The organism is Streptosporangium sp. NPDC000239 (assembly GCF_040300765.1).
Taxonomy (GTDB): Bacteria; Actinomycetota; Actinomycetes; order Streptosporangiales; family Streptosporangiaceae; genus Streptosporangium.
In genome coordinates, this window is the sequence record NZ_JBEPEI010000018.1 from 125,899 (window position 1) to 177,890 (window position 51,992).

Annotated in this window: 50 protein-coding genes, 1 tRNA gene, 1 pseudogene and 1 riboswitch (1 of these 53 running past the window's edge); of the genes and pseudogenes, 26 read left to right on the plus strand and 26 right to left on the minus strand. The window is 67.4% G+C overall.

Annotated features, from left to right (window positions below; translation table 11 throughout):
- Window positions 1-60 carry the 3' end of a nuclear transport factor 2 family protein gene (locus ABT340_RS33400; RefSeq protein ID WP_352014873.1) on the plus strand. The gene continues 345 nt to the left of window position 1, outside the view, so 60 of the gene's 405 nt are visible here — the last part of the coding sequence; the start codon falls outside the window, past its left edge; it ends in the stop codon at window positions 58-60.
- On the opposite strand, the gene ABT340_RS33405 is transcribed toward ABT340_RS33400, so the two are convergent.
- Entirely contained in the window at window positions 8-2,884 is a 2,877-nt protein-coding gene (locus tag ABT340_RS33405; protein WP_352014874.1) for an AfsR/SARP family transcriptional regulator, read from the minus strand. The genes ABT340_RS33400 and ABT340_RS33405 overlap by 53 nt on opposite strands.
- Before the next feature lie 1,057 nt (window positions 2,885-3,941).
- On the opposite strand from ABT340_RS33405, the gene ABT340_RS33410 reads away from it, so the two are divergent.
- On the plus strand, window positions 3,942-4,388 hold the full coding sequence (locus tag ABT340_RS33410) for a helix-turn-helix domain-containing protein (RefSeq protein WP_352014875.1): 447 nt from the start codon (window positions 3,942-3,944) through the stop codon (window positions 4,386-4,388).
- 201 nt (window positions 4,389-4,589) lie between these two features.
- Here ABT340_RS33410 and ABT340_RS33415 read toward each other — a convergent pair whose 3' ends face one another.
- Window positions 4,590-5,036, minus strand: coding sequence for a nitroreductase/quinone reductase family protein (locus ABT340_RS33415; RefSeq protein WP_352014876.1), 447 nt, complete (start codon window positions 5,034-5,036; stop codon window positions 4,590-4,592).
- Window positions 5,037-5,469: 433 nt separating this feature from the next.
- On the opposite strand from ABT340_RS33415, the pseudogene ABT340_RS33420 reads away from it, so the two are divergent.
- The 4 genes and pseudogenes from ABT340_RS33420 to ABT340_RS33435 all read left to right on the plus strand — a co-directional run.
- Window positions 5,470-5,577: pseudogene (locus ABT340_RS33420) on the plus strand (transposase); the annotation flags it as partial.
- Window positions 5,578-6,337: 760 nt separating this feature from the next.
- Entirely contained in the window at window positions 6,338-7,627 is a 1,290-nt protein-coding gene (locus tag ABT340_RS33425; RefSeq protein WP_352014877.1) for an MAB_1171c family putative transporter, read from the plus strand.
- A 142-nt stretch (window positions 7,628-7,769) separates the two neighbouring features.
- Window positions 7,770-8,741 (plus strand): zinc-binding dehydrogenase, encoded by a 972-nt coding sequence (locus tag ABT340_RS33430; RefSeq protein WP_352014878.1) that lies wholly within the window; start codon window positions 7,770-7,772, stop codon window positions 8,739-8,741.
- A gap of 135 nt (window positions 8,742-8,876) precedes the next feature.
- A complete protein-coding gene (locus ABT340_RS33435; RefSeq protein ID WP_352014879.1) occupies window positions 8,877-9,350 on the plus strand; it encodes a cell division protein SepF in 474 nt (157 codons plus the stop codon).
- Window positions 9,351-9,365: 15 nt separating this feature from the next.
- Here the strand turns inward: ABT340_RS33435 and ABT340_RS33440 are convergent, their stop codons facing one another.
- Entirely contained in the window at window positions 9,366-9,746 is a 381-nt protein-coding gene (locus tag ABT340_RS33440) for a hypothetical protein (protein WP_352014880.1), read from the minus strand.
- A 450-nt stretch (window positions 9,747-10,196) separates the two neighbouring features.
- On the opposite strand from ABT340_RS33440, the gene ABT340_RS33445 reads away from it, so the two are divergent.
- On the plus strand, window positions 10,197-11,030 hold the full coding sequence (locus ABT340_RS33445) for a neutral zinc metallopeptidase (RefSeq protein ID WP_352014881.1): 834 nt from the start codon (window positions 10,197-10,199) through the stop codon (window positions 11,028-11,030).
- Between the two features lie 597 nt (window positions 11,031-11,627).
- On the opposite strand, the gene ABT340_RS33450 is transcribed toward ABT340_RS33445, so the two are convergent.
- Both ABT340_RS33450 and ABT340_RS33455 read right to left on the minus strand, forming a co-directional pair.
- Entirely contained in the window at window positions 11,628-11,846 is a 219-nt protein-coding gene (locus ABT340_RS33450) for a hypothetical protein (protein ID WP_352014882.1), read from the minus strand.
- 283 nt (window positions 11,847-12,129) lie between these two features.
- The gene (locus ABT340_RS33455; RefSeq protein WP_352014883.1) at window positions 12,130-12,306 is read right to left on the minus strand and encodes a hypothetical protein; all 177 of its coding nucleotides are present in this window, start codon (window positions 12,304-12,306) and stop codon (window positions 12,130-12,132) included.
- A gap of 577 nt (window positions 12,307-12,883) precedes the next feature.
- Between ABT340_RS33455 and ABT340_RS33460 the strand changes: the two genes are divergently transcribed.
- From ABT340_RS33460 to ABT340_RS33470, 3 genes are all read left to right on the plus strand, one after another.
- The gene (locus ABT340_RS33460) at window positions 12,884-13,183 is read left to right on the plus strand and encodes a hypothetical protein (RefSeq protein WP_352014884.1); all 300 of its coding nucleotides are present in this window, start codon (window positions 12,884-12,886) and stop codon (window positions 13,181-13,183) included.
- A gap of 57 nt (window positions 13,184-13,240) precedes the next feature.
- Complete coding sequence (locus ABT340_RS33465) at window positions 13,241-13,363, plus strand: hypothetical protein (RefSeq protein ID WP_352014885.1); 123 nt, start codon at window positions 13,241-13,243, stop codon at window positions 13,361-13,363.
- A 1,209-nt stretch (window positions 13,364-14,572) separates the two neighbouring features.
- Window positions 14,573-15,262: a hypothetical protein gene (locus ABT340_RS33470; protein ID WP_352014886.1), complete on the plus strand. Its 690-nt coding sequence runs from the start codon at window positions 14,573-14,575 to the stop codon at window positions 15,260-15,262.
- Window positions 15,263-15,413: 151 nt separating this feature from the next.
- Here ABT340_RS33470 and ABT340_RS33475 read toward each other — a convergent pair whose 3' ends face one another.
- On the minus strand, window positions 15,414-15,887 hold the full coding sequence (locus ABT340_RS33475; RefSeq protein ID WP_352014887.1) for a hypothetical protein: 474 nt from the start codon (window positions 15,885-15,887) through the stop codon (window positions 15,414-15,416).
- Window positions 15,888-16,544: 657 nt separating this feature from the next.
- A complete protein-coding gene (locus ABT340_RS33480) occupies window positions 16,545-16,847 on the minus strand; it encodes a hypothetical protein (protein WP_352014888.1) in 303 nt (100 codons plus the stop codon).
- A 468-nt stretch (window positions 16,848-17,315) separates the two neighbouring features.
- Between ABT340_RS33480 and ABT340_RS33485 the strand changes: the two genes are divergently transcribed.
- Window positions 17,316-17,819, plus strand: coding sequence for a GNAT family N-acetyltransferase (locus ABT340_RS33485; protein ID WP_352014889.1), 504 nt, complete (start codon window positions 17,316-17,318; stop codon window positions 17,817-17,819).
- Between the two features lie 244 nt (window positions 17,820-18,063).
- Here the strand turns inward: ABT340_RS33485 and ABT340_RS33490 are convergent, their stop codons facing one another.
- Window positions 18,064-18,702 carry an Imm21 family immunity protein gene (locus tag ABT340_RS33490; protein ID WP_352014890.1) on the minus strand — a complete coding sequence of 213 codons (639 nt, stop codon included), beginning with the start codon at window positions 18,700-18,702 and terminating at the stop codon, window positions 18,064-18,066.
- A 475-nt stretch (window positions 18,703-19,177) separates the two neighbouring features.
- Here ABT340_RS33490 and ABT340_RS33495 point away from each other — a divergent pair, with 475 nt between their 5' ends.
- Both ABT340_RS33495 and ABT340_RS33500 read left to right on the plus strand, forming a co-directional pair.
- Complete coding sequence (locus ABT340_RS33495) at window positions 19,178-19,729, plus strand: hypothetical protein (protein WP_352014891.1); 552 nt, start codon at window positions 19,178-19,180, stop codon at window positions 19,727-19,729.
- 1,227 nt (window positions 19,730-20,956) lie between these two features.
- A complete protein-coding gene (locus ABT340_RS33500) occupies window positions 20,957-21,568 on the plus strand; it encodes an HNH endonuclease (protein ID WP_352014892.1) in 612 nt (203 codons plus the stop codon).
- A 918-nt stretch (window positions 21,569-22,486) separates the two neighbouring features.
- Here ABT340_RS33500 and ABT340_RS33505 read toward each other — a convergent pair.
- Both ABT340_RS33505 and ABT340_RS33510 read right to left on the minus strand, forming a co-directional pair.
- Window positions 22,487-22,575: transfer RNA gene (locus tag ABT340_RS33505), tRNA-Ser, on the minus strand.
- Window positions 22,576-22,740: 165 nt separating this feature from the next.
- Window positions 22,741-25,065 (minus strand): nucleotide-binding protein, encoded by a 2,325-nt coding sequence (locus ABT340_RS33510; protein WP_352014893.1) that lies wholly within the window; start codon window positions 25,063-25,065, stop codon window positions 22,741-22,743.
- Between the two features lie 118 nt (window positions 25,066-25,183).
- Here ABT340_RS33510 and ABT340_RS33515 point away from each other — a divergent pair, with 118 nt between their 5' ends.
- On the plus strand, window positions 25,184-26,140 hold the full coding sequence (locus tag ABT340_RS33515; protein ID WP_352014894.1) for an NAD(P)H-quinone oxidoreductase: 957 nt from the start codon (window positions 25,184-25,186) through the stop codon (window positions 26,138-26,140).
- Window positions 26,141-26,145: 5 nt separating this feature from the next.
- On the plus strand, window positions 26,146-26,661 hold the full coding sequence (locus tag ABT340_RS33520) for a bacterial proteasome activator family protein (RefSeq protein ID WP_352014895.1): 516 nt from the start codon (window positions 26,146-26,148) through the stop codon (window positions 26,659-26,661).
- Here ABT340_RS33520 and ABT340_RS33525 read toward each other — a convergent pair.
- Window positions 26,652-27,458, minus strand: coding sequence for an HAD family hydrolase (locus tag ABT340_RS33525; protein WP_352014896.1), 807 nt, complete (start codon window positions 27,456-27,458; stop codon window positions 26,652-26,654). The genes ABT340_RS33520 and ABT340_RS33525 overlap by 10 nt on opposite strands.
- A gap of 237 nt (window positions 27,459-27,695) precedes the next feature.
- Between ABT340_RS33525 and ABT340_RS33530 the strand changes: the two genes are divergently transcribed.
- Window positions 27,696-27,899 carry a cold-shock protein gene (locus ABT340_RS33530; RefSeq protein WP_179821289.1) on the plus strand — a complete coding sequence of 68 codons (204 nt, stop codon included), beginning with the start codon at window positions 27,696-27,698 and terminating at the stop codon, window positions 27,897-27,899.
- 219 nt (window positions 27,900-28,118) lie between these two features.
- On the opposite strand, the gene serS is transcribed toward ABT340_RS33530, so the two are convergent.
- From serS to ABT340_RS33545, 3 genes are all read right to left on the minus strand, one after another.
- Window positions 28,119-29,381, minus strand: coding sequence for a serine--tRNA ligase (serS, locus tag ABT340_RS33535; protein WP_352014897.1), 1,263 nt, complete (start codon window positions 29,379-29,381; stop codon window positions 28,119-28,121).
- Between the two features lie 63 nt (window positions 29,382-29,444).
- Window positions 29,445-30,365 carry a prephenate dehydratase gene (gene pheA / locus ABT340_RS33540; protein ID WP_352014898.1) on the minus strand — a complete coding sequence of 307 codons (921 nt, stop codon included), beginning with the start codon at window positions 30,363-30,365 and terminating at the stop codon, window positions 29,445-29,447.
- A 42-nt stretch (window positions 30,366-30,407) separates the two neighbouring features.
- Window positions 30,408-31,700, minus strand: coding sequence for a glycosyltransferase 87 family protein (locus ABT340_RS33545; RefSeq protein WP_352014899.1), 1,293 nt, complete (start codon window positions 31,698-31,700; stop codon window positions 30,408-30,410).
- Window positions 31,701-31,789: 89 nt separating this feature from the next.
- Here ABT340_RS33545 and ABT340_RS33550 point away from each other — a divergent pair, with 89 nt between their 5' ends.
- Window positions 31,790-34,009 (plus strand): hypothetical protein, encoded by a 2,220-nt coding sequence (locus tag ABT340_RS33550; protein ID WP_352014900.1) that lies wholly within the window; start codon window positions 31,790-31,792, stop codon window positions 34,007-34,009.
- Here the strand turns inward: ABT340_RS33550 and ABT340_RS33555 are convergent.
- The 3 genes from ABT340_RS33555 to ABT340_RS33565 are packed head-to-tail and all read right to left on the minus strand — an operon-like array spanning window position 33,891 to window position 36,425.
- Window positions 33,891-35,351, minus strand: coding sequence for an MptA/MptB family glycosyltransferase (locus ABT340_RS33555; RefSeq protein WP_352014901.1), 1,461 nt, complete (start codon window positions 35,349-35,351; stop codon window positions 33,891-33,893). The two genes, ABT340_RS33550 and ABT340_RS33555, sit on opposite strands and share 119 nt — an antisense overlap.
- Window positions 35,352-35,394: 43 nt before the next feature.
- The gene (locus ABT340_RS33560) at window positions 35,395-36,075 is read right to left on the minus strand and encodes a glycosyltransferase family 2 protein (protein ID WP_352014902.1); all 681 of its coding nucleotides are present in this window, start codon (window positions 36,073-36,075) and stop codon (window positions 35,395-35,397) included.
- Window positions 36,072-36,425, minus strand: a complete 354-nt coding sequence (locus ABT340_RS33565) for an STAS domain-containing protein (RefSeq protein WP_352014903.1) — start codon at window positions 36,423-36,425, stop codon at window positions 36,072-36,074. The genes ABT340_RS33560 and ABT340_RS33565 overlap by 4 nt, the downstream gene beginning before the upstream one ends.
- 226 nt (window positions 36,426-36,651) lie before the next feature.
- Here ABT340_RS33565 and ABT340_RS33570 point away from each other — a divergent pair, with 226 nt between their 5' ends.
- Window positions 36,652-37,137, plus strand: coding sequence for a hypothetical protein (locus tag ABT340_RS33570; RefSeq protein WP_352014904.1), 486 nt, complete (start codon window positions 36,652-36,654; stop codon window positions 37,135-37,137).
- Between the two features lie 15 nt (window positions 37,138-37,152).
- On the opposite strand, the gene ABT340_RS33575 is transcribed toward ABT340_RS33570, so the two are convergent.
- Window positions 37,153-37,845, minus strand: a complete 693-nt coding sequence (locus tag ABT340_RS33575) for a winged helix-turn-helix domain-containing protein (RefSeq protein ID WP_352014905.1) — start codon at window positions 37,843-37,845, stop codon at window positions 37,153-37,155.
- Window positions 37,846-37,961: 116 nt separating this feature from the next.
- On the opposite strand from ABT340_RS33575, the gene ABT340_RS33580 reads away from it, so the two are divergent.
- The 3 genes from ABT340_RS33580 (at window position 37,962) to ABT340_RS33590 (ending at window position 39,156) form a co-directional block, all read left to right on the plus strand.
- Window positions 37,962-38,129, plus strand: coding sequence for a hypothetical protein (locus tag ABT340_RS33580; RefSeq protein ID WP_352014906.1), 168 nt, complete (start codon window positions 37,962-37,964; stop codon window positions 38,127-38,129).
- Window positions 38,126-38,377 (plus strand): DUF6412 domain-containing protein, encoded by a 252-nt coding sequence (locus ABT340_RS33585; RefSeq protein WP_352014907.1) that lies wholly within the window; start codon window positions 38,126-38,128, stop codon window positions 38,375-38,377. The genes ABT340_RS33580 and ABT340_RS33585 overlap by 4 nt, the downstream gene beginning before the upstream one ends.
- 80 nt (window positions 38,378-38,457) lie before the next feature.
- Window positions 38,458-39,156 (plus strand): YidC/Oxa1 family membrane protein insertase, encoded by a 699-nt coding sequence (locus ABT340_RS33590; RefSeq protein WP_352014908.1) that lies wholly within the window; start codon window positions 38,458-38,460, stop codon window positions 39,154-39,156.
- A gap of 117 nt (window positions 39,157-39,273) precedes the next feature.
- Here ABT340_RS33590 and ABT340_RS33595 read toward each other — a convergent pair whose 3' ends face one another.
- A complete protein-coding gene (locus tag ABT340_RS33595; RefSeq protein ID WP_352014909.1) occupies window positions 39,274-39,756 on the minus strand; it encodes an ATP-binding protein in 483 nt (160 codons plus the stop codon).
- A 124-nt stretch (window positions 39,757-39,880) separates the two neighbouring features.
- Window positions 39,881-41,752, minus strand: a complete 1,872-nt coding sequence (locus ABT340_RS33600; RefSeq protein ID WP_352014910.1) for a PAS domain-containing sensor histidine kinase — start codon at window positions 41,750-41,752, stop codon at window positions 39,881-39,883.
- Between the two features lie 124 nt (window positions 41,753-41,876).
- On the opposite strand from ABT340_RS33600, the gene ABT340_RS33605 reads away from it, so the two are divergent.
- On the plus strand, window positions 41,877-42,452 hold the full coding sequence (locus tag ABT340_RS33605) for a methylated-DNA--[protein]-cysteine S-methyltransferase (protein WP_352014911.1): 576 nt from the start codon (window positions 41,877-41,879) through the stop codon (window positions 42,450-42,452).
- Window positions 42,453-42,476: 24 nt separating this feature from the next.
- Here the strand turns inward: ABT340_RS33605 and ABT340_RS33610 are convergent, their stop codons facing one another.
- The gene (locus ABT340_RS33610; RefSeq protein WP_352014912.1) at window positions 42,477-43,844 is read right to left on the minus strand and encodes a purine-cytosine permease family protein; all 1,368 of its coding nucleotides are present in this window, start codon (window positions 43,842-43,844) and stop codon (window positions 42,477-42,479) included.
- Window positions 43,835-43,947, minus strand: a riboswitch (TPP riboswitch). Its footprint overlaps the gene before it by 10 nt.
- A gap of 352 nt (window positions 43,948-44,299) precedes the next feature.
- Window positions 44,300-44,653 carry an RNHCP domain-containing protein gene (locus ABT340_RS33615; protein ID WP_352014913.1) on the minus strand — a complete coding sequence of 118 codons (354 nt, stop codon included), beginning with the start codon at window positions 44,651-44,653 and terminating at the stop codon, window positions 44,300-44,302.
- Window positions 44,654-44,905: 252 nt separating this feature from the next.
- Between ABT340_RS33615 and ABT340_RS33620 the strand changes: the two genes are divergently transcribed.
- Together ABT340_RS33620 and ABT340_RS33625 are read left to right on the plus strand one after the other, a co-directional pair.
- On the plus strand, window positions 44,906-45,751 hold the full coding sequence (locus ABT340_RS33620; protein WP_352014914.1) for a hypothetical protein: 846 nt from the start codon (window positions 44,906-44,908) through the stop codon (window positions 45,749-45,751).
- 545 nt (window positions 45,752-46,296) lie between these two features.
- Window positions 46,297-46,971, plus strand: coding sequence for a hypothetical protein (locus tag ABT340_RS33625; RefSeq protein WP_352014915.1), 675 nt, complete (start codon window positions 46,297-46,299; stop codon window positions 46,969-46,971).
- Window positions 46,972-47,247: 276 nt separating this feature from the next.
- Here ABT340_RS33625 and ABT340_RS33630 read toward each other — a convergent pair whose 3' ends face one another.
- A complete protein-coding gene (locus tag ABT340_RS33630) occupies window positions 47,248-48,408 on the minus strand; it encodes an alanine racemase (protein WP_352014916.1) in 1,161 nt (386 codons plus the stop codon).
- A gap of 163 nt (window positions 48,409-48,571) precedes the next feature.
- Window positions 48,572-48,895 (minus strand): rhodanese-like domain-containing protein, encoded by a 324-nt coding sequence (locus ABT340_RS33635; RefSeq protein ID WP_352014917.1) that lies wholly within the window; start codon window positions 48,893-48,895, stop codon window positions 48,572-48,574.
- A gap of 171 nt (window positions 48,896-49,066) precedes the next feature.
- Between ABT340_RS33635 and ABT340_RS33640 the strand changes: the two genes are divergently transcribed.
- Window positions 49,067-49,441, plus strand: coding sequence for a cupin domain-containing protein (locus ABT340_RS33640; RefSeq protein WP_352014918.1), 375 nt, complete (start codon window positions 49,067-49,069; stop codon window positions 49,439-49,441).
- Here the strand turns inward: ABT340_RS33640 and ABT340_RS33645 are convergent, their stop codons facing one another.
- Complete coding sequence (locus ABT340_RS33645) at window positions 49,442-50,323, minus strand: Fpg/Nei family DNA glycosylase (RefSeq protein WP_352014919.1); 882 nt, start codon at window positions 50,321-50,323, stop codon at window positions 49,442-49,444.
- A gap of 314 nt (window positions 50,324-50,637) precedes the next feature.
- Window positions 50,638-51,243 (minus strand): TenA family protein, encoded by a 606-nt coding sequence (locus ABT340_RS33650; RefSeq protein WP_352014920.1) that lies wholly within the window; start codon window positions 51,241-51,243, stop codon window positions 50,638-50,640.
- Between the two features lie 83 nt (window positions 51,244-51,326).
- Between ABT340_RS33650 and ABT340_RS33655 the strand changes: the two genes are divergently transcribed.
- On the plus strand, window positions 51,327-51,992 hold a 666-nt coding region (locus ABT340_RS33655), incomplete at its 3' end, for a GOLPH3/VPS74 family protein (RefSeq protein ID WP_352014921.1).

A 51,992-nucleotide genomic window follows, 5' to 3' on the forward strand; every position in this document is an offset into this window, starting at 1 on the left:
GGCCTGTTCATCTCTCAGCGAGCCTTCCACTTCGCTCTCGGACGACGAGGTCCGCGATGATCCTCCCGGCCTCCCTTGTCCACTGCGTCGCCTCCCGTTCCTGGAACAGCGCCTGAGCCTTCTCCGCCAGCTCCCGCGCCTGGACGACGTCTCCCTGGACGGCCAGGACCCGAGCCAGGTCGAGCCGTATCTGAGCCGCGCCGAGATCGTCCATGACGCTTTCCCGGATCTCGGCCGCGTGACGCAGGGCCCGCTCGCTCAGATCGAACTTCCGGCGATGACCGTAGACGACGCCGAGACTGTGCAGGGCGTAGCTCTCGCCGATGATGTCACTGTTCTCCCGCACCATTCGCAGAACGGCGCTCCCCACCTCTTCGGCCTGCTTGTAGTTCGCGCTCAGAAGATGCGCCTTGCCGAGCTTGTGCATCACCTGGGCCTCCACCCGGAGGCTGCCCGTCTGCCTGGCGATGTTCAGCGCATGGCCCAGCTGCGCCTCCGCCTCCGCGTACCGTCGCCCGTCGAGTTCGATCTGGGCGAGCTTGGCCAGGACGTGGGCCTCCCCGACCAGGTCGCCGACCTGCTGGAAACCGGTGAGCGCCTGCCTGTACAGGTGTTCGGCCCTGTCCGGTGAGCCCTGGCGGTATTCGAGCATCGCGAGGTTCCGCAACGCCAGCGCCATTCCGTGCGTCTCCCCGAGCTCCTGGAACCGGGTGAAGGCCAGCTCCAGCAGGGGCCGTGCCAGGGCCGGCCTCTGCTGGTTGAGGTGCATCGAGCCGAGTGAACACATGAGTGCCGCCATGCCTCGCTCGTTACCGGCCAGCCGAGCGGCGCTGAGGGCGCTCTCGTGAGTGTCCTGCCAGTCCTCGAAGTAGCTGCGTGTCTCGAAGAGGGTGACCAAGGTGACCGTCAGGTCCCAGCACACCTCGACCAGACCGTGTTCTCCGGCCAGGACCACCGCCGCGCAGAGATTGGCCCGTTCCTGCTCCAGCCAGTCGAGGGGACGCGTCAGGAGGCGGTCGAGCTGGTCCTCGGGCAACCTCCAGCGCGGCGCGTCCCCGTGCAGCAGGGTGTAGTCACCGCCGTACAGCCGCCGATGCGCCTCCTCCGCGAGGTGCAGCCAGCAGCCCAGCACGCGTTCGAGAGCGGCCGTCTTGCCCGTGTCGTCCTCGTGCTCGTCCAACCTCTCCCGTGAGAAGGCGCGGATGAGGCCGTGGAACTTGTAGCGCGGGTAACCACCGCCGTCGATGCCCGCCACGTCCAGCAGCCGGGCGTCGACGAGCTCCTCAAGGCGGTCCATGGCCCGATACGCCTCGCCGTCGAGTACGGCCGCGGCGAACCAGTAGGGAATCGTCTCGCCTTCCGCCAGGCCGAGCAGGTCCAGCAGCCGACGGGCCGTCTCGCCCATCCCGTCGTAGGTGAGTGACAGGCTCTTCCTGACGACCATCTCACCGTGGGCCAGTTCGTCGAGGCGATACCGTTCGTCGGTCAGCCTTCGCACCATCGAGGCCAGCGACCAGTGGGGGCGGGCGGCCAGCCGGGCCGCCACGATCCGCAGGGCGAGCGGCAACCCTCCGGTCATGTGGGTCAGGGCGGAGGCGGCGTTCGGCTCGGCCGCCACCCGGTCGGCTCCGATGACCTTGGCGATGAGCGCCAGGGAGCTGGCCTCCTCCATGACGTCCACCTCAAGCTGCAGCGCGCCGGGCAGGCCGGTCAGGCGGGCCCGGCTGGTGATGATGACGGCGCAGCCGCCGCTGCCGGGAAGCAGCGGCATCACCTGGGTCTCGCTGACCACGTCCTCAAGGACCACCAGCATCCGCTTGTCGGCCAGCAGACTGCGGTACATGGCGATCCGCTCCTCCACACTCCCGGGTACGGCGGGGCCGTGGATCCCCAGCGAGCGCAGGAAGGTGCCGAGCACGTCCGCCACGGGCGCGTTCTGCTGCTGACTGCCTCGCATGTCCCGGTAGAGCTGGCCCTCGGGGAAGACCTTCGCGAGACGGTGCGCGACGTGTACGGCCAGGCAGCTCTTCCCGGCACCGGCCTTGCCGGTGATCACCACGACCGGCGTCGCGGTGTTGCCACTGACGCGCAGGAACTCCTCGGCCGCGTCCACCAGGTCGTCGTGGCCGGTGAAGTCCTGGATGTCGGCGGGCAGTTGGTGCGGGGGAATCCGCAGGGAGGGCGCCGGCTGATCCGGTGTGAGCGTGACGGCCTCCCTTCCCGAATCGGCGAGCAGCAGCGAGTCGTCGCCCTGGAGGATGGCCGCCTCCAGCCGCTGCAGCTTCTCCCCCGGTTCCAGGCCGAGTTCGCCCACCAGCAGGGCTCGCCCCATGCGGTAGACCTCCAGCGCGTCGGCCTGCCGTCCCGACCTGTGCAGGGCGAGCATGAGCTGACCGCGCAGCCGTTCACGCAGCGGGGTGTGCTCCACCAGGTCGGTCAGCTCACCGACCAGTTCACGATGCCTGCCCAGGCTCAGCTCGATGTCTATGCAGCACTCCAGCGCGGCCTGCCGGGCCTCGTCCAGCCGCAGCGCCTTGCCCTCCAGCAGGCGGCTGACGACACCGCCGAGAGCGGGGCCGCGCCACAGGGAGAGCGCCTGCCGTAATGTGGCCGCCGCCTCGGCGGCATCCACCTGCGCCAGGTGGTCGGCCTCCCTCACCATCGTTTCGAAACGGTAGGAGTCCAGATCTTCCAGCGATATCTGCAGACAGTATCCGGGCGAACGCCGAATGATTTCCCCCTTGGCCGGGATGAGGGCCAGCAGCCGCCTCAGTGCTGAAATGCAGATCTGTACCTGGCCGCGCGCGCTCGGCGGGGGGTCCTCACCCCAGACGGCGTCGATGAGGTGCTCGGTACTGACGATGTGATTGGCCTGCAGCAGCAAAGCACCGAGGATGATCGGTTGCCTGCCGGGTGAAATGGAAATAGGCACTTCACCGTCGTGCAGATCGATAGGGCCGAGGATACGGAATGGAGCCGTCGCGCCTGTTGCCATAGCTCACCTTTGCATTGCAGCAAACAACCCAAATGGATTAGGAAACTTTGCGCATCCCCAGAACCTCATAGGCTCTCCAGCCGATTACATCAATGTATATCGAGATATAGCGAAGGTCGAGAGAATTCCCCCGGTCACACCGTTTCCCTCACATCCCGGCCACCCGGACAGGGAGTCAGGCACGAGAACCCCCGACCACCTCGTCCGCACATCAGATCCACCGGAAGGCGCACGGAACCGGTACGACGTTCACCGCATCATCGGCAGTGACCGGGCCGACCGTCGGCCGGTCATGCGACCGACACCGTCCCGAGAGATTTCTCCCGCGTTCCCCTGCCCGCGGAACCGATCAATGTCGTCACCGGTTGTTCCCCACCGCCCCCTCCGAGGAAATACGCATCTCCAGCATCGCCTCACAGAGCCGGCAACCGTTGCGGGAGAACCGGAGCCACCCCCAAGATCCACCTTCAAGTCCGTCCGAAGAAAAACGCGGCAACGGTGAGGCGGCCGCCCTGGATCACACACGTCCGCACCCCCTAAAAAACGCCCCTGCGGAGAAACGCCCCATCCGACATGTAGACGACCGGGCACGCAGCGTACATGTGCGGGAACAGTCGCGTTTGATCGATGAAGCGGTCACGGCATCCCACCGAACAATCCCCTCGCCCCGATCTCGTTCGGCCGGACGACGGATCCCCCGATCACAGCCGCCAGGGGGCAGCACGCCGGCCTGAATCAGCAAGCTTCCGGGATGCAGGAACGAACAGCCACGCACCCCAACACGTCAGTTATGCCAATAAATTTCCATATCTGGCACGTTATGAACGTATCGAAAGTTTGCACGGCGGTACATTCGGTGTCAAGCTTGCGTGAGGCATCCGAGGGGGACATCACTTTCCAGTGCTACGAGAAGCCTCACTCTCAAGTACTACGACCGGAGGGAGCCATGTCTGCGAGGGCCTATCGCCAGCCACTGGCGGAGCTAGTTGACCACCTGTTTCTGACCGTCCTTCAGCAAGACGGGACCTCTTACAGCTACGAACAGGTGGCCAGGGAGATCACAGAGCGAGGCACCCCGATCTCACACACGACACTCTGGCGGATACGGACCGGCAAGACCGACGACCTGTCGGTCTCCCATCTGGCCGGTATCGCCGATTTCTTCGGCGTCGACTTGGCGTACTTCTTCGACGAAGCCTATGCCGCCAAAGTCGACGCCGAGTTGGAGCTGCGAATCGCGATGCAGAACGTAGGTATACGCAAGGTCGCGATGCGAGCCGTGGGGTTGTCGTCGATGGGGGTGGAGAGTCTCACCAAGATCGTCAATGTGATCCGTGAGATGGAAGGCCTGCCGCCGTTCGACTCCGAGGCCGAACCCGATGCCCAACCGTAGTCAGCGACACATCCCGTTGTCACAGCAGAAGGCCGTCGCGCCTTCCGCATGGTCGTTGACGGTTGCACCAGGGTTCCGACGGTAAACCGCCGGGAGCGACACCACCACCCACAGCCATCACGCGATCTTCGGATGCCCCCGGGAACTCCGAACGGTCACGTGGTGGCCGTCCACCCGTGGCCCCGGCCGGCGAAGCGCGGTTCAGACCTCCACCGCGGGATCGAACGCCGTCTCCCCCGTTCCTTCGGCGGGTTCGAGGCGGAAGACAGCGGTGCGCACGGTATGAGGAACGATCGTCTCCAGACTGTCGCCCGCGCCGAACGGAAACGCCTCGGTCGCGAAGGGAAGGTCCAGAACGGACAGATACGTTCTGATGACCCGGGCCGCCTCCTCGCCTTCGACAAGAAGAGTTCGCGACGGCCCCCTCTCCTCACCGTGAACGTGACACTCACCAGAGGCGAGGAGATTTTTCACCCACTGTCGTTGCCTGTTCGGCGCGACCAGGTAATGTTCACCGGAAAGCTGGACAACGGCGATAGGCGTCCGGCGGGGCTGCCCGGTGTGACGACCTCGCGTCTGGATGACACGCAACGCGTATGCCGCTTCACGATAAGGCTGAAGGGGCATGTGCAAGATCTTCTCGATCATCGTGGCATTGATGTCACGCGGGTCCGTACTCGGACTGTTCATAATTCCCCGTTTACCTGTGGTCAGCAGCGATTCCCGGACCGGATCTTGGAGGAGTCTAGTGGCTTCCTCCCACACTGTGTAGTTCTGCGTCAATGAGGAAGGCGCCGAGATCCGCATCCAGCGGGATGACCTGGCCCCTGGATCGGCACGGACAAGACCCATGCGAAAAGCAGCGGCCCGCGCCTGCGTGGCTTCGTGAACTCTCGGCCGCCGGAACATTGCAACGGGACGGGACCGGTGGTTCGCCTTGTCGCCACCACTTGCGGGAAACCAGGAATCCTCACCCTATGACGACGACGCCTGCCATGGCGTTGAACGGGGCAGCGGACGGGTCGGTCACAGGACTCACCTGACCATCGGGATTCGCCGCCGGCGTCAGATGCGCGGCAAAAATTCTCAGGAGCAGTTGAACAAGGAAATCCACCGCCGGACCGATGTCATGGGAGTATTCCCCAACGGGGAGATGATCGTGTGGCTGGTCGGTGCCGTTCCAGCCGAGGCGTGGGAGAGGCCGGGCATTGCTCTCGATCCGAGTTTCGGAAAGGAACAAATCTGCCTTTCGGACGGTGCCACTCATGCCACGGGTGCCCGCGACAATCACCATGGCCGGGAAAGGCCCGGCTTCGTCACCAGGACGCCGCCGGTGGACACGGGCAGGAGACCACCGGTACGCGGACCAGGTTCGGACGGGAGAATCCGCCCCGGCCCCGAACCTCCCGCCCTGGTCAGGGGCGTCGGGAAGACATCTCCGCACTCTCGTGGAAGCCGTCGGAGAACCAACATCAGAACCTACGAGAACGGCACCTCTTATTGGTCACGGGAAACAGGGTGGACACGGGGAGCGATATGCGGGAAAGCACAGTGCGACGAAGGTGCCGCGAACTGCTCCGACAGCTCGACATCCGCCCTCCGCTTGACGTCGCCGACCTGTGCAGAAGATTCGGCGAATGGCGCAACCGACCGGTCAGGCTCGTGCCCCACCCTTTCGAGGTACCGGGTCCCTCGGGATTGTGGGTACAGACCGAATCAGCCGACTACATCTTCTACCAGGAGAGGACCTCCGCACCCCACCAGGACCATATTATTCTGCACGAACTGGGCCACATCTTCGCCGACCACCCAAGCGACGAGCTGAACATCGCCGGCCAGGAACCGCAGACGTCGAGCTCGTTTCCCCCCGCCACGCGAATACTACGGCGGACGTGCTACGACACGGACCACGAAAGGGAAGCCGAACTCATCGCCACCATCATCCTTGAATGGGCCAGCGTCCTCAAAGCCACGCACTCTCTCCTTCTGGACGAGAACGCCCCTCGGGGAGAACAACTGAACACGTCGTTGGTCAACCACCAGGGATGGCTGTGAGCATCTCCTTCGTACTCTCCGTCATCACCCTCGTCGTCTTCGCGATCCTGACCATCAAGGTCATCCAGGTACGCCGCGCCCCGGAGGACCTGCCGCTGCGCGCCGTCACAGCCGGGGTGGGCTGCCTCTTTCTTTCCGTCTTCGTGAACCTCCCCGGCGTCAGGACGGCTCTCGACGGCGTACAGCTCGGGGCTCCGAAGCTGTTCGTCAACCTCATCACACTTCTGGGCACATATTTTGTGCTCGCATTTTTCTTCTATTCGATATACGGGCAGAACGCCATTCGCCGTATGCGCCGTGAACGCGTTCTTCTGCTACTGACGTGCGGCGTACTCGTGACCACCTGGTTCATCGCCTCGCCCACGGTGCGTGAGGCCCCCGCGGATCTCCGGAACGGTTACGACCTCCAGGCCAGAATCTTTCTCATCACCGCTCTGGCCTACATGACGTACACCCTCACGAGGTCGCTGGAGCTGGTGAGGAAGTACACTCGTGCGGCGGCCGGCCGCCACGTGCGCCTCGGGATGAGAATCTTCCACGCCTCGCTCCACCTTCTTATCGCCGGAGCGTTCCTCAAAATCGCCGTCCTGCTGCTTCAGAGCCTGGGAACGACGGTTGACTCGCCTCTGCTGCAGATCCCGAACACCGGTTATCTACTGCTGGTCGGAATCGGAATCGCCGGCTTCGCACTGGGGCTCGGCTACCCCCTGGCCGCAGGAATGATCCTGGAGATACCCGTCCGGGCCCGGCACAGAGGCCTGTACCGACAGCTGGAACCCTTGTGGCTCGTTCTCCACGAGGAGTTCCCCGATCTCTCCCTGACCGCGAGCAAGACGTCACGGTGGCGTGAGGTGCTGCGATGGCAGAGCGTTCATCGCAGCTACTACCGCCGTGTCATCGAAATCCGCGACGGTCTCGTCCTTCTCGCCCCCTACTACGATCACGAGGTCGCGCGGCAGGCGCAGACGGCCGGAGCCGGGAAGGGGCTCTCCGGGTCGGAGCTGGAAAGCTTCGTGCAGGCCAACCTCATCGTGCACGCCCTGAAGGCCAAGGCGTCCGGAAGCCAGTCGAGGGACTCCGACCTGATCTCGCTGGACGGCGGTCACAACCTGGATTCGGACTCGGAGTGGCTGGCCGGACTGTCCGGGTGGGTCCAGTGGCTGACGAGGGAATCCACGTCCTGACCGGCCCCGTTCACCGGGTCCCCACCATGACCGGCCCTGGAACCGCGCGGCGTCCGTCCGACCGCCCACCAGAGTTGACCTCAACTCAAGTCGAGGTTGGAGACTGCTCCGCACCGAGCCGAGTGCGGGGAGAGTGGTCGACATGCGGGTTGTACGGGTGACACGTTTCGGAGGTCCCGAGGCATTGGTCCCGGGTGAGGCGCCGGACCCGGTCGCCGGCCCCGGCCAGGTGGTGGTCGAGGTGTCCGTCGTGGGCGTGACCTTCGTCGAGACCCAGATCCGGCGCGGTGTCGACAGGTGGCACAACAGGCCCGCACTGCCGTACGTGCCGGGAGGTACGGTCGCCGGACGGGTGAGCTCGGTCGGAGAGGGCGTGGATCCGAGCTGGTCCGGGCGGCGTGTCATCTCCGACCTCGGGATGACCGGGGGCTTCGCCGAACGCGCGGTGGCCGACGTGGGGAACCTGATCCCGGTGCCCGAGGAGTTGGGGTTGCCCGAGGCCACCGCCCTGCACACCGACGGCAGCACCGCGTTCGGACTGGTCGAGGGGGCCGGGATCCTCCCCGGGGAGTGGGTACTCGTCGAGGCGGCGGGCGGCGGTGTCGGCACCCTGCTGACCCAGCTGGCCCGGGCGGCCGGTGCCAGAGTCGTCGGGGCGGCGCGCGGCGCACGGAAACTGGACCTGGTTCGCGAGCTGGGCGCGGACGCCGTGGTCGACTACTCCGTCCCCGGCTGGGCGGAACAGGTGCGCGAGGTGACCGGTGGTGCGGGCCCCGCCCTGGTGTTCGACGGGGTCGGCGGGGAGATCGGCCGGACCGCGTTCGAGCTGACGGCGGACGGTGGCCGTTTCTCCATCCACGGCGCCGCCAGCGGCGAGGTCACGGCCGTCGACCCCGCCCAGGCGCGACAGCGCGGGATCAAGGTGATCGGCGTCGAGCAGCTCTTCGGCTTCGGCCCGAAGATGCGAGGCTGGGCCCGGCAGGTGATGTCGGCCGCGGTCACGGGCCGGATCAGACCCGTCATCGGCCAGACCTTCCCCCTGGAGCACGCCGCGGACGCCCACGCCGCGATCGAGTCCCGCGACGCCCTGGGCAAAACCCTGCTCCTGACCTGACGGCGCGCCTGCGCCGTCACGACGTCGTTCCAGCCCGTGGCCCCGCTTCTGTGAGAAGGCACAAGAGGCGAATCCGTCTCCCACCCGTAGATCGTGCGCCCTTGATGTCCCCGCCGGCTCAGGGAGACTGTCCTCGTGATCCTTGAGACAGTTCGTCCCCTCACCTACGACGACGTCCGCCACGTGGGCCGGTACTTCCGTGAGGGCATTCCCGTCGTGATGGACCTCACCGCGGTCGCCGACGACGAGGCGGAACAGTTCGTGGACTTCGCCGCGGGCCTCATCTACGGACGACGCGGCGACATGGAACGCCTCAGCCCCAAGGTCTTCCTGCTGGTCCCCTCGGTCCTGGCCACACCCGGCACCGTGACGAGCGTCGTCAAGAAGGTGCGTCCACGCGACTACGGCGAGGCACTGTACGTGGGGCACTACTTTCGCAAGGGCATTCCGGTCGTGATGGACCTCACCGCGGTGACGGATGACCAGGCGAAACAGTTCGTGGACTTCGCCGCGGGCCTCATCTACGGACGCCGCGGCGACATGGAACGCCTCAGCCCCAAGGTCTTCCTGCTGGTCCCTGCCGGGACAGCGGTCACGGCTCCCCGCTGAGGCGGTGCCGCCGGATCACAACCAGTCCAGCGGCGTCTTCCACAGGCCGTACGCGGCGGGAAACAACCCAATCACGACGAACGGACCGAGCAACAGGGCCACCGAGGCCGACCAGTACGGCTTCGCGGGCAATCTCGAAAGTGCCCGGACCGCGAGATTGAGCGCCGCCCACAGGGCGATGAAAATCCCCACACCGCCGAGCAGGATCAGGTGCGGCAGGATTCCGTCATTGTCGGTGGGGTCCCGTTCGGTCAGGCCCAGGGCGGCCAACGGGTAGTTGGCCAGGAAGTACCAGACGAGCCCCAGCGGAAGAGGCGCCAGGTAGCCGAACAGGGCGTTGACAACGAACGGGACCAGCCACACGATCCGCTTCGGAGGTGCGCTGGTGTCGGCCATGGCCTCTTCTATAGCAGCGCGCCGTACCGGACGCACATCGTGAACCACCGGGCGCCCTCGATCTGTCGGCGCTCGGACCACACCGCCGGACGGTACGGCTTCGCGCCTTCCGGTGGCAGCGGTTCCAACACCACCGATCGACCGCCGATAAAACGCACCTGGAGACCCGGCGTCGCCAAGCAGGTCGTACCGAGCCGCCGGACTTCACGCGCCATCCGCTGTTCCGCCCCTTCGGCGGCCGCCTTGGCCAACCGAGGAATTTCGGCAAGAAACGTCGAGGGGCACCCTCATTGTGCGCCATGGGTTTTCGTCACCTCGAAGTCGGTGGATGGACCCTGACCATCAGGATCTGGCGTGACGCGCCATGAGGGCATGTTCGGGTCGTACGAAGCACATGCGGTTGATTCGCCACCGCCCTACCACCGGCGAGCTGGCATGGATTAATGCCTTTTGGAGGGCATCACCACTTCTATACAGTTTGGCACTGTGCATATCCCCCGTATCCTCCTGCTGGCCGGGGCTCTGGCCGGCTTACTGCTTACCGGTACCGCCCATGCTGGTACCGGCGCCGCCAGCGTGCCTGTCCCCACCGGCACCGAAGCGCTGACCCGCAACCCGCTGTACCGCAGCGGCAAGCTGACGGTGCCCTGTGGTACCCAACCGGAGGACTCCGGCAGCTTCACCGCCACCAAAAAGCACCTGACCGCGATGCTGAACTGCCTGAACGCCTCATGGTCCGCGCAGCTGAAGAAGGTCGGCTTACCGTTCAGGAATCCAAAAATCCGGTTCATAGCAAAACCCACTCGCGCGTGCGGGTCAGCTTGGGGCGAGAACGTCACCGGCCGCTACTGCGACGACAAGCGACAGTTGGTGGTCCTGATCGGTGAATACGCCATCGAGGATCCGGCCGACCCGGTGGCGCTGCACCTCATCGCACATGAATATGCCCATCACGTTCAGAACCTCACCGGCATGTCGGCCTCTTATTGGAACATGCCGGCCCGCACCAAAGCTCAAGCGCTGGCGCAGAGCCGTCGTTTCGAACTGCAGGCCGACTGTCTGGGAGCGGCGTTCATGCGCAGTATCTGGGCCTCGCAGGAGTACCAGGACGAGGACTGGCAGGAGGTTGTGGACCTTTACCGGGAAAGCGGCGACGAGGCGTTCGACAAGGAGCGCAGCCACGGCAACGGGAAGAATCGGGTCGCCTGGCTGCGGAAGGGGTTCGCCGCCGCCTCCCCGGCCGCGTGCAACACCTGGACCGCGCCAGCAGCCCGCGTTTCCTGATCGCCGCCGAAGTGGAAGGCCCGGTTCCGGGACACGGAACCGGGCCTCCTGACCACCGGCGGAGAAACCGGAGATCACAGCGAGTCGAGCGTGAGGCCTGTCGCGGCGACGACTCCGTTGGGCGGGGTCGGGACGGTACATCGTGGGCTTGAGCCGACTTCTGATCAGATGGACGAGCCGGCCGATGTCCCCGACGGTGACCGGTATGGTGCGCCCAACTGCCGGCAAGGTCGTCACCAGGGAAAACCCGACTCGGGAGAGCCGACGACGTCACGCCCGTATTTCCTGGTCGGGAGAAGACAGATCGTTGGGCGTACCGCCAACCGTCGGCTCTCTCCCCTGGATAGGGGTGTCGGGATGCACGGACCGGTTTCGGCGCAGGCGAACCGTGGACATGTCGCTGAAGACGACGCCGACCTTCGCTCTCGCGCCCGAGTAGTTCGTCTCTCCGCCAGCAGCCCTGCCGTATGACCTGCGGCACGCGGCCGTGTCGCTCCGGCTCAACGGGCCGAACGGGCGGAGCATGGGATGGACGTGCTGCTCAAGCATGCATGCCCTGGTGCGCCGGCGAAACGGCGAACGCAGCGATCAGGAGCTCTACTTCAGCCACTCGAACACGAAGTTATGCTCCGCGCGTTCATTCCCGGACCGAAACCCTCGTCCGCGTTTGAAAAACCGACGGCACAGGGTGAAAAGAACGAGGATAAGCGCGGCGGTGAAACCAACGCTGAAGACGACGAGGACAACGCCCGCGAGCAGGCCGAATATCGCCTCGTAGGAGATACCGAAGAGGATGACCAGCTCGTTGGAGGACACAGCAGCTCCTCGCCATGTGAGATATGCCGAAGATACAGCATCAGGGAGCAATCCGCCTGAGCCTATTCGGCGACATGGCTCGCATGCGGCGAGTCGAATGGACACGTCAGGACGTACTGCGAGGCGTGGAAGGTGGCCCGACTCCTGGCTCCGCCCCCGAAGCAACAGGTGGCGCCACCGGTACCTGGAGTCCGCGATCCGCACGCTGTTGAACGGGTAGCGCACCCCGCCGCCATATGAGCAGCGGGGCGTTCACCGCCCGGAAGAGCCCCAGACCTCAGGCTCAGAAGTCCCATGACCTGTTCGAGGCCCGAGTGATCTCCTGTTCATGTTCATCGGCGTCGTCGTAGCCGACGTGAGCGTCGTCCCACCACTGATTGAGCAGCTTGTTGTTCGCCTCCACATGGGAGACGGGGAACTCGGCGTGGGCACCGCAAGTACGGCAATCAATCTTGACCATTTCTCCATTGCACAGCAATCAAGACAAAGATTACAAACAATATACCAACTACCTTACCTGTGATTCAGATCACATTTTTGCGTGCGAAATCCGCACCTCACCGAGGGGAAAGGACGGCCGCGCCGCGCATCACCGATTCGCCGCCGAAGCCGAACGAGGCACCCTGACCGAGCTCGCCGCGGACTGCCCGAAATCGTCCATCCCAGCCAGACCGACGACACCAACCACCGGCGTCGGCACCAGCGCCCCCGCCCTGACTTCCGTTCCAACGGTCGTCGCAACACCCCGGATGAAGGGGTGCGATGGACTTCGAGATCCACGAGAACCGGCGTGAGGGGGCGGCCTGCTGTCCGCTCACCGGTCGGGCGGGGGTGGGCGGACAGCACATTCACGCCGGATTTCCCGACACCCAGAACCGCCGTTCCACATTGCCTCTGGTGAGGCGAGTCTTCCCAACGTCCATGGCGCCGGTGAGACACCTCTTGACGCCGATCTCCGGACAAGTATCTTCTGTTTAGGAAACTTTCCTAAACGAGGTTTGTGTGATCGACTTTCGAGAATACCGGAGGAAGTGCACGTGAAATCCAGGAAACGAGCGGCAGCCTTCTCCACCACCGCCCTTCTCTCCCTCGGCCTGCTGCTGACCACCGCCGCACCGGCCCACGCCATTCCCGACAGCTGCACCGTGAACACATGGGGCGGCTACGGTGCCAGCACCTGCACCACCGGTACCGGAGAACAGCGCATCAACATCGCCTACATCGACCGTCAGAACCAGCGACAGGTGGTGGTGGGCAACTGGGTGCCGGTGGGCGGCACATCCTCCGCCTACTTCAATGGGTCCCTCCACCTCTGGTGGTTGGACAAGCGCGGCTAAGCAACGAGTTGAGACGGCGCCAGAAGATCGAGCGCAACCGAGGCCGACGAGTTCCTCGTGGATGTCGTCGCGAACTTCCCAGCGAACAATGCGCCGTCCTGTGTCGTTCGCTGGAAAGTCGGCGGCCGGGAGAATTCCAAGACCCTGCGCACCAAGGCGCTCGCCGAGAGCTTTCTGTGAACCTGCGGAAGGAGACCAAGCGGGGCCAGTCATTCAACATGGAGGCCGGGCCCCCGCTTTCTCTCCTGACTACCAAAACATGGTTTGACTTCGCCCTCGCCTACGTGGACATGAAGTGGCCCCATGCGGCGGCCAAAACGTGAGACAGCCTCACCGGCGCATTGGCCACCCTCACCCCGGCTCTCGCCGATGAGAGCACGTCGGGAAAGTCGGATCTCCTGATTCTCCGGCAGTTCGCGTTCCCTCCGGCCGCTCGTCAACTCGACCGGCCGGAGGAGATCCGTACGGCTCTCGCCTGACTCGGGCGGCATTCGCTTCCCGTCACGGCTCTGTCCAAGGTCCGGAACGTACGGCTCGGCCTCGACGGCGAGGCCGCCACTGCCACGACCATCGCCCGTAAGCGGTCGGTCCTCCACAATGCCCTGCAGTACGCCGTGGACCTGGAAGAGCTGGCTCCAACCCGATCGACAAGGTGAACCGCCGAAGGTCCGGGAGGTCGTGGATCGTCGGGTGGTGGTCAACCCGGCTCAGGCGCGGCAACCACTGACCGCGGCGACCCACGTGGGCCGCCTCGACCGTGGCCGGCACCTACGGGGCTTCTTCGCCTGCCTCTACTTCGGCGGCCTGTGCCTGCCGAGGCCCTCGGGCTCCGCGTCCAGGACTGCCACCTCCCAGAGACCGGATGAGGGCGGCTCGTCCTGGCCAGGTCCAAACCTCAGGCGAACAAGAGGTGGACCGACAGCGGGCAGGCTCACGACGACCGCGGCCTCAAGCACCGGGCCGAGAATGAAGGGCGACCGGTGCCCATCCCACCGGAGCCGGTAGCCATCCTGCGGGAGCACCTCGACGAGTTCGGGGCTCACGAGGACGGGCGACTGTTTCGGACCTCGCACGGCGGGGCGATCCCCATCGGGACGTACTACGAGGCGTGGAAAGCGGCCCGACTTCTGGCGCTGACCCCGAAGCCGCTGGCGGCCAGGCCGTACGACCTGCCGTGCCTTTCTGGCTCAACGCGGGTATGGCCGCTCCCGAGGTGGCCAAGCGGGCGGAGCACGGGGTGGATGTACTGCTCAAGGTTGGGATCGGGGATTTGAAACCTCTCGCGACTCCAAGGTGGAAGGGGCCCGATCCCAGGTCACGGAGCCAGGCCTGTTGTCTGAGGTTCGAGTTTCACGTTGGCGGCTTTGTCCTACCTGCCATAGTGGACATGTGGGGGCAGAGGCGAAGGACTGGCCTGAACCGATATCAACGTGCTGGAACTACTGGATCGCGATCTCGACCGGAGACCAGGCGGGCATCATGAAGGTCCTGGATTTGTCTGCGTCCAGGCCGGTCACGTTCGCCGAGGCCCAAGAGGTGCTCGACGCCGACGGGCACGGCGAACCAGGTGATCGTCATCACCTGTCGCGGGTTTTCGTCACCCCCGAAATCGACGGCTGGACCTTGGTCATCGGGGCCTGGTGCGACCCTTGCGACAGTGAGCGCCGTGAGGACGTCCTCAGGTCGTGTAAGGCACTCAGTGCCCGCTATGGAAGGGCTCAGGCCTACTACTACGGCGCGCAAGGGGACGGTTCGGCATGGCTGGTGGCCGAGCACGGTCACGTCGTGCGCCGCTATGCAGCGACCGGCGAACCCGATGACGAAATGCTCGCTCTCGGTGATCCGCTGCCTCTGGAGCGGTCGCGGCTCCTCGAACTCGGAGTACCGGATCACGGAGATCTGCGAACCGCGAACAGCGAACAGATCGAGGAGTGGACCTGGGCGGCCTTCGAACTGGCTCCTGAAATCGCTGCGACGTACAGTGTCAGCCCGTTCACTCTGACGCGTGAGAGCCGGGTGCGGGGAACGGGAGTGCTCGCCTTGACACCGGACCCGTCGGCGGGGCCATGGCACGAGTGACCCCGCGCCAACGGGACAGCAGCCCACAGCCTTGTGGCCACGGGCTGTGATCATGTCTCCCCTTTGGATGAGACGAAAAGTCAGGACCTTTGACCACAAGGGCAGAGCCATACCGCCGACCGGCTTTGGTTCTGCCATTGCTTCCCCCGGATCAGCCGACTGCCTCGCTCCAGCCCTTGTCGAGTCGGGCCAGCAGTTCCGCGGCGGGACGATGTCCACCGTCTCCTGACCGATCGTCGGCGACACGACGGAGTATGTCCGTGGCGTCACGGACGTGGCTCATGATCCCTTCAACCAGGCCGACCGATCCGGACAGCGGATTCTCATAGGTCTCGAACCCCGGCTCGGGGAGGCATCCCCACCAGTCCAGTAACGCGTTCAGCGCTTCCTGCCGGGGTGCCCCCGGCCGTTCGTCGATCGCCCGCAGAAGCACGCCCGTCGCGGGAACGGCGGCCGGATAGAGGGTTCCGGCGTGGTCGTTCGTGACCGCGTACCGAAGATCGGCCAACGCACGGGCGGCCTGTTGAGCGGACGAGGACCGGCCCAGCGCCTCCACGGCGGCTCGCGCGCTCTCGGGGTGGTACCAGCGCGGCCCTGGTATCCGGCTCCAGTCCACCTGCTCCACCGCTGTCCTCCTACTGCTCCCGGCACGGAATTCTCGCGCGTGACCTGGAGAAACGTGACCGACATCATTCCATGTGTATTCGACGGCCACCGGCCGAGGACCGCTCTCGATGTCGTACGGCTGCGCAGCCCGGAAACGACCAACGGCGCCCCACCAAGCCAAAAGACCTGGCCAGGCGTCGTTCTCCAGCGCAGAAAAGAGCGTGGGATTCGAACCCGCTCTGATCTCGCCGCCCCGATCGGTTCACCTGGATCAACGATTGAAACTGTCCGTGTGCGGGCGGAGCGAGGTGGTGTACGGCCTCCCGAAAGGGCTCCCGTTTTACTTCTCGGTCACCCCGGCGGCCGTTCGTTCGATCATGTCAGGAGAAGGCCACGAATTCCTGCCGCCGGACTCCTCAGCCTCGACGGTTTCACAGACCCCGCGCCTGCAACGCTCTGCCCGGCCCGAATAAGCCTGAAGCCATAGGAATAGGCATCAGATGGGCACCTCACGCAGGAAAGTCCTCCGAATTTTCTGCCCCACGAACTTGGCGCACCGGTGCCAGATCTGGCCCTTCTTCTCCTCTCCGTGCTGGACGCGCCGCTTTTCGATGAGTGGTACGCCCGCTCCTCCTGAAGGGGAAAAGCGGGCGTCGTCATGTCGCCCGGTGTCGCGTCAGTCGTACAAGGTGACGCCTCGGTACTGCACGGTGCCCGGGAAGTTGACCGACGATATCTCACCCACCCCCACCCGAGGGCCGTCCATAGAGTATGGGCCCCATACCGGGTTCACGTGCAGGCCGCTCGCGTGAACCGCCTGCGTGCCTGTGCCGCCCGTGCACTTGCTGTAGACCATGTACCCCACCTGCCAGGTGGTGCAGCCCGTCGGGGCGGCATGGGCGGGAGACGCGGAGCCCACCAGCAGTGACGCGGTGAGCAGGGCGGTGGCGGACACAGCCGTGGCTCGGCTTTTTCTCATGTGCGCTTCCTCCGATTCCGAAGGTAAATGGCGCTTCCATTAAGAAACTTTCCTAAAAGGAAGATACGCCCTGGGTGACGCGAGTCAAGAACATCCCGCTCCCCATCTGCGTCCGATCACCATCCCACTGCCGCCGCGCCAAGGGTCAACGAAGGTGATCGAAGACGACTCGGTCGGTGATGTTGAGCGGGACCGTCATTCGCCAATAGCACCGACCACACGACCTTGCCGTTAACCACGTGTTGATGCCGCCTCTTCGGCCTTCCAGCCGGGACATACGAGAAGAGCGCCTCTTCCCTCATATCGTGGAGGCCTGCCCAAGGGGCATGGGGGAGACCAGAGGCGGCTTCGATCCAGAGTTTCGTGCCGGTGTGGTAGGCACCCCGAGAAATCGATTGTCAAGGATCTGGGGATGAACTCAGGCACACCGGCCAACTGGATGCGACAGCCGTGGGACACCATGGTCCTGTGGAATCGATCATCTTGCGGCGCTTCACCGACGGTGATTCCGTGGAAGAACTGACCAGGCTTCTGCATCGCGCGTACGCCGACCACGCGGCGGCCGGACTCGTCTTCTTCGCCTCCTACCAGACCCCCGAGGACACGCGGCGCCGTCTGGGCAAGGGCGAGTGCTGGATCGCCCTGGAGCAAGGAGCGATCGTCGGCAGTGTCACGGTGACGGGGACGTACGACACCCCGCCGGGATACCCGGCTCCCACCGCCGCGGGCTCGTTCTGGCAACTCGCGGTGGCCCCGTCCAGGCGAGGCACAGGTCTGGGGAGTCGTCTCCTGACCCTGGCCGAAACCCGCATCGCCGATCTGGGCTCGTCGAGGGTGGTGATCGACACCTCCTCCCAGGCCGCCGATCTCCTCGCCTGGTACGGGCGGCACGGCTACTCCTCGATCGGGACATGGAAGTGGGACGTCACCAACTACGACAGCGTCGTCCTGGCCAAGAGCCTCCTTCCCTGAGCTCGGCCCGCGGCCGCCCTCCAGCGGGAAACGAGCCTTCCGGCGGCAATGACATGGGAAAACGCGACCAACATCATTCCGCGACCACCGGCCGAGGGCCGCTCACGACGGCGTACGGCTGCGCGCCCCGAAACGACCAACGGCGCCCCACCAAGCCACAAGACCTGGTCAGGCGCCGTTTCTCAAGCAAAGCGGAGAGCGTGGGATTCGAACCCACGAGGACTGTCACCAGCCCTAGCGGTTTTCAAGAGCACTGCGTTCCTGGTGTCGACAACAGCTCTGAGCTGCCGCGATACATGTATTCCAGTGTGGAGACTTGAAGATCATCCCGCACATATCCCGCAGGGTCAGATCCGCCGTACAGCTGAACGATCACCATGTCGGCGGCCTCGGTCTGGGCATAGGCGGCACGGACGGTGTAGCGCCCGGGTGGCAGGTCCACCCTGAGATGTTCCTCGCTGCGGATGTAGTCGTACCCGTGGACGGAGTCGAAGAGGATCACGGGCTCCCTGATGTCCCACACCAGTTCCTCTTCCCACTGTGCGGAGCCGACCATGTTGGTGGCGGCCTGAAGGATGTCCGCGTCCGAGTCCGCGGCGATCCAGCGGACGAAGATGTTGTGTCCGGGCAGGAACGTGGTGCCGGCGGGATAATCGCCAAGAACGAGGGCCTTGTCCGGCCCGACATCGATCAGACCGATGTAGCCGTCGACCTCGCCGGCTCGGCCGTAGTCTCCCTCGTCGTCATCATCGTTGGGGTAGTCCTCCGGCACCCCGTTCCAGTACCGGCAGACCGACTCCGGAATGACGATGTGCGGTCCGCCCAGCGTGGTGACCCAGAGCAGGTCTCCATCGCCCGACTGCTCCATGTACGGCTGGGACATGACGATCAGAGTACGGCGAGAAGCCGACAAAAGATCGCGGCTTAGCTTCTGATACGTAAGCCCTCACACGACCTCCACAGACGTTCGGACGAGTTCGCCGCACAGGTCACCAGTGATCCGACTGTACGCACCAGTCCAGCCCATGCCAGGACCGTACGGCCCACCGACTCCCCGAACCGAAGCGCCAACGGTTTTACAGCTCGTGACCACTTCGACTGGGAGATGGCCTCTCACCTGCGGCGTCACCATGTTTCATTACCACGAGTTTCATGATCATTGCACGCATATTGCACGACCTCTGAACGACTCGGAGAGGCCCGTTCCAAGGTCCACAGCTGAGCTATACGTCCCACCCGCCCACTTGATCCCATTATCAGCCAATATGCGAACTTAGTTCCCACAATTTTCTCCTCCATGATGGGCAATGTGGCTCTATAATATGCCAGGCCAATGCCCCCTGGAGGGAAACAGTAGATTGAACGAGGAAGAACTGCTGCGCACAGAACAGGTGTTGCGAGATGTATTAACGGAGAGCCAATTGGAATGGGTTCTCGATGAGGTGGATTCAACAATCGCCGCCGGAGTTCCTGAGGAAAAAGTTCTGCAAAGACGTTCCGTTCGCGGCAATAATACAGATGATTATGGTCTTGCGGCCGAGGCTTTGGTGACGGAAGTTCGGCAGAATGCCGGCAGTGCTGAATATGAGGCATTACGAAAAAGAGGCTCACTCGTGATTACGACGCGTTCAATGACCGTTCGAGAGCGAGTTCAACTCCTCCATGATGCTCTGCGGCGTGTTCTGATCGAACTTCCCGAGATTGAAGAAGAGGCTATGAAGGTGCTCCATTCGGCTCCGGTTGAGGATCTCGGAGAGCGTAGTGGAGTCACGAGTGTTCGTTTCGTTCCTAGCGAAACTACCGGTCGCCGCACTGAGCGAGAGATCGAATTGTCCGGCTCAAGACTGCACAATGAGCGTGAGAGGCTAAGTGCTTTGTTCGCTGCTATGGCCGCCGAGGTGGGCGAATGAGTGCGGTTGATGATCTCCGTAATGAGATAGCGAACCTACTGGCTACGAACCGCATATCATACGACTCGGTGTCCAAGCCGTGGGATGTGTACGAGGGATTCATCTTTTCCTTGGTCGTATCAACCGCTAGCCGTCATGGCGCTAGTGTTAAATATGAAAATGTGAAGGGGTTGAGTGTTAGCGACCTGATTTTTCGCACAAGTCCGGGGCAACTCTATGGCGACAGCAAGCTCTATACACATGCAGTTATCGAATTCGGAGGAGCGCCAGCACTTGAGGCGCATGTGGGAGTGAAGGTACAGGGTACGTCCGGAGTTCTTCATGAGTGTGACGTTCTAGTATTGCCCAGAAACGAAGCTATTCTGAGTCGCAGAGAACGAATCGCACCGCGCGGCAGCCAATGCTTGCTGATTATCGAGTGCAAGTACTACACGACTGGACTTGACATAGGGCATGCTCGGAACTTTGAGGGATTGCGCGCTGATGTACGCACACAAGATGAGCTATTCGTCTCCAATATTGGCGCCTCTAGCGTAGTGCGTTATCTCGACTCCCGTAGGCGTGAATTCGAGCGCGATGTGGTACCTAATACTCCGCAAGCGGTCTATGTTCAAGCTGGTATCCGCAAGGCCTTCAAAAGCTACTTGAGTAAGCACGCGCCTTCGATTTCAATCTAATCGGGGAGAGGTCCCGTCCCGGAATCCGAAAGCGGAGTTTCCGGGTGAGTGCGCCGACCGATTCACGTTCCCGGAAGGCGAACGTGGGGGCAAACTCTCTGTTCCTTGAGAAGGACCAACTGCGCATATCCGGCGAGAGTCGCGGACAGTCAGATGCAAGAAACTTCACGCGACTCATCAGTGCAGGTCGGACGGAGCTTTCGCTGATTCTGCTTGCGCTCCTTGTAGGATTCGAAACTTGCAACCTTCGGATTAGAAGTGGAGCACCGTTCTTTTATAGGATGGCGCGCTGACTTGCAGCTGCGACAGTAGCTCTGCATCGGACGCGGGAGGGCAATCCATGCATGTTCTGGATCTTTCTCATGGCCGGCGCGGTGACAGAGGCTTAGCCCGAGACATTCCAATCTCGCCCAGACGTCAAAGTCGCCTGACACAGCGAAGGCCCGGTCCCTCTGTAGGGAAAGCCGGACCTTCGTGCACCGCCGTGACTTTCGTCGGCCGCGATACAGTTGATGTTGACTAGACGATCAACTGAATTGAGTGTACCCCCATGGCCAAGCCGACCATTCTGTCACGCCCGCCCAAGCCCTGGCCCACTTGGTGCAACCGATGCGGCACCTCCCTGAGCGAACCTCTTGGACTCTGTGGCGGCTGCGCTAAAGTCCTCCATGTCGACCTCGCCAAGCGCAAGCGCGAGCTGAAGACCGCTAGGGAACGCCACCGGCGGCGGATGCGCGAGCACGCCGAGGCTGAGCGGCGCGAACGCGAAGCCGCCGATAAGGCCCGCCAAGAGCGGTTGATCCAGCAGAAGAAGGAGCGGACGGCCAAGCGCAACCGTGCGGTCTTCCCCCGGGCCAGCGAAGTGACCATCACCCGCGCGGACGGCACCATCGAGGTGCGCCCGGCCTACACGAGCCCGGCCGCCCTGCGGCGCGTCGCTCCCGAGCGTCTCGACATCCCGTCGGAGATGCGCGCCAAGATCCTTGCCCGTGATGGGCACGCCTGCCGGTACTGCGGTAACGACGTCGGGCCGTTCCAAATCGATCACGTCATCCCTGTCGCCAAGGGCGGCGCTACTGGGATGTCGAACCTCGTCACCGCCTGCGTACCCTGCAACCAGAAGAAGGGGGCGCAGGTCTGGAAGCCTGCCCCACGCCCCTGACCCAGCCGTCTCACTCCCGCCCCGCCAGGCCTTCTCCTGTGGAGCGCCGCTTTGCGTACCAGCGCCGCGTGCGCGGCTTGGGCTCTCCGGGGGCCATCAACTCGAGGAACCAATCCTCGGCGATCGGGGCCGCGGTGGGCTGTCCTCATTGCTCCTGCGAGGGATCACAAGAAGATGAGACCCGGCCGTCACCGGAGTTCGATGGGCCGGGGCTGAGGAACGAAGCCCCGGACCGGCGATCGCCCCCAACCATCGATGGTGACCGGCCATGATGAGGCGATCGTGAGGGTAAGAGCTGTACGGCGGAGTGGCCTCGGTGCGGCGGGTTTGGGTTGGTGCGGCGTGATCGTGATGCGCTGGTGCGGCCCCGTGTGCGGGACCTGCCGGGACCGGCCCCCAGGCCGCATGCCCGGACGGTCCCCGCGAAGCGGGGCCGTGCGGCGGCGCGCCGCGCCGCCGCCTTGACCGTTCGGGCCGCCCTGATCCTTGGCCTGCCCCTAGTCGTCGGCGCGGTCGCTGGAACTCTCACCTACTGGGCCACTCGCTCGGCCCCTGGAGCGATCCTGGGCGCCGGTGCCGCTACCGCTGGCACGATCGGGCTGCTAAACCAGATCATCGGCGGCGTTCCCGACGACAACGGCAGCTAGGTTTTGTGGATCTACGGAACAGAACCTGACCGGTCAGACACGCTGCTCCCACGCACACAGGGATGAGGTAAGTAGCGTCTCCCCGTCTGGAATGTCTCACTAGGGCTTTGCAGGTCTGACCTGGGGAAACGTGACCAACATCATTCCGCATATATTCCGCGAGCACCGGCCGAGGGCCGCTCACCACGGCGTACGGCTGCGCACCCCCGAAACGACCAACGGCGCCCCACCAAGCCACAAGACCTGGTCAGGCGCCGTTTCTCAAGCAAAGCGGAGAGCGTGGGATTCGAACCCACGAGGACTGTCACCAGCCCTAGCGGTTTTCAAGACCGCCGCCATCGTCCACTAGGCGAGCTCTCCTGGGTGACGCGCGTCAGAACGCGTCAGATTGCACTTTAGTCTCTCACTGGTCCGGGCGTGCCCACGACCGGCGCCCCGACTGGAACCGCCCGCCGAAAGACCACGGTGAAACCACAGCGAGAAGTCCAGGCCCGGCTGAGGAAGCCGGGTCTGGGCAAAACCGCGTCAGGCCTGTTGAGGAATGGCGAAGCCGTCTCCCACCGAGGCCGCCAGGCGGAGGTAGGCGTCGCGGGTTGCGGGTTGGAGCCTGTCCAGTTCGATCTCGGCCCCCTCCTCCAGGTGGGGGTCGTAGGGGACACGGATCACCGCCCGGCAACGGGCCGCGAAGTGAGCCTCAAGGCGGTCGAGGTCCACGGTCGACTTCGACCTGGGGCGGACGCTGCACAGCACGACCGTGGCCGACCGGACCAGTTCCTCGTAGTGGTGGGCCTCAAGCCAGTCGAGGGTCGCCGAGGCGGCGCGGGCGCCGTCCACCGACGGGGAGCTCACCAGGACGAGCTGGTCGGCCAGGCCGAGGACACCGGACATGGCCGAGTGGAGCAGGCCCGTACCGCAGTCGGTGATGCAGATCGAGTAGAAGTTCTCCAGGACCTGCGCCACCGCCTGGTAGTCGGAGGCGCTGAACGCCTCGGACACCGACGGGTCACGGTCGGAGGCGAGGATCTCCAGCCGGGACGGCGCCTGCGAGGTGAAGGCCCTGACGTCCACGTAGCGCTTGATCTGCTTCCGTTCGTTGAGCAGGTCACGGACGGTGGCGGCGGTCTCAAGCTTCACCTTGTCCGACAGGGTCCCACGGTCGGGGTTGGCGTCGACCGCGATGACCCTGTCGCCGCGTGACTGGGCGAGGGTGGCGCCGAGGCCGACCGTGGTCGTGGTCTTGCCGACACCGCCCTTCAGGCTCAGTACGGCGACGCGGTGATGGCCGGTGGCCACGGGGGTACGGGCACGGGTGGCGAGTTCGCGACGACGACGGACCTCGGGCGACTCCCCGGGTTTGATCAGCCCGGCCGACGCCGTGTAGATCAGCCTGCGCCAGCCCCCGGAGGGCGCGTTACGGCGTCCTCTGAGCAGCGAGTCAGGGTCGAGGCTGTCGGCCGACGGCCTCGATCCGGACGTCTGCCTGGACGGCACGCTGAAAGCCGGCGGCGGCGCCGAGTGACGGCGTTTCGCCTGGTACGGCTCCCGCACCGGTTCGGCAGCGTCCTTTCCAGGCGCGCCGAGATCACGTTCGGGGACGGCCGAAACCCCCCGAGGCGTCACCGTTTCCCTGGCCGACGTCTCCCGGGACGGGACCTCCTGCACGACCGGAGGCTCCGGAGCCGCGGGCTGAGGAGCCGCAGGTTGAGAGGAAGCCGCGGATTGGGGGAAGGGCAGGTCCTTGAGGGTGGGCTCCCCCTGGGCGAACAGCGCCTCCCGGGAGAACGACACGTCCCGGAACGGCGCCCCCTCCCGAGCCGGTGGCTCCTCAAGGAAGGAGGAGGACCCCTGGGGAGGCGTCTCGGCGGAGGCGGCGTCAGAGCTGAACGCCCTGCCCCAGTCACGGGCGAAGGCACTGCTCTGGTGGGACTGCCCCAGCGCGCCTCCCCCGGCCGCCTGCCGCAGCGCGTCGCTCACCGTGGCCTGAGGTGACCTGTCGTCCTCGGGCGCCTCGTCGGCGGAGTCGGGTACGGCCCGCTCCTCGCTCGCGTGTGGCGGCTCCGCGACAGGGAGCGGCTCGCGGTTGACGCCCTCCGAGGAGGAGAGGTCCCCTGAGAGGGGGACTGAGAGGGAAAAGGCGTCCTGCCTGCCGGCCGAGGGCGTGAAGGGCTGGAGTCCCCCGGGTTCCGAGTCGTCCAGCGGACCGGGACCGACCGGCGGGAAGCCCTGCTCGAACGCGTCCTCCGACGGCTCGGTGGACCCGAAGGAGGCCTGGTCGGGTGAAGAACCTTCGAGTTCTTCTGGGCCGGCCTGCGGGTCATCGGCTTCCGCCGGCGGCAGGTGATCACCCTGATCGGCGGAGAGGTCGACGGAGAGGTCGGCGGCGACCGGCTCGTGATCCGCGGGGGCCGCGAGGAAACCCGGGCCGTCGGAGGGCGCCTCCTGGACGGCCTCTGGGCCGTCGGACGCGTCCTGGCGGGGCAGCGGTTTCAGGGGCGCGAGGAAGGCCTCGTCGTCGCGGTTCGGGGACGGCGAGGGCGGGGGCACGCTGAAGGCGCCCGCCTCCATCCACTCGGCCGCGTCCGCGTCCTCGACGGGGGCGGGCGCGGCGGTCGCGGAGAGGCTGTTCACCAGGTGGTTCGAGGGGTCGGCGACCATACGGAACAGCGACGAGGACGCCGTGTCCGGCTCGGCGAGAACCGCGCTCCAGGGGTCTTTGGGGTAGGGCGAGATGACGGTGTCGTCCACCACGCCGCTCTTCACCGTGACGGGGGGCGCCTCCTCCTGTTCCTTGATAGCGTCGAGCCAGGCAAGCTGTTCCTCGAGAGATTCCTCACGATCGTGCCTTGCCACCGTGTTCCCCCTCGGGATGGGTGTAAAGAGGGCAGCAAACACATAGCAGGTTAACGCCCTGTGTTCTTGTCAATGCGGGCAACCACCAAGTTGATCCCCAGCGGATAGCGTTGGAACTATGCACGCCATCGTGATCGACAAACCTGGTGGGCCCGAGGAGCTTGTGTGGCGGGAGGTCCCCGATCCCCGGCTCGGCCCGGACGACGTCCTGGTCGACGTGGCCGCCTCCGCGGTCAACCGGGCCGACATCCTCCAGCGAAAAGGACAGTACTCCCCGCCTCCCGGAGCCTCGCCGTACCCCGGGCTGGAGTGTTCCGGGGTGGTCGCCGAGGTCGGGTCCAACGTCGAGGGGTTCAGGCCCGGTGACCGGGTGTGCGCCCTGCTGAGCGGGGGCGGTTACGCCGAGCGGGTGGCGGTGCCGTGGCAGCAGGTGATGCGGGTGCCCGAGGGGGTCGACCTGGTCGAGGCCGCGGCGCTTCCCGAGGTCGCGTGCACGGTGTGGTCGAACGTGTTCATGACCGCGCGGCTGCGCAGGGGCGAGACGCTTCTCGTCCACGGCGGCGCCAGCGGGATCGGCACGCTGGCCGTACAGCTCGCCAAGGCGTTCGGGTCGCGGGTCGTGGTCACCGCGGGGTCGGCGGAGAAGATCGCCCGCTGCCTCGAACTCGGCGCCGACGAGGGGATCGACTACCACGAGGGCGACTTCTCGGAGAAGGTCCAGGCGGACGTCATCCTCGACATCGTCGGCGGGCCGTATCTCGCCAAGAACGTCAGGGCACTGAAGACCGGCGGCAGGCTGGTTGTGATAGGGATGCAGGGGGGCTCCAGAGGGGAGCTTGACCTGGGGGCGCTTCTCACCAAGCGAGCCGCGGTGCACGGCACCACGCTACGCGCACGGCCCGTCGACGAGAAGGGCATCATCGTGCGTGGCGTCGTGGAAAACGTCTGGCCCCTGGTTGACGCGGGGGTCGTCCGTCCGGTCGTCCACTCCCGCGTGCCGATGAGCGAGGCCGCCGAGGCTCACCGGCTCCTCGAATCCGGAGAACACGTCGGGAAAATCCTGCTAGTAGGTTGAGAGCTATGAACGCTGAGGAGAGCACTCCCCATGTAGTGGTCGTGGGCCCGCAGGGGCTCCAGACCGAGGAGGAAGGCGAAGGTCGCTCTGTCGCCGATCTGGTCGAGCAGCCCGCGAAGGTGATGCGCATCGGCAGCATGATCCGGCAGCTCCTCGAAGAGGTCAGGGCGGCTCCGCTCGACGAGGCCAGCCGTAAGCGGCTCAAGGAGATCCACCAGAGCTCCATCAAGGAGCTTGAGGACGGTCTGGCGCCCGAACTGGTCGACGAGCTCGAACGGCTGTCGCTTCCCTTCACCGACGACGGCAACGGCACCCCGCCGAGCGAGGCCGAGCTGCGGGTGGCGCACGCGCAGCTGGTCGGCTGGCTCGAAGGCCTGTTCCACGGCATCCAGACCACGCTCTTCGCCCAGCAGATGGCGGCCCGCGCCCAGCTGGAGAACATGCGCAGGGCACTGCCCGGCGGGGTCTCCATGGGGCAGCAGGACAACCACCAGCAGAGCAGCTCCGGCCCCTACCTGTAGGTCCCCCCGTAGAGGTTCTCAAGGATTTCGGCCACTCCGTCGTCGTCGTTGGCCGCGGTCACGTGATCGACCGCGGCCAGCACCTCCGTGTGGGCGTTCGCCACGGCGTACGACCTGCCCGCCCAGCGCAGCATCGGCAGGTCGTTCGGCATGTCCCCGAAGGCGACGACCTCGGCGGCGGTGATGGCGCGTCCCTCGGCGAGGGCGGCCAGGGCGGAGGCCTTCGTCACACCGTGGGCGCTCATCTCGATCATGGCGCGGCCACTGGAATGGGTCGGGGTGACCAGGTGGCCGACCAGTTCGCAGACGGTCTCCTGGAGGGCGTCCGGGTTCATGTCCTGGTGCAGTGCCAGGAGTTTCGCGCAGGGCGTGGTGGTGAGCGTGTCGGTCTCCGCGCCGTTCAGTCCCGCCACCCGGTCCAGGCTGTCGAGAAGGAAGCCGGATTCACGTGCGAACCCGCCTTCGTATTCCACCGAGAACGTGAGCCCGGGAACCTTCTCCCTCAGGCGGCTCACCACCTCTTGAAGGACATCCGGGTCGATAAGGTGAGATTTCACAATCTGTTCGGCGTGGAGGTCGTAGACGAGCGCGCCGTTGGCGCATATGGCCAGCCCGCGATGCCGTACGGCGGCGGCGATCGGGCGCATCCACCTGGGCGGACGCCCCGTCACGAGGACCAGTGTGGCCCCGGCCCTCTCGACGAGGGCGAAGGCCGCTGCGGTGCGGGCTGAGACGGTGCCGTCGGAGCGCAGAGCGGTGCCGTCTAGGTCTGTTGCGACGAGCCTGGGACTTCCCATAACAGGCTCCAGTCTGCACCGTCCTCCGAAGGGCGCCGCCGCCGGGATGCGCCCGCGAGGAATCTTCCTCGTGGCGGGAACACGGGCGCGCCGGATAGTGTTAGATGTGATGGCGTTGTATTAGCTGAATCCCGTTGTGAAAGCCAGTTTGACTGAACCACCCCGGGGCCCGCTGTACGACACAGGGGGTTCATGAGGTGTGAATCCCAAAGTTTCAAATCCTGAGGGAGAGCTTTAATGGCTCAGGGAACCGTCAAGTGGTTCAACGCTGAAAAGGGCTTCGGCTTCATCGCACCGGACGGCGGTGCACCGGACGTGTTCGTGCACTTCTCCGAGATCCAGGGCAGCGGCTACCGCAGCCTTGAGGACGGCCAGCGAGTCGAGTTCGAGATCACGCAGGGCCAGAAGGGTCCGCAGGCCTCGCAGGTCCGCGCCGTCTGACCATAGACCTCTGTAAGGAGGTAAGGCGGAGTTCGCTTAACGCGAACTCCGCCTTTCTCCTTTTCCGGACCTTCCGCCTTTCCCATCACCGTCCGTCAAGGCGCCGTGGGAAGCCCTGAAGGCCCTCCAGAGGCCACGGAAGACCCCACCCAGGGATCAATGAAGGCCCCCCGCCACAAAGACAGCGAGAGGCCTTCCTGACGACTCCGGTCCGGGTGACTACTTGACCGGTTCGAGGACGTCGAGTCCGACGAAGGGACGCAGCGCCTTGGGAACCTCGACCGACCCGTCGGCCCGCTGGTGGTTCTCCAGGATGGCGACGATCCACCGGGTGGTGGCCAGGGTGCCGTTCAGCGTGGCCACGTGCTGGGGCTTGCCGTCCTTGTCACGGAACCGTACGGCCAGGCGACGGGCCTGGAACTCGGTGCAGTTGGAGGTCGAGGTGAGCTCGCGGTAGCGGCCCTGGCTCGGCACCCACGCCTCGCAGTCGAACTTGCGCGCCGCGCTCGCCCCGAGGTCGCCCGCCGCAGTGTCGATGATGCGGTAGGGCACCTCGATCTTGGCGAGCATCTCCTTCTCCCAGGCCAGCAGGCGCTGGTGCTCCGCCGCGGCCTCCTCGGGACGGCAGTAGGAGAACATCTCGACCTTGTCGAACTGGTGGACGCGGATGATGCCCCTGGTGTCCTTGCCGTAGGAGCCCGCCTCCCTGCGGAAGCAGGACGACCACCCGGCGTAGCGGTAGGGCAGCTCGGCGCCGTCGAGGATCTCGTCGGCGTGGTAGGCCGCCATCGGCACCTCGCTGGTGCCGACCAGGAACAGGTCCTCCTCGGGCAGGTGGTAGACCTCACTCGCGTGGGCGCCGAGGAAGCCGGTGCCCTGCATCGACTCGGGCTTGACCAGCACCGGCGGGATCATCGGGACGAATCCCGCCTCGATCGCCTGCTGCATGGCCATGTTGAGCAGGCCGAGCTGCAGGCGGGCGCCGACGCCCTTCAGGAAGAAGAACCTCGACCCCGAGACCTTCGCTCCGCGCTCCATGTCGATCGCGCCGAGCAGTTCGCCCAGTTCGAGGTGGTCACGCGGCTCGAAGTCGAAGACCGGCTTGTCGCCGACCTCCTCAAGCACCACGTAGTCGTCCTCGCCGCCGTGGGGAGCGCCCTCCTCGACGATGTTGGGCACCGTCTGGAGCAGCTGGTCGAGCTCGGCCGCGAGTTTCTCCGCCTCGCTCTCCGCTGACTTGACCTGCGTGGCGAGCTCCTTGGCCCGGTCGAGCAGCGCGGCCTTCTCCTCGCCGGAGGCGCGGGAGACCGACTTGCCGATGCTCTTCTGCTCGGCGCGCAGCGACTCGAAGCGACTCAGCGCGCCGCGCCTGCGCTCGTCCAGGTCGAGCAGCGTCTGGACGACGGTGTCGTCCTCACCGCGGGCACGCTGCGACGCCCGTAGCCGGTCGGGTTCCTCACGAAGGGTACGCAGGTCAATCACAGCACAAGGCTACCGACGTCATGCCACGGCCTGTGCGCCTATTAAGCCCGTCTTAGGGCTGTCTTAGACCTGTCCCGCCCTGACGCGGGCCAGCCAGTCGGCGGCCTCGGTGAAGTCGGAGTCGGAGGTGCCCCTCTTGACCTGGGGCGTCAGGCCGTCCGCGCGGGGGTAGCTGCCCAGGAAGCGCACGTCGGAGCTGACCCGGTGCAGCCCGGAGACCGCCTCGCCGACCCTGGCGTCGGTCACGTGGCCTTCGAGGTCGAAGTGGAAGAAGTAACGGCCGATGCCGTCACCGGTCGGCCGTGACTCGATGCGGCTCAGGTTGACCCCCCGCACGGAGAACTCGGTGAGCATCTCCAGCAGCGCGCCGGGGTGGTCGTCGGAGAGGAAGGCCACCAGGGAGGTGCGGTCCGCGCCGGTCGGCGCGGGCAGCACCCCGGGGCGTGTCACCTGGATGAACCTGGTCACCGTGTCGGACCGGTCACCCACGTTGGCGACCAGCTCGACCAGGCCGTAGTTGTCGCCCGCGATACGCGCCGCGATGGCCGCGTCGTACGGCGAGCCGGGCAGCGCGACCTCCTGGGCGGCGGCGGCCGTCGAGGGGGCGGCGACCACCACGGCCTCGGGCAGCTCACGGGCGGTGAAGCCACGGCACTGGGTGATCGCCGCCGGGTGGGTGAAGATCCGCTTGATGTCACGCATGCGGGTGCCCGGCCGTACCAGGAGGGAGAACTCGACGGGCAGCAGCAGCTCGGCGACGATGAGCAGCGGCTCGCCCCAGGCCAGTTCGTCCAGGGTGGTGGCGATGCCGCCTTCGATGGAGTTCTCCAGGGGGACGACGGCACCGTCGGCCTCACCCTGGCGGGCCGCGTCGAGCGCGGCGCTGACGTTGGCGCAGGGCAGTCGCTCGGCGTCCGGAGCCAGGGTCCGCAGGGCCTCTTCGGTGAAGGTGCCCTCCGGTCCCAGGTAGGCGAGTCTGGGCATGACCACAGGTTATCCGCCGCCCACTGGGAAACGTGCCTGGAATCAGGCTTTCAGGCGGGCCGCATCGCCCGGGAGGGCCGCCCTGCGGCGGGGCAGCCACACCCCGAGCAGCCAGACCAAGACGAGCGCGCCGAGGCCGAAACCGTTCTGCACGATCTTGCCGACCACGGGGCTGAGGACCGGGATCTCCGCCGCCTTGATCGTCACCCCCCACCAGGGAACGGGCAGCACGTAGTACAGCCAGACCCCGGCGGCGACGCGGACGCGCACCGGGTCGCGGCCGTCGCCCGCCAGCGCGCCGAGGACCACGACGACCCAGGCCAGGTGGTGGATCCAGGCGACCGGCGAAAGCAGTACGGCCATCAGGCCGACCAGGGCGACCGCCGTCGTCGGGTGCCCGTCGAGCAGGGCCCTGCGGGCGTGGCGGAAGCCGTACCAGGCGATCACCGCGACCAGCGCGAGCCAGAGCAGGGAGGTGAGCTGGTCGGGCAGGTAGAGCCGGATGAGCATGCCGCGCACGGACTGGTTGGTGGTCGCGGCGTTCGCGCCGAGCCGTTCCGGGTCGAGCAGCGCGCCGAACCAGAAGTCGGCGGCGTCGGACGGGATGACCAGGAACGGCAGCACCGTCAGCAGCGTGGCGGTGAAGACGGCCATGAGGAAGGCGTCACGCTGCTCCTTCCTGGCACCGGGGCCGAAGCCGGTCAGCAGGAGATAGATCAGGAAGACGCCCGGGGTGAGCTTGACCGCGGTCGCCAGGCCGATCAACAGGCCGCGCGGCCACGGCGGCCTGGGGGCGACACAGTCGGCCAGGCAGAGCGCGACGAGCAGGATGTCCACCTGGCCGAAGCGGAACTGGTCCCTGATCGGCATCAGGTAGGCGCAGGCGACCGTCAGCAGCGCCAGGAGCAGCGGCAGCCGCCACCCGCCCTGCCGTTCGAAAGCCGGCCGTTCCAGGGCCGGGCGTTCCAGGGCCGGGCGGAAGGCGTAGCGGACGGTGACGGCGAGCGTCAGGAGGATCAGCCCGGTCCACACCCACTGCGCCACCGGCCAGGACATCATCGCCAGCGGCGTGGCCAGCATCGCCGCGATCGGCGGATAGGTGAACGGCAGCAGCTGCGGCGCGGGTGTCATGAAGTCGTAGACCGGACGTCCCTCAAGCAGCTCCCGGCCGCCGGTACGGTAGACGTCCAGGTCGACCAGGCGCTGGTCGTCGACGTTGCCCAGCCAGGGAAGCACCAGCGGGGCGAGCGCGACCAGCACGACCAGCAGCGCGGGCAGCGGTGCGAGCAGCCGTGCCCACGGCGCCCGCCCTGTCACGGTCGAGCCATTCCTCACGAGCCATTCCTCACGACCAGGCAGGCTACCGTGGGCGTGGCGGACCGTGGACAGGGTCGCCGACGGGGTGTGGACAACGAGGGAGACGTATGGGTTCCGGTGCTGGGCACGTCCGCGCCGCGCTGGCCGTCCTGTTGACGTTGCCGATACTCGCCGGGTTCCTGTTCACCGGTACGGCCGCCGCCCACTCCGAGGCGGGGCCCGCCAGGGTCGTGGTGGTCGGGGTGCCCGGCCTCCAGTGGGGCGATCTCGACCGGACGCGGACGCCGAACCTGTGGCGTCTCGTCGAGCGGGGCGCCTCGGCCTCGATGTCGACCAGGGCTGTTCCGCCGCCCTCGCGGAGCCTCACCTGCCCGGTCGCGGGCTGGCTGACGATCTCGGCGGGGCAGCGGGCGGGTGCCCCGGGAGGCTCCTGCGCTCCGCCCGCCCAGCCGGTGGCCGACCAGGACGGCGGGGCGAGTGTGCCCGGCTGGCAGGAGCTGGTGACGTTCAACGCCACCGAGACCTCCTACCGGCCGATCCTGGGGCTGCTGGGGCAGCGGGTCGTCGACGCCGGGGGAAAGGTCGCGGCGGCCGGGCCGGGAGCCGCCCTGGCCGCCGCCAACAAGTCCGGAAAAATCGGTAAATATGCGCCAGACGTCGCGGGGCTTGGTGACCTGACGCCGTACCGGCTGGTCGTGGTGGAGATCCCCGACCTCACCACGGCGTGGCTCGCCCGCCCGGTGGACGCCGACGGGGTTCCCTCCGCGCTGTCCGACCAGGCCAGGCGGGAGGCCGTCGCGGCCGCCGACCGAGGGGTGGGCGCACTGCTGACCGGGCTTCCCCAGGGCGGCACGGTCCTGCTCGGCGGCCTGTCGGACGCCGCGGTCTCGGCGCACCTGCACGTCGCGATCGCCGACGGCCCCTCGCCGGGCGGCGGGCCGTACGGTCCCGGCTATCTGGGGGCCTCCTCGACCAGGCAGGAGGGGCTGGTCACCAACACCGACCTGACCGCGACCGCGCTCACCCTGCTCGGCCTCGGCGTGCCCGACGGCGCCGTCGGCCGCCCCTGGACGAGCGCGACGCAGGGCACTCAGACCACGGGAGAAGCCGCCGGGGAGGTCGTGCGGAGCCTGGCGGAGGCCGACCTGGCCAGCCAGGTGCTACGCCGGGTGCAGGGGCCGTTCTTCGCGGTCTTCGTCAGCGCCCAGCTGCTGTTCTACCTGCTGGCCGCCTTCGCCGTACGGCGGGGCTGGGGCGGTTCGCGGGCGCTGGCCGCCACCGGGGTCGTCGCGACGGTCGGCGGGTCCATCCCGGTCGCGACCTTCCTGGCGCAGCTCATGCCCTGGTGGACGTTCTCCGCCCCGATGGCGTCGGTCATCGTGACCATCCTCGGCATCGCGGGCGCCCTGGCCGGGGTCGCCCTGACCGGGCCGTGGCGCAGGAGCGTCCTGGGGCCGCTGACCGTGGTCGCCTCGGTCACCTCACTGACCCTGCTCGGCGACGTGATGACCGGATCGTCCCTGCAGGTGAACGCGGTCACCGGCTACGAACCGGTCACCGGCGGGCGGTTCTACGGCTTCGGCAACATCGCCTTCGCGGTCTACTCGGCCGGGACGATCCTGGCCATGGCGGGCATCGCCCACTGGTTGATCTCCCGGGGACGGCGCCCGTCGGCGTTCGCGTTCTGCCTGCTCTACGGCGCGCTGGCGGTGTTCGCCGACGGCTGGCCCGCGTGGGGCGCCGACTTCGGCGGGGTGCCCGCCTTCCTCATCGGGGTGGCCGTCTTCCTGATCCTGCTGGTCGGAAGCCGGGTCTCACCGCTCAAGCTCGTCCTGGTGGGCCTGGCCGGCGCCCTGTTGATCGGGGCCATCGCGGTCGTCGACTGGCTCAAGCCCGCCGAACGCCGTACCCACCTGGGCACCTTCGTGCAGCAGGTGCTGGACGGCGAGGCCTGGACGGTCGTCAGCCGCAAGTTCGGGGCCATGATCGGGGTGACGGTCGGCAACTGGTCGCTGTCCCTGCTGTCGCTGGTCGCGCTGGCGTTCCTGTTCCTGGTGCTCGACCGCCCCTCCCGGTGGGGCGCCTCGGCGCTGGCCCGCGCCTACGCGGCGGCGCCACCGCTGCGCGCCGGGTTGATCGGCGCGCTGGCGTGCGCGCTGGTCGGGTTCCTGATGAACGACTCGGGCATCGCGATCCCGGCGATGGCCCTCACGGTCGCGGTGCCGTTGACGCTGACCGCCTGCGTGCGCGCGCTGCGGACCGCGCCGCCCACCACGCCAGCGCGACCGTCAGAGCCAGCAGGGACCACGGCACCACCTGCTGCCTGACGACGGTCCGCAGCCAGAGCATGTCCTCCGGGCGCAACGCCTCCCTCGCGGGCAGATATCCCAGCGACAGGATGACGACCCTGGCCACCAGGAAGCCCTCAAGGGCGGGCCAGGCGACCATGGCCAGCAGGGCGAAGGCCAGCCCGTCGTACCACGGCAGCGCGTAGGTCGCGGCGAACAGCCAGGCGACCACGATCGCGACGGCGACCCCGGGCGCCGAGTGGTCCGGCGCGGCCCGCAGGAGCAGCCAGGCCAGCAGGACGAGCAGCGCCAGCGAGCCCGCCTGGGTCCAGGCCGAGTAGGCACCGGGCCCGAACGCCTCCTGGAGCCCCGTCTTGACCAGCTGCCACGGCGTGGCCAGGGAGACCTTCCTGCTGGCCGCGCCGACCTGGTCGAGCACGTGCGGCCCCGCCACCGCGTAGATCGCCAGCACGGTCGCCGTCGCGGTGCCCGCGACGACGGCGAGCCTGCCGGGACGGCGGCGCAACTCCCAGGCGGGGCCGAGGGCGACGAGCCCGGCGTTCAGCTTCACCCCGATCCCCACCCCGAGCAGCAGCCCGGAGCCCGCCCCCCTGGCCATCAGGGCGGCGACCATGCAGGCCACGGCCAGGGTGTCCACGTGCGTCCCGGCGCCCAGGTGATAGATCATCAGCGGGTTCGCCGCCCACAGCAACGCCGCCCTGGCCCGCAGGGCCGGGTCGTCCCGGGTGAAACGGTCGAGCAGCGACGCCGTACCCGCGAAGGCCATGGCGTTGACCAGCGCCATCACGAAGACGGTCAGCCGGACCGACTCTCCCCCCACCAGGCTCGCCAACGCCTGTACGGCCGTCGCCACCGGCCCGTAGACGCTGGTCACGCCCGTCCACTCCTCGACCGCGCCGAGCACCGGATCGGCGGGCAGCGCCGAGGGAGCCGTCTCGTAGGGATTGTGGCCGAGCGTGGCCAACCGGCCGTAGGCGGCGTAGTTGAGGTGGTCGGCCGACCCGGAGGGCGGCAGGAAGGCCAGCAACGCGACGACGGCGCAGCCCAGCCCGGCCAGCAGGCGCGGATCAGGCCGCCACCTGGCCCGCAGTGCGCCCGCGAGACCGGCGCCCCCGAGCAGGATCGCCGCCGCCGCCAGGCCGATCACCAGGTGGGCCTCAGGCCGCACCCCCAGAGAGTACGGCGGCTGCCAGGCGGGCCCGGCCAGTTCGGGGACCATGACGGAGGGGCCGAGCAGCCCGATCAGGACCGTCAGCCCGGCCGAGAGCCCGAGCGCGACGAACGCGGCGACGTCGAGCGCCCGCGGCGTGCCCCGCGCGGCAACCCGTGTGTCGCCGGCCACGGTCACGTCCTGGGTCACCCGCAAATTCCAGCACACCCGGGGTGGTGCCCAGGCCGGGAGGCTATCCCCGGACCAGAAGCGCCCAGGCGACGTCGCGGAACTGTTTCGCCCGGTGGAGCTGCGCCTTCCAGTCGGTGCCGGTGGCCCGGTGCGACATCTCGACCTCGACCTCCCGCACCCGGAAGCCCTTGCGGACCAGGTCGATCGTCAGCGCCGTCTCGACGCCGAACCCCCCGGCCAGTGGGCGGGCGGCCTCGAAGGCGGCCCTGGTCAGGCAGCGCTGCCCGTTGAGCGGCTGGGTCGGCGTCCAACCGGTCGCGCGCTCGATGCCCCGCCGCGCCAGGTTCACCACGAACCCGTGGCCACCGAGCTTCACCCGGGTGACGAAGACGGCGATGGTCATGTCCGCCTCGCCCGCCGTGACCGGTTTGATCAGCGGTTCGGCCTCGCGGGCCGTCTCCCCCAGGTCCGCGTCGAGGAAGAGCAGGTGGCGGGGGGACTCACCGTCGAGCAGTCGTACGGCCTCCGCTCCGCTCTCCATGGCGGCGGCCTTGCCGCGGTTTCGGCTGTGCCGGATGACCCGGGCTCCTGCGGCCTTCGCCACCCGGCCTGTCTGGTCGGCCGAGCCGTCGTCCACGACCATGACGAGGTCGACACCGGCCAGTTCCAGTGCCGCGGTCACGGTCGCGCCGATCCGGTCGGCCTCGTCCTTGGCCGGGATGATCACCGCTGTCCCGGTCATGCTTGTCGCTTCGCCGAAAGCAGCTTCTCGGGCATCGCCTCGTACACGGTGAAGACCGAGTCGAGGCCGGTGACCTGGAGGATCTTACGGACGGCCGGACGCGGCGCGGCCAGTTCCAGGGTGCCGCCGCGTTCGCGCAGCCGTTTGAGCGCCGACAGCAGCACGTTCATCCCGGTGGAGTCGCAGAACTCCACACCCGACATGTCGATGACCACGTGGGTGGCCGGGCTCTCCTGGAGCAGCCGAGTGAACTCGGCCTGCAGGCCAGGCGCGGTATACAGGTCGATTTCGCCGATTATGGCCATGACGGTGTGCCCGTCATGTGATCGAGTTGAGACTTTTAGCTCCACAGCGGGCACACTAGCGGCGCGAAGGCCACCGGTCACGTTTCCGCCACGCGTCCCGAGTCGTCGGCCCTTTGTCCCCCGTTTAGGCCTCACGAAAACTCTGGGTGCGCAAAACTTGACGCACAGCTACACCGGCTTGGCCGGAAAGAAGGAGAGACCCGAGAGCCTCCAGACCGTCCCGCGCTACGTCAGTGGCGGCCGTTGAGTAGAAACGGGCCCGAAAGCATCGATGAACACCGACCTTTCTGAAGATCCGCAACGGCAACGTCTCCGCGAGCACCTGGAGGCCATGGTCACCCGCACCGAGAAGGCGACCTCGTGGCACGACGCCGCCCACTCTCTGCGTGTCCTGGTGAACCGTGAGGGATACGTCCCGATCAGAACCCGTCTGGCGAGCGCGGACCTCGACTTCCTCGAAGGCGCGCGCGAGGAGCTGCTCGGCTTCGCGACGCTGGGCATCAGGCTGCTCGACCTGCACCAGCCACGCGACGCGGGCGGCATCACCAGCGACGCCGCCAATCCGATCCTGCGTTGTCGCAGCTGTATGTGGCGGTGGCCGTGTCCCACGTTCCGCGCCATCGCCGAGTCCTTCGACAGCCCGAGGACGCCGGTCTCCTACCAGCGTGTCGAGCCCGACCGCCGAGGCCTGCTGCCGATCGAACTCGACCCGGACGACGCGCCCCCGGGAGGCGTCCATCCCTACGCCGCGGACTGACCGCACCGAGGATCACTACGGGGCGGACGGCTCGTAGCGGTAGCCGACCCCCCAGACCGTGACGATGCGCCGCGGCGCGGTCGGGTCCTCCTCCACCTTCTCCCTGAGTCTGCGCACGTGCACGGTCACCGTCGAGGAGTCGCCGAAGGACCACCCCCAGACCTGTTCGAGCAGGGCCGAACGGCTGAAGGCCTGGCGGGGGTGACGCATCAGATGGGTCAGAAGGTCGAACTCGCGGGTGGTCAGTGTGATCTCCCGGCCGCCGCGCCGTACCTCGCGGGTGCCGACGTCCGCCGTCAGGTCGCCGTCCCCGAGCACGCCGGTGCCCGAGAGGGCGGTGGCGCCACGGGCCCGGCCCAGCACGGAGCGCACCCGCAGGGCCAGTTCCCTCGGGCTGAAGGGCTTGGTGACGTAGTCGTCGGCGCCGATCTCAAGGCCGACGACCCGGTCGATCTCCTCACCGAGCGCGGTCAGCATGATCACGGGGACGGGCCGGCGTTCCCTGAGCCTCCTGCACACCTGGAGGCCGTCCGTCCCGGATGGCGCCAGGTCGAGAACGAGCAGGTCGGGCGGGTCGGCCAGGGCGAGTCTCAGCGCCTCGGCGCCGTCGTCGACGCACTCGACCCGGTGGCCGTCGCGTTCCAGGTAGCGGGCCACGACCTCGGCGATCGCCGGGTCGTCCTCGACCACCAGAATCCGCGCGCTCATGGTTACACCGTAGGCCCGTTCCTCATGATCGCCACCCTCCGTCACCGTCCTGTAAGAACGAGATCGTTATGGTTTCCCACGCCCGCCAGGCCGTCGTGGAACATACGGTTGCTGGCATGGTTCGTACCGTCCTGGGCGTCGTGGGCGCCCTTCTCGCGATCTACGTGGTCCTCGGGATCGTCATTCCCGCCGTGTTCGGACTGCTCAAGTTCGTCTTCGTGCTCGGCGTCGTGGCCCTCATCGTGGTCGCCGCGGTCACGATCGTGAGCAAGATGTCCAAGTGACCCTCCTGCTCGCCTGGCTTCTCGACGGTGGCGGCGGCTCCGTGACGGCGGCCGCCGTCATCGGCCTGGGCGTGCTCCTGCTCGCCTGGGCCCTGCGCGGGGTGCCCACCGCCGCCAAGACAGGCGGGCACTTCGCCCTCTCCGCGCGGGAGAGGGCGGGACGACTCGTGTTCGTCCGCCAGCGTGACCCCGACCGGGCCGGACGATCCCGGCCAAGAGCACCGTCAGCGGGCCCGGCGCCCGCGTAACACAACAGACGTCCCGAAGCGCGGGCGCCTTCTGTGCTGTCTTCCATCCCTGTCAAAGGGCAGTCAGAAGGGCTCTGTTCATGTTCGACTCCGTCATCGGGTTCACCGCCGACCTCATCACCCTCCTCGCCCAGCCGCTGGGCTCGGCCGCCCTGGCCATCGTCGTCTTCACCGTCTGTGTGAGGCTGCTGCTCCTGCCGTTCGGCGTCATGCAGGCCAGAGGTGCCCGGGCCCAGGCCGCGCTGGCGCCGAAGCTCGCCAAGCTGCGGGAACGGCACGCGAAGGACCCGGCACGGCTGTACCGGGAGACGACCGCCCTGTACGCCGAGGAGGGGGTGTCACCGTTCGGCGGCTTCCTTCCCGGGCTGGCGCAGCTGCCGGTCCTCATGGTCGTCTACCGGGTCTTCATCTCCTCCACGATCGCGGGCCACGCGAACGCGCTGCTCACCCACGGGCTGTTCGGCGTGCAGCTCGGGCAGCACTTCGCGGGCGTGGTCTCCGGGTTCGGGCTGATCAGCGGGCCGACGCTGGTGTTCGCCTGCCTCTTCCTGCTGTTGCTGGCCGTCGCCGCGGTCACCTCACGGCGGATGAGGTCGGCGACGGTACCGCAGGGTCCCGGCTCCGGGGTGCTGCGCCGGGTGCTGCCGCTGCTGCCGTTCCTGACGGTCCTGGGCGCGGCCGTGCTCCCGCTCGCGGCGGGGATCTATCTACTGGTCACGACCGCGTGGGCCGCCGCCGAGCGGGCGGTGCTGTACCGCTCCGTGCCCGCGGGGGTGTGATCCGTCAGCCGTCACAGAGTGTGACGAGGAGGGCCGGGTGCCGTCGAGGTCGGCGCCGACGGCAAAGGAATGGCCGGTCGTGCCCCGCCTCATTGTTCCGGTGAGGCGGGACGCGCCCTACCCGCATTCACGCAACGCGGGCTGGGGGACGGAGACCTTTTCGTTACCCACGGTGTCGGCGGCGGTGACGACCGCCCAGACCGTGGTGATCTCCCCTTCGTGCCTGACCCCCCAGCTGGTGGCCAGATATTCGACGATGCCGAGCCCCCGGCCCCCCAGAGAGGAGAGTGTCGGACGCCCCGCCCGCGGCTCCGTGGCGGCCCCTCCGTCACTCACCGCTACCTCCACGTGCTCGTCGGCCCAGCGCCATGCCACTCTGATCTGACCGGACGGCAACGGATGAGCATGCCTGAGCGCGTTGCTCAGCAGCTCGCTGACCACGAGGACCGCGTCATCTATAGCGGTCTCGTAGACCCCCCATTCCTGCAGGTCAGAGCAGAGGCGTTGGCGTGCGACAGCGACGCTGGACGGTGCATACGGCAACAGAACGACGCTCGACGCACTCACCTCCCCGTATCCCTGTTCCCCCTGAGGAACCACACCCCAGTACGACCGAAATGCCCCGTTAGATGGTCTTAGAAACCGGGAGGCAATTACAGCTTGTACACATTCGACAATAGATCAGCTCATCCGTTACCGGCTTGTTACCGGAACGGCGTGTCGGTCAGGTAAGGGCGCTGGGCGTGTCGGCAATGCGAAGCGCCAGCCGCATCCGGGTGCCCCCTCCCGGCCTGGAGTGGGCGGAGACCTCTCCTCCCTGGGCGCGGGCGAGACTGCGGACGATGTACAGCCCGAGGCCGACCCCGCCGAACCGGCGACGGTCTCCCGTGTCTCCCTGGACGAAGCGATCGAAGATCCGCTCCCGGCTCGTGGGCGTTATGCCCACACCCTCGTCGTCCACTACCACCACCACCCAGTCACCGTCGGCCCAAGCCTCGACCCTGATCAGGCCACCGTCCGGTGAATATTTGAACGCGTTCTCCAACAGCTGGCCCAGCACGATATCGGTGGCGATGGCGTCCCCGGACACCGGGGGCAGGTTTTCTTGGACAATCACCTCAACCCTATGCACATCAGACAGATCAGGCAGACCGAGTGTCGCCGCCACGATCAGTCTGCCGAGGTCGATTCCCTCGATCTTCAGGGGCAGTTCGCCCGCCCCCGCCCGCGAGCCGAGCAGCAGGTTGTCCATCAGCTTGCCGAGGGAACGCGCCCGCTCGGCGATGATGCGCACCGCGGAACGGCGCTCCTCGTCGGTCATGCCGTCCCAGCGGGCGGCGAGGGTCCCGGCGAAGCCCTGCACCACGGTGATCGGGGTACGCAGCTCGTGGCTGGTCGTGGCCAGGAAGAGATCCTTGGCCTCCTCAAGCTCCTTGGCCCTGGTGACGTCGCGGAAGTCGACCACGACCTCCCCCGTCTCGACGATCTCCGCGCTGAGCACGTCGAGCCAGATGCCCGAGGGAAGCTGGAGGGTGAGCTTGTCCCCCGGCCCCGGCAGCTCGAACGGCGGCGGCCCCCCGAGCACGTCCAGCGCGTCGAACCCGGTCAGCTCGGCCGCCGCTGGATTCCACTGGACGATCTTTCCCTGCCCGTCGAGTACGGCGATGCCGTCGGCGCTGGCGTCGAACACCGCCCGCTGGTGGGCGCGCTGCCGTACGGCCTCCTGGTAGGCCATCGCGTTGCCGACGGCGATGCCCGCGTGCCCGGCCAGCAGTTCGAGCAGCTCCAGCTCGACGTGCCCCGCCTTGTGCTTGGCGAACAGGGCGTACAGCGCGCCGTACGGCCTGCCGCCCGCCATGGCCAGGCCGAGGGCGATCGTGTGCAGACCGGGCAGCTGCGACCAGATCAGCTCGTCGAGGCGGCCCTGGTCGCCCGTCTCCAGCATCACGGTCCTGCCGGTGCGCAGCAGCTTGCCGACCAGGCTGGTGCGCATGTGCGCGGTCGAGTCACGCAGCGACTCGGGCAGCCGGTGGCTGGCCACCAGCCGAAGCCTGTCGCCCTCGATGAGCACGAACCCGCCCGCGTCGGCCCCGGTCAGCTCGGTGAGACTGGCCGCGATCCGGTCGAGTACGGCGGGCAGCTCCCGCTCGGCGTTGATGTCGGCGACCACGTCGGTGAGCCTGCGCACGAGCCTGGCCCTGCGGACCGCCCGTTCCTGGGCGCTCTCGTCGTCCTGGACCAGGTGGTAGACGCTGACGTACCCCAGCAACGCGCCCGCCTCGGAGCGCAGCGCGCTGATGTCGAGCCGTAGGTCGAGCAGGCTGCCGTCCCTGCGGAAGCGCTTGGTGCGCAGCGAGACCTGGCCGCCGGTGCGCACCCGTTCGAGCACCGCGTTGTGCTCGGCCGTCAGCTCCCCCGGCACCAGCGGGGGCCTGCGTCCGAGGACCTCTCCGGCCGGCCAGCCGAAGAGACGTTCCGCGGCCGGATTCCACGCCAGGACCGTCTGGTCGCGGTCCAGAACGACTATCGCATTCGGGGCACTGGCGACGATCGCGCGGCCGACGCCCTCGTCGCTTTCGGCCCTGTCGTCACCCACAGAACCATAGTGCCGCGTCAACTGGCCTGATCTTGGCACTTCGTCCGCATGTGCTGACACTCGTTGCGACGATCCGTCCGATACGCTGCGGTGACCACACGCCTGGACACGGAAGGGTGGGGCCATGGCATCCGGGTCAGCCAGCGATCTCGACGCCCTGCTGCGGGTGACCTCGTCCACCTATGTGGGCGCCACCCACCCGGACATCGCGTTCGGCACCATCGAGGTCCCCGTAGGACGGCTGACGCTCGCGGCGACACATCGGGGCGTCGTCGCGTGCAGCTACGAGGACGAGAACGTCGTCTTCGAACGTGTCAGCAGGGAGGTCGGCTCCTTCATCGGCCCCGATCCCCGCAGGCTCGACCCGGTCCGCAGAGAGCTCGACGCCTACTTCTCCGGCAGGCTCCGCGCCTTCACGGTCACCGTGGACCTGCAGCTCGCGACCTCCTTCGCCAGGACCGTGCTGCAGATGATGCTGGCCGTGCCGTACGGGACGGTGACGACCTACCGGGAGATCGCCGAGCGGATCGGCAGGCCGAGGGCGCTGCGCGCGGTCGGCAACGCGCTGGGCAGCAACCCGGTCTGCGTGATCGTGCCGTGCCACCGGGTCGTCGAGAGCGAGGCCGTCCTCGGCGGCTACGCCGGAGGCGCGACCGCCAAGGAACGACTCCTACGGGTGGAGAGCACCGCCCGCCTCTAGGCTCTCCGGACACGAAAGGGCAGGTCAGGTACGGCGGCGCCGCCTCAGGGCGAGAAGGCGCGGCGCCCCGATCGCCAGGGTGATCAGTCCGGAGACCAGGAAGGCGCCGAGGGCGGCGCTCATCCAGGGCTGGGGGGTGAACCCGACCGCCCGCTTGGCACCGTCCCAGATCGCCGCCCACCAGGAGACCTGCGAGGGGGCCGCGAGCATCCACCACGTGACGAAGCCCAGCACCCACGGCAGGACCATGACCAGGCGGGAGGGCGCGTTCTCTGAGATGTCCCAGTTCCTGCCCCTGCCGAGCAGGAAGTAGTCGACCGCCAGCACACCGAACATCGGCACGAACACCGCGCCGATGATGCTCAGGAAGGCGCCGTAGGAGTTGACGTCCACGACCAGGGCGATGGCCGTGGTCAGCACGCCGACGGCCACGGAGAAGACGCGGCGGTCGATCCTCGGCATCAGGTTCTGCAGCGACATCGCGGTCGAGTAGACGTTCGCGAACGACTGGTCGGTTTCGCGCAGCACGAGGATGCCGAAGAACAGCGCGCCCAGCGGGGCCGCGACGAACGGCCCGAACACCGCAGTCTGGTTCTCCTGGACCACGGCGTGCCCGGCGAGCGCGACCGCGTAGACGCCGACGGCCAGACACGCGACCTGGGCGACGGTGTAGCCGCCGACGATGCCGGTGAAGGCGGCCCGGCTCGACCGTGAGTGCCTGGCGTAGTCCGCCGCGACCGGCACCCAGGAGACCGAGAGGGCGACCACGAAGTCGACCGCGGCCGCGAAGGCGTCCCAGGAGCCGCCGCTCTGCGCGGGAGTCTCACGCAGGAAGACCACCGCGAACCAGACGACCGAGACGACCACACCGATCGTGACGAACCGCCTGAGCAGCCTGATGGCTCCCAACGGGTAGATGGTCAGCGCCATCGTCAGCGCCCCTGCCGCGACCACCCAGACCGCGTAGGGGACCGAAGGCCCGAAGATCGCCTGGGCGCCCATCGCGACGACCCACAGCTCGAACGCCCCCCAGCCGATCATCTGGACGACGTTGAGCACGGTCGGCACGTAGGAGAGCCGTACTCCGAACAGCCCACGCAGCAGCACCATCGCGGGCTGCCCCGTCTGCACCCCGGGAACCGCGGCCAGGCCGACCATCGCGGTGCCGATGAGGCTGCCGACCAGGGCCGCCAGCAGCGCGGCGCCGAAGGTGAGCGGGTTGTCGCCGCCCAACGGGTTGATCAGGACGAGCGCGAAGGAGAAGCCGAGCAGGCTGACGCCCAGGTTGGCCCAGAACGCTCCCTGGTCGAGCATGCCGAGGGTCTTCGGAGGTGCCTGGTCGAGGGTGAGGGGGGCCTCGGCATGCTTGGAATTGATGACGTCAGACGTCATGACGCGCTCCCTACGCCGGCATTACCCGGACAGGTTCATGCGGTCGGCGACAGCCGTAGTCGCCCTCTCAGCCTGGTTGCCCCAAGCTCCCGCGTTGACTTACCTACCGAACCGGGATCAGCCCAGTTCGCGCCCCCATGATGCACTATTAGTCCGCTTCCGGCTACTTCCCCCCTGGGGAGGGAGTCGGCACGGGGTGCGTCCGTGGACGTCCGCGAGAGTACAGCCAAGTTCGCTGCGGTAGCTGTACTTCGTAGCTGTACCGCACGGGCAACGACCTGCCGAAACGTACGGCCGACCTCGCACGCCGAGCCAGCCGGCGAAGGCCATCCCCACGTGCGCGGGGAGCACTCGGACGCTCTCGTGGCGACCTGGAACATCCCCGCGGGGATGGAGGCTCTCCGTGACGGGCGCGGGCCGGGAGTTCCGGTGGTCCGCGCCCGTTCCGGGCTGCCTCAGAGCTGGGCGAAGTAGTCCAGCGGGAAGGGCGGGCGGGCCAGTGGGGCGACGGCCAGTCTCATCAGGGTGAGCGGGTTGTCGTCACCGGCGACGCGGTTGGCGTTGAGCGTGCCGCACGCCGTACAGCGATGGATGATCGCCCACTCGCCGTCCTGACGTGCGTGGATGGCGATCGGGGCCATGCCCGAGGCGCAGTCTGCGGCCCTGTCGCCCGGGTTGTTGTCCAGGTGCCTGGACCACAGGCAGGTGGGGCAGTGGTTGCGGTGCGCGGTTCCCGGCGCGTCGGTGGGCACGTCGAGGCGGCAGTTGACGCAACGGAAGGAAGTGATGCGGGCGCGATGGCGTGGCAATGGAGGAGCTCCAGACGAAAGTGGGTGACGAGTCGGCTGACTGTGCCGTCGTGACCCACGCGGGCTCACCCCCGCCGGAGCCTCCGGTGGGGACGTCGACCCGATCGAGGGCGCGCGACGGCGTCCTCGGTGCCCGCGGGCATTAACATCCCCCCTAATCTGCTCGGAGCCAGTGAAACAACCCATCGCGCCACGAAGCAACTGGTTTAACCCGGCGACGGCGTCCCGCGAAGTGCCAGAGGAGTATGCACCGTGACATCCGAGACCGACCCCGACGGGTGGAGTGCCGCGCTGACCGGGGCCTTCGAGATACTGCTCGGCGGGGAGCCGACCGTCGACCCCGCCGCCGGATACGGGGTGTACTACGCCTCGGACTCCCTCGACGAGTTCCTGTTCCCGAGTCCCTGGGCCACCCCTGGGGGGTTGTCGGGCCGGGAGCCGAGGTACCTTCCTGATTCGGACGGAGAGTATCCCTTCTCCCCCTGGACATGGCGGTTCGACCTGGGTGAGTCGCTGTTCCGCTTCGACGCCGACCTCCTGGCGGGGACGGGGCCGTGGGGTGCCGACGGGTACAAGGGCTCCCGGCCGTTCGACGACGCCTTCGTCGCCGACCTGCGGACCGTCTCGTCGATCGACGAGGCCGGTGAGGCGCTGGTGTACGGCGCGGAATTGGGACCGCTCCTGGGCCGTCACGGCGTCGACCTGACCGGCGAGGAGTCCGAGAGGCTGAACGGCTGGCTGACCGTGCTGCTGCGCGTCGCCACCGACGGCACTCTCCCCGACGCGATGAGGGCCGCCACGTTCACCGAACGCGGCCCCGAGCACCTGGTGCCGATCCACGACATGTCCGCCGAGGAGCCCTGGGAGGAGAGACTGAGCGCGGTCACGCACCCTGCGCTTCGCGACCATCTCCGCATGCTCTGTCTCTCCGAGCGTGACGCGCGCAGCAGGGGCGGCTTCTACTACGGCACCGACCACTGGCCGTGGACCGATGTCCTGGAAGCGGCCGACTGCTCCCTCGTCGCGGGCTGGGGGTTCGGCGAGTCCCAGGCCGGGGTCGCCGTCGTGCGCCTGCCGGCCGAACCAGGGGCGCGCTGAGCGCCTCAGGAGCGTGCGCGCGAACGAGGCGTTCCGGCAGGTCGTCGGCTGTGCGGTACGGCCGCCGGTGAACTCCACCGGCATACCACCCACCAGGGGGAAATAGCCGGAAGCGGGCAAAGACGCATCATGGGGGCGCGAACTGGGGTGATCCCGGTTCGGCGCGTAAGCAAACGCCGGAGCTCGGGGCAACCAGGAGGGGACGCACGAGGCCGAGACTGGTGAGCGGCGCGAAGGCTGCTTGAACTGCTTCGATGTCCGGGGCATGGTGCGCGTCCATTCCGCATCGAGGTCGATCATCGGGGAATCGAGGGGCCGACAGCTCGACTCATCTGCCACGGGATCGACCATCTCTTCGGACCGCTCTACCGATCGCACATGCGGCCAGGGGTCGAGCCGACACCCGTTTCCCAGTACAAGGGCGCTGGCCGACCTTGGGCGAATCGCCAGGCAGTTGCACAGTTGGGCAAGAGGGCGTACCAGCCGTGTTCCAGAAGTCTGTCGCGCGTGCCGGACTGTCAGTACACGGACCTACGATCTTCCCCGTGCCGATATCCGCGATCCCCGCCTCCCTGCCCTACGCCGATGCCGATGCCCGCCTGGGCGGCGCGTTGTCCGCCGTGTTCGAGGGTGCGGGAGCGTCGCCCGGCTACGACGAGGTGCTCTTCTTCGACGGCGACCTCACCCTCGACGGGGATTTCCTGAACGCCGTCAACGAACTGCACGACGGCGACGTCGAGTTGATCGTGGTCACCGGCGACCTGAAGGTCAACGGCCCGATCGCGCTCTATGAGGACCGGCCCGGCCTGTACGTCGGCGGTCACACCCAGGCCGAGACCCTGGAGGGCGGCGAAGCGGAGATCTACATCCACGACGGCGCCTTCACCCACCTGGTCTACGGCTGGTACAACCACGGCTCTTTGCGGACCGGGACCGTCGACACCCCTTGGGTGATCGACTACGACCACGCCATGGACGTGTACGCCCCAGGCGGGCGCTGGGTGAACAACTACGACGATGACGAGGACGCCGACTTCGCCGTCGGGGACAGCATCGTCGAGGCGTTCGTGCCCGAGGTCGTCGACGCGGAGGACCGCTGCCTGGACGTCGACGAGTTCCTGAACCGGCTGCAAGCCGGGCTGCCGGTCCTGCGGTCCGGAGTCCAGACGACGGCCGAGTCTGCGAGTGACGGTGTTGTCGGGGCGCGCCTGGCCGAATGAAGCCATCCGGGTACGGCCACCTCTTCAAGCCGTACAGCTGCTGAGGGGCCAACCCACCGGCCAAGGGCTTCCGGCTGTTCACCGGGGCGTTCACGCCGCCGTTGCCCGTGTGCAGGACCTGGCGTTCACGGCGTTCGCCGGCCGGCGCCTCAGCCCGTTCACGGGCCTGCCGCTCTTGCCGTTCGTGCGTCCGGTGTTCACACTCGGCGCGCTCGCGCTGTTCGCGTTCACGGCTCTCATGCTCAACCCGCACACGTGCGCGGGGAGAAACCGAGGTCAGAGGTAGTGGAACTCGGGATGGGGGTGCATCAGGAAGTCGTGGTGGGAGATGTTCCAGGCGTAGGCGCCGGCCATGGCGAACTCCACCACGTCCCCTGGCTCCAGGGCGATCGGCACGTTCTCGGCCAGTTGGTCCTTGGGGGTGCACAGCTGGCCGGAGATCGTGATCGGTTCGCCGGGAGTGCCCGGGATGACGGGCTGGCTGTGTCCCTTGGTCGCGGGGGTGCGGATGTGGTGGGTACCGCCCGCGACGACGGCGAACAGGCGGCCGTGGACCCGCTTGACGTCGATGACCCGGGTGACGTACCGCCCGCAGTACACCGAGACCGACCGGCCGGGCTCGATCCTGAGCGTCTCACCGGAGCGACGCAGACCGGCCAGGCCCTTGCCGTAGGCGGCCCAGTCGAAGCGGTCATCGGGATCGGCGTAGGAGACGGCCATGCCGCCCCCGAGGTTGATCTCGGTCACGCCCAGGGAGCGGGCGTGGTCGAGGACCCGCTCGTTGACCTGGAGCATGCGTTCGGCGTCCAGGCCGCTGGCCAGGTGGGCGTGGACACCGCGAAGCCGTACCGCCTCCTGCCGGTCGAGCAGTTCCAGGCAGGCGGTGACGCCGTCGGGGTCCATGCCGAAGGGGGTCGCGCCGCCGCCCATGGCCAGGGCCACGTCGCCGAGTGAGACGGCGAGGTTGACCCGGAGCATGATGTCGGCCTCCCGGCCGGTGGCGATCAGACGGCGCAGTTCGCCGGGCCCCTCAACGTGCAGCCGGGCCACTCCGGCGTCCAGGGCGGCGGCCAGTTCGGCGTCGGTCTTGCCGGGCCCGCCGAAGGCGATCGGAACCTCGGGGAGGACGCCGAGCACGTGCGCCAGCTCACCGCCCGAGGCGACCTCGACGCCGTCCACGTGCCGGGCCAGCACCCGCAGCAGTTCGGGGTCGGGGTTGGCCTTGGCCGCGTAGTACAGCTCGACGTCACCCAGCGCGTCCCGGATGGCCGCGGCGTGCTCGTCCAGCGCGGCCAGGTCGTAGACGAAGGCGGGCAGCCGCCCGGCTTCCGCGAGTTCGTGAGCCCGTACGGTCACGGCGTCCATGGGGTCTCCGATCGGCCCGTCGGCGGCGATGTCGTCGTTGACCGAAGCGTAGGACCGTACGGCCGACGGCACGATCGGACGAGGGCGGAAGGGTTGCGCGGGGGGCGGGCCCGCGCCGGGAGAGGGTCGCGCTGACGATCACCTGAGAGGTCCTGAGGATGCTCGGTGACGTTCGGAAAGCGCTTTCGAGAAGGGGCCGTGGAGGGTTTTCAGCGCGGCCTTCGCTGTTTCTCGGTCAGGCGACGAACGGGTCGGCGCCGCTTTCGCTGATCATGGGACGGCCGGCGAAGCTCCAGGACTGCATCCCACCGCCGACGTTGATCGCCTCCCTGCCGATGTGGTTGAGCCAGGCCGCCGCGTGCGCCGAACGGCCGCCGACCCTGCACACCACGTAGACGGGCGCGTCGTGTGGAACCTCCTCAACCCTGGCCTGCAACTCACCCAGCGGGATGTGGACGGCCGTCGGGGCGTGCCCCGCCTGCCACTCGTCAAGCTCACGCACGTCAAGCAGGAACGCGTCATCCGGCACGGCCTGCGCCTCGATCTCAGGAACACTCATGCACCCATTGTTCCAAGTCCTCCGACCGATGTGGCGCAAAGTGCCCCAGCAGCCCCCGAGTCGTCCACAAGCGGCCACCATTCGACTGCATAGCGCTACCGTTGACGAACTAGACAACCTGGTTTACCTTCTATCCAAGAAAAGACAACGAGGTTTACCAATGGAGGAACCATGACCGTCGCGACCCTGGCCGACGCCCCCGCCTTCGCCAACGGAGACACCACCACGCGCTCGCTGGCCGTACCCTCACGAGGCTCGTCCGAGCTGGCCGTCTGGGCCTTCGACATGAATCCCGGCGCCTCGGGGCCCGAGCACACCGTCGACCGTGAGGAGGTGTTCGTCGTCCACTCGGGACGGGTCGTGGGCGTTCTCGGCGGCGTCGAGCACGTGGCCGAGGCGGGAGACGCGCTGATCGTCCCCCCGAACACCCCGTTCGCGCTGCGCAACGCCTCTCAGACCGAGCGGGCGACCGGCACCGTGTGCACCTCGGCCGGGATCACCGCCTCCCTCAACGGGCAGACCATCCTGCCCCCGTGGGCCCAGTGATCACTTGAGCAGGCGTGACATCCGGCGGTCGGCCAGCGGTTTGCCGCCCGTCTGACAGGTCGGGCAGTACTGCAGGGAGGAGTCGGCGAAGGAGACCTCCCGGATCGTGTCGCCGCACTCCGCACAGGGCTCACCGGTCCTGCCGTGGACCCGCAGGCCGGACTTCTTCTCGGCCTTGAGGTCCTTGGCCGCCAGGCCCCTGGCCCGGTCGAGCGCGGTGCGCAGGGTCGTGACGATGGCCTCGTGGAGAGCGGTGACCTGCTCCTCCGTCAGGCTCCCCGCGACCTTGAAGGGAGAGGTCCGCGCCGCGTGCAGGACCTCGTCGGAGTAGGCGTTGCCGATGCCCGCGATCACCTTCTGGTCGCGGAGCAGGCCCTTGATCTGGGCGCGGCTGCCGTTCAGGATGCCGCCGAGGACCTCGGCGGTGAAACCGTCGGACAGCGGGTCGGGACCCAGCGCGGCGATCCCCGGCACCTCGCCGGGGTCGCGCACGACGTAGACGGCCAGCCGCTTCTGCGTGCCGGCCTCGGTCAGCTCGAAGCCCGGCTCCGGCTCCCCCGGTTCGTACGGCGCCAGCCGTACCCGCAGCGCCAGAGGACCCTTGCCCGGCCTGACCGCCTTCGCCCGGGAGAGGTCGTCCTGCCATCGCAGCCAGCCCGCGCGGGCCAGGTGTGTGACGAGGTGGAGACCGTCACAGTCGAGGTCGATGAACTTGCCGTGCCTGGCCACGGCGGTCACCGTGCGCCCGGCCAGGGCGGTGACGGGGGGATCGACGGTCTTGAGGGCCTGGAAGCCGAAGACCTCGACGGTCCCGATCTTCCTGCCGACCGCGTGCCCGCGCAGGAACTCGGCGAGCGACTCCACCTCGGGAAGCTCTGGCATACCCCACAGACTAGAACCCGTCGGCGGTGAAGCGTTTTGGTTCAGGGTTACCGGCGCCAGCAATGAAGAGTTTCGGCTTGGGCGCGTCGGTGCTTGGACTGAGGAACGCAGGAGCGCAGCGACGGAGTGACGAGGGAAAGCACCGACCCGAAGCGCCCAAGCCCGCGACGCCGCAGGCGGAGCAAAAGACAGAGCTTGGGCGCGTCGGTGTCTGGACTGAGGAGTGAGGGAGCGCAGCGGACGAACGACGAGGGAAGACACCGACTCAGGGCGCCCAAGTCCCGCGCCGCCGAAGGCGGCGCAAAGGGACACAACTACGGCACGTCCCAGAAGGCGATCTCGTGGCGCATGCCCTCGGTGAAGAACCGCGCCGCCCTGGCGGAGTCGGTGACGGCCTCGTCGATCATCGTGGCGACGCGCCCGGCGAGTTCGGCGAAGCCGGGGTCGGCGTAGGTGTCGATCCAGGGCCGGTAGCGGGACTCGGCGGGGGCCTCGGCGACCAGCGCCCGCCCGAGTGTCGAGTAGCCCCACATGCAGGGGTAGAGCGCGGCCAGCCCGTCGGCGTAGTCGGCGGCCGACTCCAGCAGGAACGCGGTGTAGGCCGAGCAGGCGGGCCCCTTCCGCACCCCGCCCAGGTCGGCGCCGAAGCCCGCCGACAACGAGCGGTGCAGGTCGAGCTCCTCGTGGAGGGTGGCGTGGGCCAGGTCGACCAGGACGCCCAGGTGGTCGTCGGGGGCCTGCCAGGCCAGCCGGGAGAAGACCCGCACGTAGTCGAGCAGGAACAGGTAGTCCTGTTCGAGCCATGACCGGAACACCGGCTCGGGCAGGTCCCCCCTGCCGATCCCCACCACCGTCGGATGGGCGAGCTGGACGTCCACGAGAGGGCGGCCGATGACGTGCAGTTCCTCGGAAACGCTCATAAGCCAAGCATTGTCCCAGATCACCCCACACCACCCGGTACGGCCCCGCGTCGGTGGACCGTACGCGACATAGGGTTCCGGGCATGACGACCATCGCTGAGGAGATCCTGCTGCTCGCCTACGACGAGGCGGAGGGCAGACTCCTGACCAGCTCGATCGAGCTCGACGCGGCCCTCGGGGGTTCCCTCCTGGCGGAACTGGCCGTCAACGGCCGCATCGACCTCGCGGACAAGAAGGTCACCGTCCTGGACCCCACACCGCTCGGCGAGCGGGAACTCGACGCGACGCTGGCCCTGATCGCCGCCGAGACCAGGCGGCGCAAGGCCGACTGGTGGGTGCGCAAGCTGTACTCCTCCGGGGTGCGCAAGCGGCTGCTGTCCGGCCTGGCCGAGCGGGGCGTGCTCGACGAGCGGCGGCACAAGGTCCTGGGCCTCTTCCCCAGCACGCGCTATCCGGAGCGCGACCCACGGATCGAGCGGGAGATCAGGCAGCGGATCGGCGACGTGCTGACCGGGGCCGAGCCGGACGAGCGCTCCGCGGTGCTGATCGCCGTGCTGCACGCCGCGAAGATCGACCGCAAGGCGTTCCCCGGTGCGGACAAGGCGCGGATCAAGGAGATCACCGAAGGCCGTCGGGCCGCCGACGCGGTCGCCAGGAGCGGCCCCGCCGCCTCCCGTGAGCCGTCCGGCCCGGCCGCTCCGCCGTCGTGGGGCGCCCCGCCTTCCTGGACCCCCCCGGCTCCCGACACG

Bases quoted from the DNA above. Each gene is read 5' to 3' on its own strand.
- ABT340_RS33640 (WP_352014918.1), top strand. From the start codon at position 49,067: ATGACCGTCGCGACCCTGGCCGACGCCCCCGCCTTCGCCAACGGAGAC.
- ABT340_RS33645 (WP_352014919.1), bottom strand. From the start codon at position 50,323: ATGCCAGAGCTTCCCGAGGTGGAGTCGCTCGCCGAGTTCCTGCGCGGG.
- ABT340_RS33560 (WP_352014902.1), bottom strand. From the start codon at position 36,075: ATGACCGGGACAGCGGTGATCATCCCGGCCAAGGACGAGGCCGACCGG.
- ABT340_RS33525 (WP_352014896.1), bottom strand. From the start codon at position 27,458: ATGGGAAGTCCCAGGCTCGTCGCAACAGACCTAGACGGCACCGCTCTG.
- ABT340_RS33500 (WP_352014892.1), top strand. From the start codon at position 20,957: ATGGCCAAGCCGACCATTCTGTCACGCCCGCCCAAGCCCTGGCCCACT.
- ABT340_RS33430 (WP_352014878.1), top strand. From the start codon at position 7,770: ATGCGGGTTGTACGGGTGACACGTTTCGGAGGTCCCGAGGCATTGGTC.
- ABT340_RS33570 (WP_352014904.1), top strand. From the start codon at position 36,652: ATGAACACCGACCTTTCTGAAGATCCGCAACGGCAACGTCTCCGCGAG.
- ABT340_RS33575 (WP_352014905.1), bottom strand. From the start codon at position 37,845: ATGAGCGCGCGGATTCTGGTGGTCGAGGACGACCCGGCGATCGCCGAG.
- ABT340_RS33440 (WP_352014880.1), bottom strand. From the start codon at position 9,746: ATGGCCGACACCAGCGCACCTCCGAAGCGGATCGTGTGGCTGGTCCCG.
- ABT340_RS33415 (WP_352014876.1), bottom strand. From the start codon at position 5,036: ATGATCGAGAAGATCTTGCACATGCCCCTTCAGCCTTATCGTGAAGCG.
- ABT340_RS33455 (WP_352014883.1), bottom strand. From the start codon at position 12,306: ATGGTCAAGATTGATTGCCGTACTTGCGGTGCCCACGCCGAGTTCCCC.
- pheA (WP_352014898.1), bottom strand. From the start codon at position 30,365: ATGCCCAGACTCGCCTACCTGGGACCGGAGGGCACCTTCACCGAAGAG.
- ABT340_RS33520 (WP_352014895.1), top strand. From the start codon at position 26,146: ATGAACGCTGAGGAGAGCACTCCCCATGTAGTGGTCGTGGGCCCGCAG.
- ABT340_RS33480 (WP_352014888.1), bottom strand. From the start codon at position 16,847: ATGAGAAAAAGCCGAGCCACGGCTGTGTCCGCCACCGCCCTGCTCACC.
- ABT340_RS33515 (WP_352014894.1), top strand. From the start codon at position 25,184: ATGCACGCCATCGTGATCGACAAACCTGGTGGGCCCGAGGAGCTTGTG.
- ABT340_RS33490 (WP_352014890.1), bottom strand. From the start codon at position 18,702: ATGTCCCAGCCGTACATGGAGCAGTCGGGCGATGGAGACCTGCTCTGG.
- ABT340_RS33605 (WP_352014911.1), top strand. From the start codon at position 41,877: ATGGCATCCGGGTCAGCCAGCGATCTCGACGCCCTGCTGCGGGTGACC.
- ABT340_RS33580 (WP_352014906.1), top strand. From the start codon at position 37,962: ATGGTTCGTACCGTCCTGGGCGTCGTGGGCGCCCTTCTCGCGATCTAC.
- ABT340_RS33590 (WP_352014908.1), top strand. From the start codon at position 38,458: ATGTTCGACTCCGTCATCGGGTTCACCGCCGACCTCATCACCCTCCTC.
- ABT340_RS33610 (WP_352014912.1), bottom strand. From the start codon at position 43,844: ATGACGTCTGACGTCATCAATTCCAAGCATGCCGAGGCCCCCCTCACC.
- ABT340_RS33650 (WP_352014920.1), bottom strand. From the start codon at position 51,243: ATGAGCGTTTCCGAGGAACTGCACGTCATCGGCCGCCCTCTCGTGGAC.
- ABT340_RS33635 (WP_352014917.1), bottom strand. From the start codon at position 48,895: ATGAGTGTTCCTGAGATCGAGGCGCAGGCCGTGCCGGATGACGCGTTC.
- ABT340_RS33550 (WP_352014900.1), top strand. From the start codon at position 31,790: ATGGGTTCCGGTGCTGGGCACGTCCGCGCCGCGCTGGCCGTCCTGTTG.
- ABT340_RS33425 (WP_352014877.1), top strand. From the start codon at position 6,338: ATGGGCCAGCGTCCTCAAAGCCACGCACTCTCTCCTTCTGGACGAGAA.
- ABT340_RS33410 (WP_352014875.1), top strand. From the start codon at position 3,942: ATGTCTGCGAGGGCCTATCGCCAGCCACTGGCGGAGCTAGTTGACCAC.
- ABT340_RS33530 (WP_179821289.1), top strand. From the start codon at position 27,696: ATGGCTCAGGGAACCGTCAAGTGGTTCAACGCTGAAAAGGGCTTCGGC.